Here is a 57,190-nt window from a genome sequence, read left to right as displayed (position 1 = left end):
CTCTTGAGAAAGATGGTTTTTTGCTGGCATGGGTAGCTGATAATAGCTTAGGTTATTAACCTCATATTATACAATTAAGCTGCGTAACAGCTTAGTAGAGCGGCTTTCAAAATTTTTCGTTTTGCTTTACTGGGTACAAATTGCAAAGGGTCTTGCGATCGCCACTCCAGAAGTAACCATAACAAGTTTTTTGTTAGTTGGGGGACACACCCTTATTTAAATTGCCCGTCTTATAATCAGTAATGGCTTTGCCAAAACCTACCCTTTAGATTCTATATGTAGGAGTATAGCGATCGCCTCTTTGACGGCTAAGAATCTAATGAGAGAGTGCGATCGCGTAGTATACCGTAGGTATCGCTTATTGTTAATTACGACGGAAATTTCTCTTACGTTGCTTGTGCCTTGCAACTTCTTTGCGCTTGTGTTTTTCCAAAGGCGTTTCAAAGTGACGATGCTTTCTCATGTCTGGAAAAATACCTGCTTTGGAAACTTCCCTTTTAAACCGACGTAAGGCTGACTCAATTCCTTCATTTTCGCCCACAAATACTTGGGTCATTTTCATCTCCTACTTAATTGGTACTGGGCAATTTTAGGCCATCCAGTATACCGGAGTGCAAAAAGGGCAGATAATGATTCTGCCCTTAAGACGTTAAAACTGAATTTTTTATCTTAAAGCTTAGTAGCGGCCGCGGGAGTATCCACCACCACCACCACCACTGTTGCCGCGACGGTCCCCACCAAAGGAACCACCTCTATCTTCCTTCGGTTTAGCCTTATTGACTTTGAGATCGCGTCCCATCCACTCAGCACCATCAAGAGCTTCAATGGCAGCTGTTTCTTCGGCTTCTGTTCCCATCTCTACAAAAGCAAAGCCGCGTGGACGTCCGGTTTCACGGTCGGTAGGCAACTGAACACGTTTTACAGAACCATGTTCGGCAAAAACAGAAGTGAGGTCTTCTTGTGTGACCTCGTAGGATAGATTACCTACATAAATTGACATGCATTATCTCCAAAATCATAGGTGTGTAGAGATTTAGATTTCGGAGACAAGCTTGTTAAGACCAAAAGGAAAAAGCCTGTCAATACTAAAAACAAACACTGTAACCGAATTTTATTCTCACCTAATTACCTTAGCACATCATTCAGTTCTTACCCACCGTAAAAAAGCAAGTACTAACAGTCAGAGTGCTACGCGCCAGATTGGGTATTGGGCATTGGGCATTGGGCATTGGACATTGGGCATTGGGCATTGGGCATTGGGTATTGGGCATTGGGCATTGGGCATTGGGCATTGGGCATTGGGCATTGGGCATTGGGCATTGGGCATTGGGCATTGGGTATTCTCCCCCTGCTCCTCAATCTTCTAGGTCAGCTAGGTCAGCGATTCATGGGCGAACTCGTCATTGATTAGCATAAATTCCCCAAATAATTGCAAAATAAATGCAGTTCGTCATTGTTATTACCTGGAAATGCCGACTACACTTGCTGACGCCCAAAATTTACTTTCTGACCTGATTGCCCGCTACTCAGAGCGTGTAGATTATTTGATGATTCGCCTTGAAGAGGCAGAAGGGACTGATATCTTGTTGCGTGGCGACAAGGTAGAAACCCTCAGTGAAGGCATCTCCATTGGTGGACACATTCGCGCTTGTTATAAAGGTGGATGGGGGTTGAGCTGTTTTAACCAACTGGCGACAATCAAAGATCGGATAGAAGAAGCGATCGCTGCGGCGCGGATGGTTGGTGATGAAGAAACTTTACTTGCACCCATTGACCCGGTGCAAGCAGTATGCATTCTACCCCTAAAAGGCAGCGATCCCCGAAAAATCCCCCTCTCGAAGAAAAAACAATTGTGCGATCGCTATGCCCAATTGCTCAAAAGCGTTGATCACCGGATTACTACTACCTCGGTGCGTTACGGTGACAGCGCCCAAAAAGTGATCATCGCTACCTCAGAAGGCACTTTGATCGAGCAATCTTGGGTGGATATGGAAATGCGCTTTGCCGCCACCGCCAGAAATGGCGAAACCGTACAAACTGGACGGGAAACTACTGGCTCTCGCAAAGGTTACGAAGATTTAACAGATTTGGATGAACAGGTTAAAGGTGCCGCCCAAAGAGCGATCGCGGCTTTATCTCTGCCATCGGTCAAAGGCAATACTTACACCGTAGTCATTGACCCAATTCTCACGGGTTTGTTTGTTCACGAAGCCTTCGGACATCTTTCTGAGGCCGATATGGCTTACGAAAACCCCGATCTGCTGGAAGTCATGACCATTGGCCGGCGGTTTGGCCCAGAAGAACTGCAAATTTTTGATGGTGCCGCCCCAGAGGGACATCGCGGTAGCTATTTTTACGATGATGAAGGTACGCCTGCGACTACTACTCAACTAATTAAAGATGGGGTTTTAGTTGGACGTTTACATTCTCGTGAAACTGCTGGCAAATTGGAAGAAGCGCCTACGGGTAACGCACGCTGTCTCAACTATCACTTTACTCCGATTGTGCGGATGACAAATACCTGGATTGAACGGGGTAAAACACCAGTCGAAGACTTATTTACTGATATCAAAGAAGGAGTTTATGCCCGTAATTGGTTGGGTGGGATGACGAATGGGGAAATGTTCACCTTTAGTGCTGGGGAAGCATGGATGATTAGGAACGGCAAAATTGCTGAACCTGTACGGGATGTAACGCTTTCGGGAAATGTATTCCAAACTTTAGCGGATATTGAGGCACTTGGTGATGATTTTTATTGGGATGAATCTGGCGGTTGTGGTAAGGGAGGGCAAAACGGCTTGTCAGTGGGTTGTGGTGGTCCTAGTCTCCGAATTCGAGATGTAGTGGTTGGTGGGGAAATCTAAACTACCCGCCGCGATACCCAGTATTTTGGGTATCGCAGTGGACTTACAGCAATTAGTAAAAAATTGAACCGCTTCGCCGAGTCATTAGTCCAATGACCAATGACCAATGACCAATGACCAATGACCAATGACCAATGACCAATGACCAATGACTAATGACTAATGAATCAATTTGCTAGCCAAAAAGCGACGTTACGCACATAGGTTTTGATATCTTCTAAGGCGCGTGGCTCTTTTTTCATGCCATCTCCGGGTGCTTCATCTACAAAAGTCGGACAGCCTTTGTTAATATCCCAGTTGTAATCGACTAAATGATGGAAGCTAGAATTAGCTACTGCTCGTCCTAGTATATTCCCCTGTTGATCTTGATAATGCTCGATCGCTACAACCAAATTGAAGTTGCGACCTGTAACTAAACTTTTGCCCAGAGCAATTACCCGCGTGTTTGCATTGCCCGGAGGCACGCCAATACCGCCTTCGTGGGGATGTGCTGGGAAAAATTCGATAGTTCCCGAAGGTGAATTGGGATTTTTTAAAAGTTCGTGAATGGGCTCAACAATGGTAATTTTTTGATAATCGCCGTTAGCTCCAGAATGATAGTTAGGCCAGGAAATATAAGTTGTGTATGAGTCATCTCGGCTCCAGCGAGATTCATCGGGATCGGGATTTTTGGTGTTGAAATAGTGGACATCACCAATGTCAACTAAACCACACATCGAACAGCCCATATCCTGATGATCGCGTGTTGTCAAAATTCCGCCGCCACGTTGCCGAAAAGCATTAATTCCAGCAATGTCTTTTTCGGTTAAACCCTTATCTACCTCTAAGCCAAATAGCCAAAGTTGATCAAAATCTGATTTGTCGAGACTACTTAAAACTGAGTCGCCACCGACTGCATCTGATTCGTAATCGCGTCCCGTAACTTCAAATAAGGAGTTTCCGGCTTCGTCTTGAATCGATGCTAAGTAATCTTGTAACATCGAGAAACGAAAAATGCTCCAGTCATTTTCAGTCGTAGGAATCGTAGTCTGCAAAAGAATACGAATTGGTTTTGCCATAACCTCTGCCAGACGAACACCACAATTGAGTATAGCGATCGCTTTGCACTAATGCTGAAGTTTTTAAATTCCTCAACATCCCTCGCAAGTATGAAAATAACTCACGACTCTAGGTAGTAGCGCCAGTAGTTAAGGATAGTTAATCTAGACAAAAGTGATTCGATATTCACTCTAGTTTGATTCAGTACACCAATCCTCCGTGGCGCGGGCTGGGGATTTAGTGCCTGTCTGGATAGCCTCAATAAAACGTTCCTTAGCACAGCGACAGATATGAAAGCAGATCAACTCCTGAAAAACTATGCCGCAGGTGTCAGAGACTTTACTGGTGTTAACTTGAGCGAGGCAAACTTAAGGGAAGCCAATCTCAGTGGCGCAATTTTAGATAGAGCAATTTTAGATGGAGCTAATCTGAGTCACGCTAATTTAGCCCACGTCAGTTTGATTGAGGCAGACTTAAATGGAGCAGATTTGAGCAATGCTGATCTCAGTGGTAGCAACTTAACCGGAGCTATTTTGGATGGAGCCATCTTGGATGGAGCAGCAATGGAAGGAGCTAATTTGAATCACGCTGATTTGACAGTTGCTAAACTAATTGACACTAACTTGAGTGACGCGGATTTGCACGAAGCCAGCTTGATAGCGGCGAATCTAGATGGAGCCGATTTGACTGGTGCAGACTTAACTGTAGCCGACTTATCCCAAGCAAATCTCACTCAAGCAGATTTGAACCAGACAAATTTGAGTGGAGCAAATTTGGATGGAGCCAATATAGAAGGAACAATTCTAGATGAGAATGTTTGACATTGAACCACATCTGTCGTATTGACATGGCAATGCTTATGCGTGTCAACTTAAGTAGATGGACAAAAATATTTACAGTCATTGCGAGCGAAGCAAAGCAATCCCAGCCCTTGTGATTGCTTCATTCCGCTTCGCTCCATTCGCAATGACATTGTGTAATTAATTCTGTCCGACTACTTAACATCAAAGTTAGCCTAGAAGAAGGAAGGAGCATTTAAAGATTGTCTCGTTCCCAGTCTCCGACTGGGAATGCATTCCGGGAGGCTCCGCCTCAAGACTTGCGGCAGAGCCGCAATGAGGTACATTTCCAGCCAGAGGCTGGAAACGGGGTTTTAAAAAAAGTTTGCTCGAAGTAGTGTTACCTATGATTGTCATAATTAAAACAATTGACTCTCAATTATCAATGGTGAACTCTAGCCTCGTTGTCACACTCTATGTCAACCCTATGACAGGGAATGATACCAATACTGGTTCACAGTTGAGTCCGTTTAAAAGCCTCAGCCGTGCCTTAAAACTAACCAAAATCACCAGGATAATTCATCTGGAATCGGGGACTTACAGCGTCGCTAGTGGTGAGGTGTTCCCACTGATCATCCCTGAAGGGACGACAGTGGTGGGTAACGAAGCAAAAAAAGGTGCAGGGATTGTAATTTCCGGGAGTGGCGAGTATCAAAGTCCCAGCTTTGGTTTACAAAATATCACGCTGCTCTTGCTAGATAATGCCAGTCTTTTAGGTGTAACTATCACTAATCCTTCAGCTAAAGGTACTGGTATCTGGATTGAATCGGCTGCACCTACTTTAGCTAATAATACTTTCAGTGACTGTGGCCGAGAAGGTGTGTTTACCACTGGTACTGCCAAACCCGCAATTTTAGATAACATATTTGTGCAAAATACTGCTAGTGGGTTAGTGATGGCACGCCATAGCCAGGGAAAAGTACTACGGAATGTATTTCAAAGAAACCCGTTAGGCATAGCAATTAGTGATTTTGCCGCTCCAGCGATCGCCAATAACAAATTATCAGAAAATCGCACAGCGATCGCACTTTCTCGCAATGCCCAACCTGTGCTACGTCAAAATCTGATTGCCAAAAATACCCAAGGTGGTCTATTAGTCAATGGCAATGCAGTACCCGATTTAGGTAATATCCAATATTCCGGTAATAATATTTTTCGTGATCATAGTGAATTTGATTTACAGAATGCTACTACACAAAAGCTGGTTTCTGTAGGTAATCAATTAAATCCGGCTCTAGTCAAAGGCTTGGTCGAATTGATCCCAACTAATCGAGTAGCGGTTAGCACCAGTTCCTCTAACGCCCCGACAGCATCCCGATCTCAAAAACTCCCCGCGCCTCTTCAACTAGATGGACATTGGGCGGAACCATTTATTCAGGCATTAGTGAGCATGGATTTAACTCAGGGTTTTGCCGATGGTAGCTACCAGCCAGATAAACCCATGACTCGCGCCCAGTACGCGGCTTTGGTGGCGATCGCTTTTAATCCATTTCCCAAAGTTCCAGCAGCTGATTTTACGGACGTACCCAAGGATTTTTGGGCTTATAGCGCGATCCAAATCGCGGCTAGCGGTGGCTTTGTTGCCGGATTTAGCGATCGCACTTTCCGCCCCGATCAAAATGTCCAGCGACTACAGGTGATTGTCTCCCTAGTAAACGGACTGGGACTACCAGCTGTTGATAGTGATATTTTAGAAGTATATAGCGATCGTCATCGGATTCCCGACTATGCCCGGATCGCTGTTGCCACTGCTACACAAGGAGGAATAGTTGTCAACTATCCCGATCCGAAAGTGCTTGCACCTTTACATTTAGCAACACGAGCCGAAGTTGCAGCGATGGTTTATCAGGCATTAGTCGCTATTGGGCGAACACCTACGATTAAATCAGTCTATGTAGGGTTGCATTCTAGAAGTTGAGAAGTAAAATAGGGAACACTGCCTATCGGCTTGGTAACTCTTGGGAAAAAAAACCATGTAGTTAAAAGCACGCTAGGCTAATATGCGATGGGTGACAAATCTTAGACCTATTGCCTAGAGCTAATAGCCCCATGTTAACAACACTTCCAGACACCTCTGCCAACTTAGCGATCGCCTTATTAATTAACTATAGTTTCGATCTCAGTGGGTATAGTGCCAATGAGCTAGTTGAGCGTTGGCAAACGCAATATCCCCTGAATTGGCTACACCTGGCAGTGATTGAGGCACTATATCAAGGTCGTTATAAAGCGGTTTCCGTGCAACAAATCTTAGTATTTTGGCAGCGCCGGGATCAGGCTACATATCATTTCAACATGGAATTTGAACGGATGATTTGTAGTAAATTTCCCCAAAGGTTAACCTCATTCGCTGCACCAGCCCTACCGCCAGGACAGAAAAACCCGACTGTAGAGAAAGTGACGAGTCCTCAATTACCACCAGCTAAGATTGGCAATGGCTATCAACAGAGCAATACTGCAACTCTACAACTGAAAAGTTCCGAATCAAAGACATCTTTGAGTGAAGAAGAGGGAAAGCAGGAAGATAGAGATCATAAAACCGTCTTGAAATCTCCGCCTTCTGGAAAATTTACCTCTTCGGCAACCCTTCAGTTATCTGCTGTCAGCCAAAGGCAAACTTCACAAGAAAGTCCACCGTCCTCTGCATCACCATTACATCATAAACGGGCAAAGCTGCTTCCACCTGCTGCTATTCATGCCCCAATCGGGCAATTTACTCCAGAAAAAAGCGATCGCTCTGAGTCTTTTACATCTAAACTCAAGGCGATGTCTGGTGAACAGAATCGAATTGGGGGGAGTGGGGAGTGGGGAGTGGGGAGTGGGGAGTAGGGAGGGAAACATCCCCATTTTTCCAAAATTCACGGTACTGATGCAAAAACCCTTTACAACTCTCTTACCTTCTCTGCGAGACGCTGCGCGAACGCGCCCTTTGCGTTCTTTGCGGTTCGTTTCCTCATTCTCTTACTCCAGGATGATGATAGTAAATTTAAAAATTTAGGATGCTCCCGTGGCGAATGGGGGAAGTAATTAATGTTTTTAGGTTTTTACTCTGCGACTAACTCCTTAAAGCGCTGATCATCGGCAATCTCATCAAAATCTAGGTCAGATGCTGCGTCTTCTTTATACCTGGGATTAAGTTCAATTGCTTGTTGTAGAGTTAGCAGAGATAATTCAACTTGTCTTTGCAGTGCGTAACAGGCTGCTTTGTTGTAATAGGCACTGGCATAATCTGACTTAATTTCTAACGCTTTGTTAAAACTAGCGATCGCTTCATCATCGCGTCCCAATCTTACCAAAGTATAACCGCGTTTATCCCAGATTTTGGGAGAATTGGGTTGAAATTCCCGCGCTTTTTCCAAGGATACCATTGCCTCTTCGTATTGTTCCAAGGCTACTAGGGAAAGGCCGCAATTCAACCAAGCAACTGCATCATCAGGCTTGATTTGTGTAGCTTTGTCAAATGAGGCAAAGGCTTGCTGATGCTGTTGTAAGTTCCCAAAAGCAACGCCGCGATCGCACCAAGCTTGATGATAATCTGGTTGAATCGCGATCGCTCTGTCATAGGATGCGATCGCATCTTTGTAGCGTTTCAACCTTCCGAGAGTTAGACCTCGTTTTAACCAAGCCACAGGTTGATCAGGTTGAATTTTCACCGCTTGATTGTAAGCTGCGATCGCATCTTCATAACGCTTTTCAGAAAACAGTCCATCTCCCTGTTTTACATACTCATCAGCAGTGAATTCCGGTTGTTGTGGCTGTTCCTGTATTTCTTCCTCAACTTCAGAATTCACCACCTCTTCAGTTAGTTCTTGAAGGATGAGATCCTTTCTTTCTTGGGCATCCAATTGTAACTCAGAGAGTTGAGAGACAAACTCAGTTTCTAGTCTTTCTAACTTCTCTAAAATTAGAATCTTTTGTTGTTGAGCATTCCATTGTAATTCTGAGAATTGCGAACTAAACTCAGAACCAGATTTTTCTAAATTCTCAATGATTAACTCTTTGCACTTTTTAGCATCAACTTGGAATTCCGATAATTTTTCAGTAAACTCTAACTGCAATGCTGCTAAACTCTCAACAATTTTATTTTTTTGCTCCTGAGCATTTATCTGTAATTCTGATAATTGAGATTTAAATTCTTTATCTAATATTCCTAAATTATCAAATATAATCTCTTTTTGTTCTTGAGCATCCACCTGTAATTCTGATAATTGTTCAGCAAATTCTGACTGCAAATTTGTTAAACTTTCAACAGCTATATCCTTTTGCTTTTGAGCATCAGACTGCCATCCAGAAAGTTGAGATGTGAACTCAGATCTTGATACTTCTAAATCAGCAACGGCTAGTTCTTGCTGTTGTTGCACACCTAACTTTAAATTAGCCAGTTCCTCTGCCATGACAGATGCTAATTTTCCTAGATTCTCCAGTGCGATATCTCTTTGTTGTTGAGCATCAAACTCTAACTTAGATAGCCCGGAAGCAAATTTTGACTCTAAAGTTTCTATATTTTCTTGAGATTTTTTGAGTTCAGTTTCTAATCTATTTAATACCTGTGCTTTAGCTAAATCTAGTTCAGATGTAAAAATAGATATATTTTTTTGTTCATTTTTAATTTTTTGTTGTAAGGCAGTCGTTTCCTGTTCTAATTCATAATTGATTTTTTTAGCTTCTTGAATAACATTTTCAGCCTCTTGCTTAACGGTGGTTAGCTGATTTTGTAATTTTTCCATTCCCTGTAGCTGTTGCATTGCCTTATCAACAATTTCACGAATTACCACCCGTCGCAGCAGCCAAAATAAAGTAATGATTGCGACTGGAAATAGACTTAATATAACTAGCCAGACATTGAGTAAGATAGTTGTACGGCTAAAAGCGCTATTAAAATCAGATTGGACTTGCTGTTGAATTCGCTTTTCGGCTCGTAGTCGCGCTAACTCTTCCCGTTCCTGATTCGATAACATCGGAGTAGGAGTTAGTGCTGGGGAAGGTGATGGTGCAGATTGACCAGTGGCAATTCCAACGGATAAAAGTAAGGGTAAAAAGACAATAGCACTTTTTACAATTAAAGCGAAAACAGCTTGATTTTTACTTTTCATAACAACCATCTCAGTCTGTTGGTCAGTTTTTGAAGCTGTGTGCCTCTCTCCAATCTATAACAAAATTAACTAGTTAAAAACAGTAAAGGGTAGGCAATATGCCTACCCTACAAATAAATTAATTTAGAACACAATCATTATTGAGCGTTTTATTGTTTGCGCTTCAGGACTGAACTAGCCCCAAAAGTACCCAATACCAATAAACCTAATATAGAAGCCGGTTCTGGAACGCTTTGGCTAGAAGCCGTGTATTTGATATCGCCAATACCGATACCGTGGTCATCTGGATTTCTAGTGCCGATATCATCGCCATCGGTAAAGACCAACTCGAAACGGTCAATAGCACTAGCAAACTTCACTAGCACAGTACCGTAATCTCCGTTAGTAGCATCTGAATCAAATCCTATACCATCAATAGTGTAAGCATCGACTTGCTGGATAGTATTTCCTTGAGTTAAAAACGGACTAAAAATGGGGTTAACAACCTGATTTCCCAAAAATCCCTTCAAAATTACCCTATCTTGCCAAGTTTTATTATTGCTGATATCGACATCAAACAGCTTGAAGGTGACATCTGTGAGGGGACTACTAAAATCTTTGAAGCTAGTCGTCATAGTCAGCGAGTTAGCCCCCTTTGTCAGACCAACTGCTGAAGCGTCAATTTGTAGATGGAGACTTTTGTCGTTTGCATCCTGACTACCATTGAGAGTGCTGCTAATGGCGGGAGTCAACCCACTACCACCAAAACTAGCGAACTTAATGTCCGAACCAAGGTCAAATTTCAGGTCAACTGTTCCTGCACCAGCTTGAAAGCTCCGAACTTGACCTGATTGTGGGGGAGTCCATCCACTGGCGAGTTGATCCCAGTCTATCAAGGTTTGAGTGTTCCCTATATTAGATGCCTTCGCTGTTGTTGGCATCAGGACAGTTCCTGTTAAGGCTACAACACATCCTAGTTTAAATAAAAAACCTTTTTTCAACATATCTTTGAATCCGTATGTAATGGTCACTCTGTTAATGCAAGTTCATCGTGTCACATCTCTTAACTAAGTGACTACCCATTTACAATATCTTATTTTTTACAGTAGATATACTTAGACTAGATTTCTAGTGATAGTTAAAAAACTTTTTTGGACTAAAACTGCCTTAGTAAATAGGCTTTTAGGCTTCAGGAATTTCCTTTAAGTTAGATGAAATTGAGACTTTGGTAGTGAAAATTACAAATGAATGTAAAGAATATATCAGCACTGGTTGAGCGCAGATACTTTTTATAGTGGGGTGGGCATCTTGCAATCTTTAAACTAACATCAGATTATGTATGGTAAGCAAATTATTTCTCCTAAAATTTACTTAACAAAGGCGGTAGAAAATGGGTCGCTTAAATCCTTATACACTGCAATTGCAAATTACCCGAATGTTTGAGCAAGGGCAATCATTTTTTGCCACAACCAAAGTACAGGAATGGTTAAAAGAACACAAACACAATCCAGAAGATTATGACATTATTTTCCATAAAAAACCCGCACCTCCTGGTTCAAAAGAAGTGATGGTAGTAGAAATTGAATTACGCCGCAAAGATGGACAACCTGTAGATCCTTGGTTGCAGGAACAAGCAAATCTCCATGCTTGATTTTAGCAACTAGCAATTTTCAATTTAAATTCATATTATCTTAACAGAATTAACCAAAATAGAGCGTTCCCAATTGCGGAACGCTCTTTGTTATCTTTGTATTGCTCATAAATACCTTTTAAAATCATCAAAATAAAAGGAAGCATCTCAGTGAAAGCAAATATACCAGACGAAAAACAAGATTCTTGCTCCCTCTCCTTACCAACGAGAGGGTTGGGGTGAGGTTTTACAAGGCTTTTGGCGAAAGTGAGATGCTCCCAAATAAAATCTAATTAGCACTGTAATTTTGATGTCCTCTTCTATTTCTTCATTGTGAATCGATATATTTTCATATAAGACCAATCAGCCTCATCTTCCAAGTTATATAAATCACTCATTTCTCTTTTAAAAATATCTTTGAGTTTCCAATTAAATTCGCGATTAATTATCACAAAAACTGAATCTGCATTTTTAGTCATTGTACTAACTTTTTCTGCCATATTTTTGCCATTCACTGTTTTAAGAACATATTCTGGTGCATATATAGTCGATGAATCTCCGTAATATTGAAGTAATTTAGGTTGTCCAAAGAACAATACAGATTTTGCAGATTTATCTCGATGTTCTAAAAGGTAGTGAACAGCCGAGCGGTAGTCATCTTTTGCATAGGCTGGATTTGAATAGTATTGAAAATTTGAATAAACATTCATAATTACCAAAGAAACAGTCGCTAACTTAGCAAATTGAGCCACTATATCAAGTTTCTTCTGACGTTGGTAGTTATCTAGAAATGTTGATGGAATCAGAATGATAACTGGTATATATAGATAAAAAGAGTGGCGCGGTAGCCAATTAATTTTTGTCGCCAGAGCAAACAGAAAAGTTAGCAAAAATGATGTTACCAAAAGAGATGTAAATAAGTAATCAGCCCGTTGATATCTTTCTCTCTTGCGCTGTCTCAATAAACTTGTTAATAAAGCGAGGACAATTACAGTAATCACAGTAATAAATATTAGCAATTGCGGCCAGTAAGCAAGTAAAATTTTTATCCTGTTCGCATCACGTAATTGTTCCAGTGGCGGTCCATATGATGTCCCAACTAATGTCCCGTAGATCACAAACATAATGTTTTGAACTATGGGTAATCCAGTACGAGTAACCGTAGTAGCTGTTGGATCAGAGACAGCAGGTGATGACAAGTAGAACCAAATCATTGGAGAAGAAAAAATTGCCACAGGTATCCACCATTTGATCCATTGTTTGAAGTTTCTATAAACAATAATATGAGATAAACTTAGGGCGGAACTAAAAAATATTGTCAAAATGCTGCCAAAAGTTCCTATGGCAGTAAAGATTCCAAAAAGCAATTGTGGAATAATTTTATTACTCTTATCTTCAGTCATTGAATAACTAAAAAAATATATCTGAAGTGAGGCTATAAATATTAATAATGCGTAAGGTCTGGCATCTTGGCTGTAGAACACGCTAAAAGAACTAACTGCTATAATCATGGACGACCATAAGGCATGTGTTTTTCCATAAACACGTAGGCTAGTAAAGAATATGGCAATTACTGAGCCGACTCCCAGCAAAGCTGAAAGCGATCTAATCGCAAATTCACTATCTCCGAAAGCCGAACGCCAATAGAACAAGACTAAATAATAAAGCGGTTGGTATTTGTCACCAGCTTCTCGATTTACAATTTGGAAGATATTTTCTTGAAAGGTTGTACCATCAGATAAAGCTAGACTCCAACCTTCATCAAACCAAAGACTTTGATTTTGCAACAAACAGAAACGCAAAAAGATGCTAATTATGATAATAATAATAAGAAAAACAACAAAATAGTATTTTGACTGTTTCATCTAAATCCCCAAAGCACTGGGATACAAGATATGCAACTTTCTAAGCATCAAAATGCCACCCTATAGTTGAGTGAGAGATTATAATTATTTTCTCTATGCTGGTGTGAAACGAATTTTATCTATGGAAAACTTTATCACACAAACGAGTATTTTCTTGTGTAGATGATCGAGTCATTACAGTAAACTTTTAAAATCTCTAGTAGATGAGTAGGTAGATTGGCATGAGTGAAACTACAGAAACGATTTTCAGCAAAATCATTAGTCGGGAAATTCCCGCTGATATTGTTTATGAGGATAATTTAGTCTTGGCATTCAAAGACATCCACCCCCAAGCGCCCGTTCATATCCTCATCATTCCCAAAAAAACCATTCCCACACTAGCTGATGCTGAATCTGACGATCATGCTCTGTTGGGGCATCTTTTGTTAACTGCCAAACGTCTTGCAGAAGAAGCTGGACTGAAAAACGGTTATCGAGTTGTCATCAACACTGGTGATGACGGCGGTCAAACAGTCCATCACTTACATGTGCATATTTTGGGAGGACGGCAGTTGAACTGGCCTCCTGGTTGATAAAACCCGATGAATTGTGTCTCTAGACGCAATTCATCACTAAAAAAAATCACTATAACTCTAATAAATTAGGGTTTCTGGAGTCATTTCCACAATTTCGCCCGCTAGCAAATCCACAGTGCGATCGCGCAGAATCCCCGCTTGAATCATGCAATGATAGTCATCTACAGACCATTTGGCTAGCGTTTTCATGCTCACATCATCTCTGTAAGTCTGACTTAATTTTACAGTCTCTCAAAGAGGCGATGCCTGCGGCGGGCTGCGCCTACACTCCTCACAGTTCACCTCGCCAACCCGATAGGCTCAAAACTACTGCACTGATAGCCTAGCTGTATAACGACTGAACTCACCGACAATCAAGCCAACCGAATTTTTAGGTTAATAATACTGTAATATCGACTAATATTCTATATATGGAATATTAGTTCAGGGTGTGAGGAGCCTGTGGTGAGTGAGGAATGGCAGATTATTCACTACCAAAAGGTAGACGAGACTAAACCAGTTGAGGAGTTCTTCAATGATCCTTCGCTCACCCAGGGCGAATCGAAGCAGTTGAAACTGCGCCTCTACTATCTAAAAAACAAAGGATTAGCCTTACAGCGCGAGCGCTCGGACATCTTAGACAAAATAAAGACAGAAGATAATCTTTATGAATTACGTTTGGATAACACTCCCAACAATATCCGTATCTGTGATGGGGTTGCGTTTTTTCAACAGTTTCTTGCCCGGATTGAAAAAGAATTACAGGCAGATTTTGTGATTATAGACTCCCGCACAGGCATTACCGAAATAGCAGGTATTTGTACACAGCAGCTACCTGATGAAGTTGTCATGCTGTCTCCTTTGAGTTCAGAAAGTATCAAAGTAAGCAAGCATATTAAGCGGTTGATTGAGCAAAGTGCAGTAGCCAAAGCACTTGCAAAGTCAATCGATGTTAAAGTTGTTGTATCACGCGTACCAAAACCTAAAGATTTAGACAGCTTTAAGCAAAGATGTTGCCAAATTTTTGAAACAGATGAAACTAAACTGTTCTTTTTGTTTTCCTGTGAGAATCTAGAACAAGAAGAGTTCTTGGCAATTGCTGATCCTGACAGTAATAAGGAGCTAGTAAGCAATTATGTGCGATTATTTTATGGATTGAATTTAGAACTTTCTAGTGAAAATATTCGGGCTGAGATTGAGCAAATAGGTAGTCGCTTGCTCTTTTCATCTTCACTCGAAAAGTCAGAAGAGGATATTTTAGAGCTAGTTGCACTCTATCCGCATCCAGATATATATCGTACTGCTATGCGGTTTTTTCGGTTAAGGGAGAATACAGAAAAATTAAGGTCTTTTGGTTGGGAACTTCTTGAGCTATTACCAACTGACCAAGAAGCACAACAAATTCTTGCAGAAAGCTATTTATCTGAGCGGAAGCTTGATAAACAAGATAAGAAAAAAGCTGTGCGTGTCATAGATCCCTTATGCCAGAGGGAAGAGCTTAACCCAGAACAAGCTGTACGCTATGCAGATATATTGGAAGATATAGAAGAATATTCTAAAAGTTTTGATGTTATTTTTCCTTTATGTGATGATCAAGAACTTAATGACGATATCCAAATCCAAGCAAAATTGATTGCAGCTAGAACAGCTTTGAAGCTAGGTCACACTGAGATTGCAGCGAGATTAATTCTAGATATTCCTCCGAAGCAGCTAGGAGGTTCGCTCATCTTTTTAGCAATAGAAACTTTGAAAGATAATGGAGATTTGGAAGGTGCGTTTGAGTCAGCTAAACAGTTTATACGGCGAGACTACAATCCTACCGTTATAGAGCAAGCAGCTAGTTTGGCTCACCATTTAAATCGTGTAAAAGAACTAGAAGATGCAATACGTTCACTTGCAAAACTCCGTATATCAAAGGACGAGAGTTTTTACCAAAACTTAAAGGACTGCGGATTGTCTGAACTAGCACGTGAATTGCAAAAGTCGTCCTATAAGTATTCATCAGGTCATAATATTAAATAACCAATCCAAAATCCTGTAAAAATGTCATCATAGTTAAGGTAAAAACATTCTGGAGACAAGACAACGGTTTACGCACGCCCTTTAGCACGGTTAATTGAGCAATTGCAACGCTTGCCGGGAGTTGGCCCTAAATCTGCCCAGCGACTGGCTTTGCATATTTTGAAGCGCCCAGAAGCAGAGGTTGAAGCTTTGGCACAAGCTTTAATTGAGGCAAAAAAACAGATAGGCTTGTGTTCTGTTTGCTTTCACTTATCTGCTGAACCAGTTTGTGAAATCTGCCGCAATTCCAACCGTGACAACAACATTATCTGTGTCGTAGCAGATCCCCGCGATGTGATTGCGCTGGAAAAAACCCGCGAGTATAAAGGCAAATATCACGTTTTGGGTGGGGTGATTTCTCCAATTGATGGAATTGGTCCAGAACAGTTGACTATACTGGCTTTACAGCGCCGCGTGAATCAGCAAAAACCTCAAGAAGTAATTCTCGCAATTAGTCCGAGTGTAGAAGGTGAGACAACAACACTGTATATCGGTCAGCTACTGAAGCCATTTACCAAGGTGACGCGGATTGCCTTTGGTCTGCCTGTAGGTGGTGATTTGGAGTACGCCGACGAAGTGACCCTGGCAAGGGCATTGGAAGGACGCCGGGAGTTAGATTAGGCTTAATTAAACTTCCTTATTTAAAGCTAGCTTTCGCTCCTGCTCATCGGCTGACTAATTCTGTTAAAATCACGTTTGCCAGCACGTAAATTTTGAGTCAGTGCCATGCGTGCAAAGGGATTTGGGCAATATCATAACCCAAAAATCAACAAACTAGTCTTAAAGGAGTCAGCTATTGCTAGCAACGCCGTCCAGAAGCCTTAATTAAAAGCATTTGCCTCTGGTGTCGCTTGAATAAGGAAAATGATAGAGTTAAGAGCGATCGCTACGCGAAAAATGTAAATAAGATATGGCTGACCAAAAAGATAAAGCTCAAGAAAAAAACCGTCTTGAACAGCTTCAAGAAGAACAAGGCAACACCGATTCTAAACACTCAGGGGGTGCTGGCGCTTCTGGCGGCAACTCCGGTGCAGGTAAATCTGGCCCATCAAAAATTTCTGCCACTGGTACACCTGATGATATCGAAAAAGTTGATCAGGAGCAAAGCTGACTCCGACGACGAGTCAAGGTTTAACTGCGACGGCTCTCATTAGTAACTAAACTCAACAATGGTGGATTGAATACCTGATTATTTAGTCCACCATAGCGATCGCACAAAGACCATGATACTGATGTTATTTACAGTGCTGATGCTAGGTAGTTGTGGTCCCAAACCTGAAAAATCTACTAGTACTACGCCTCAAACACCAACTGCTGTTACTCCACCAGCTAGTCCCAATACAGTTAAGTTAAGCATTTATTCCTTCTCTCTGTGTTCTCTGCGCCTCTGCGGTACCCTGCGGGAAGCCGCTCCGCGTCTACGTTAAAAAAAATTGACTTTCACAAAGAGTTTTAGCTTTAACCCAAGCGTATTGCAGCTAGTCCTACCTCTGGAAATACAACTTCTAGCTCTAAGAAGCCAGAATCGGCGAGGAATAAAATAGCAGTTTTAGCAGCAGCACAAAAAATTAATTTGGCTTACCCGTAATTGTGAATGCTGCCCAATAGTAAGGATGATTATAAAGATTTTTATCTGATGCCATTTTACTATTTCTATATAGTTGTGTCGCTAAATAAGTTTGAATTCGTAATTCCTCTGGATGCAGATTATTCAAGATATCTTCATACCATTTTGTGAGTTCTCCAGCAGTTAGCTCTTTCAGCCATCGTGTTGCTTCGGCTAAGGCAGTAACTGCTGATTTATTGGGCTGCAATCGTCGGTAAAACTCGATCATTACCAAGGCACTAGCCGAAGATTCGACACTCCACAGAGTACTCACTACATGAGGAACACCCTGACTCACAAAACCAGTTACTAAACTCACATATTCGCTGCTGATAGTTTGGTTGCTAGTACTTAAATTTTCACAGGCAGAGAGAGTAATAAGGTTGTAACTTGCTAGATTTTGTTGGCAGATTTCATCTAGTGTAAGTTTGTCTTCGCCTGCTAATGCTAATTCTGACTTTTTAGGTTCTGCTAAATTATTAGTGACACGACCCGTAAAATGAAAGATGTTGTAATTACCAAATAAGGCGTTTTCGACAATATTTTTTGTAGCTTCTGACCCCTGAATTCGTTGAATATTATTGAACATCTGGCTAACAACTTCAGACTCAAGTTTGGCAAATTTGAGTGTGTGATAAGCTGCACTCTCAGGATGTTCAACACTGAGCAATAACTGATTTTGCCACTGCCAAATATCTTCAGTTTTTATTGATAAACCTATTTGGGCACTAGGCAGATAGGTGACGCTGAAATTTGATTCTACATTCGGCAACTCTTCCGGCGATGGTAAAGAGAGATGGAAAAGTGTATGAATGGGCAATCTGTACAAGTCACGATGAGGAATTAAAACCAGTTGGGTGATGCCTTCGAGTTCCTGGGCAATTGTGGAAATATTCAGGATTTCATACAGTTGCAACAGCTTCTGTTCCATATCAACTCGCCAAGAATGCTGGCTTTTACTTTCTTTGTCTTGGGCTGTGCTGCGATATTCTTGGTATTGTTGATGCCAATCTTCTAGCCAACTTTCAAATTCAATTAGGCGTTGCACTGCTTCGGGTAGAGGCAATTCATTTAGAAGGATAGCGTCTTCTCCTAAAGGTATTGCCCCAGGATCTTGCATGGGTGTAAAGAGGAGGATTGGTGATGGCGCTTGGTCTTTGAGAATGAAAGTATGTAGGGCAACCGGACTAATGTGCCAGTAAATAATTGCTGTTGTGGAATTAAATAGTTGTTGAATTGCGCCATAATCAGGTGAGTAAATATGATTATTCCAGCCAGAAAGCAGCCAGTTTAAACAGGCATTTTTACCTTGTTCAGCAATTTGCCAAGCTTCAACTAAATCACCGGATTCTACGGCTAAATCAACTGCTAATTGCTCAAATCCAGCAAATTTTAGAGCTAGCTGTTTTTTACTTTCGTCTGAGCGAGTTTCTTCACTCAGTAATTGTCGCAATAAATCTGTACCGCGTTGCTGTAATTCTTGAACTTGTGTTGTTTGTCCCAAACCCATCAGCACTTTGCTTAGAGATTGCAAAACCTCTAGGTGCAACTGGGGAAAATATTCTAGTGTGAGGGTTAACAGCGCCTGATGGTACTCAGATGCGGCTTTGCGCCAATAATCGCGGGTATTGGGATGTTTTTTGCCTCGGTCGTAGTAAGTATTAGCGATCGCAACATGCAATCTACCCCAACCTTCTGGGTGGGTATCTGTCCGCAGATGCTTTAACCCTTCTTCGTAGCTGGCTAATTTTCCTTCGTAGCCACCCTGTTGTAAGGCGGGATTTGTCGCTGTTATCCGACTCGACAAATTCAGCAATGCGTCATTATTCACTAAATGACCGATCGCAGTTCCCCGACCAATCCAAGCTTCCCAATAATCTTGTTTAATTTGCAAAGCGCTGTCATAACAGGCGATCGCTTCGGCATATTGTTCTAAATAAAACAGTGCTACTGCCTGATTATACCAAGCTAAGTGGAAGTCGGGTTTGATGGCGATCGTTTGCCGATAGGAGGCGATCGCTTCAGTGCGACGTCCTAAGTTGTCTAACGCTATACCCCGGTTATACCAAGCTAAGTAGAAGTCGGCTTGAACTGAAAGGGCTTTATCCCAAGAGGCGATCGCTTCTGACCACCTTCCTAAATTAAACAGCACTACACCCCGGTCTATCCAGACTTCGTGATACTCTGGGTGAATTTCTAGCGCTTTGTCGTAAGATATAATCGCTTCGGCAAATTGTTCGCCTACAGCTAGGGCTATGCCTCGGTAATACCAGTTTTCCTGGTCTTCTGGTTCCAGATGCAGGGCTTGGTCATAACTAGAAATTGCTTCGGGTAGCCAACCTAATTTTAGCAGCGCCAAACCCCGGCTAGACCAAGCTTCTTGGTAATCTGGTTTAATTTCTATAGCTTTGTCAAAAGAAGTGATCGCTTCTTCAAAGTATCCTAATTCTCCGAGAGTTCGACCTCTGTTATACCAAGCTTTGTAGAAGTCGGGTTTCAGTTCTGTGGCTGTTAGGTAAGATGCGATCGCTTCATCAAAACGTTCTAAATGAAACAGCGTCAAGCCTCGGTTAAACCAATATTCGGGGAATTTGGGTTGAAGTTCAATAGCTTGGTCATAAGAGGCGATCGCGCCTAACAAATCACCTGTTTTAGCTTGGCTTAGACCTTCGTAAAACCACGCTTGAGCCTGAGTAACAGGATTATCGCTATGTCGCTCAATAATACCAGGGGAATTACTGCCTTGAACTGCCAAATTAGAAGCAAGTTGCTGGACTAAATTGGTACTTTGATCCAACCTTACCCATAACTCATCTAGGGTATAAGCCACATTTGGATCTAAATTCGTCAAAGTGCTATCCCAGATTTCCTCTGAGTCAGACGTTATTAATTCAGTTTTTTGTCTAGTAGAAAGTAGATTTGTTGGTGTTTTAGTTGGAGTAACTTCCTCTTCATCGCCGAACCTCAGTTGGGCTAATGAGGTGATTGAATCTTTTGCGGGGGGGAGAGGGAGATTTTCTCTTATTGTGGTTTGGGTGTCTTCTCGTTCATATTCCAATACCGGTTCCTCTAAGTTCTCGGTAAATCCTTCCTCAGAAGAAACATTTTGGGGTGCTGAGGTTATTGGTTCAACATCTTCCACATCATATTCCCATAACTGTTCACCTAAGCTACGGATTAGCTCTTGCCCAGGGGAAGTTGGGAGAATTTCTTCATCGGTTGTAGTTTCTACAACATCTGGCTCATTATACTCCCATAACTGTTCGCCTAAGTTGCGGATCAGTTCTTGCCCAGGAGTAGTTTCTATTACATCTGGCTGATTATATTCCCATAATTGTTCGCCTAAGTCGCGGATCAGTTCTTGCCCAGGAGTGATTTCTACGCCATCTTGCGCCTGATTGTCCTCATACTCTATGGGTGTGCGTGAGTTTTCTATGGGTGAATTTTGCATCAGCCGGATGCCAATGTTGTATGCAACATCTCCGATTCTGCCAACACCAAGTTCTCCCAACTGCACCATCTGGGTTGCTAACAGAGGATTCGGTGTGGGTGAAGCAAGCTTGCTTTCGCCAAACATCACCAACCAATCTATCCAGCGTTCAGCCGGAATGCGATTTTCGATCCGTTGCAGATACCTCAATGCCCACTCTCGTCCTCGTGCTTGATGCACGCCTTCTAGCAATTGGATAAACAATTGTTCTAGATCCGCATTGGTTAGTTCTGGTAGTACCCCCACCAGATTGTGTCCTCTCCCACCCTTGAGAGAACGACGAGTCTGCTTACTTGCAATGAGGCGCTTTAAAAACCTTTTAAGCGACTGCGATATCCGCCTGAGCATCTGCCACACTCTTGGATTTTGTTTTTCTAGATTGTAGCCATCGTTGTGTTAAAAAAATCATGAATCACGTAAAAATCCATTAGATTCAGACAGCGCTTCCGTAGCAGACTAGCAAAACATATACAAAACTTCAAGAGAATAGCATTACAACGTTACAATTACCAGATTCAACTCTAGAATTTTGACCGAAGAAGAATTCAGAATTCAGGAGCCAGAATCCAGAATGGATTCTGTACGATGGTTACTGAGCTTGCGTTGCCGTTAACTAAGTTTAGGGGTTTAAGTTTCATAGCATCAATTGCCGAACGTTTTGGGTCGGGGTCTGTCTTGCAAAGTTGCTCTTCTACAGCGCTTCTCTGCGAGACGCTTTGCGAACGCGCATCCTGCGGCGGGGGAGACCTTAAGACCGCAATGCAGCGCTAAATCCCCGTCACAAAACTTACTTCCGACTTCCGACTTCCGACTTCCGACTTCCGACTTCGTTTAATTTTCTGTTTGCTCTGTAGTCGATTGACCAGCCGGATATAATTGGCTAATCAATGCCTGGACAAGCACTTGTGGATCGTCTGTTTCAACGGCAAGCTGTTGAGCAATCTGCTGGCGTAAGTTTTCATCCTCCTGCAACATCACAAACAACTCTTCTAAGGTGACAGTTTGGGATTCTCCCTCTGGGAGGTTCTCTGGTGCATCTGCTGACTCTAATATTGCGTCCGTTGGCTCAGAGGGGAAAGTCGTGCTGACAGCATCTGGCCCTTCATATTCCCAAATTGGTTCGCCTTGATTGCGTGTCAACAACTGCATCCCGATACTATAGGCAACATCTCCAATTTCTCCGATATCCAACTCACCCAGCTGCACTAACCGCGCAGCTATTTCATTATTGGGTGTAGGTGATGCTAGCAATCTGTCGCCAAAGCGCCCTAACCACTCAACCCAGCGTTCAGTTGAGATGCGATGTTCAATATTATGCAGCCATTTCCGTGCCCATGCTTCCCCTCGTGCTTGATGTACTCCTTGCAACAGTTCGTTGAAGAGAAATTCCAGATCCGTATCGCTTAAGGGTGGTGCTGGTTCTTTTTGCACATTCTCCCGAGATTTTGAGGCAGTCTGTTTTCCACCAAACAAGCTCTGAAAAAGCTTTTTGAGCCATTGAAATAGCCGCTTGAGCATCTGCTGCACCATCGAGTATTGCTTATCCTAAAATTGTAGCGATCGCACTGCACTATGGCGCTAGTTCAGTCAATAAAATGTATAGACAGCAAATCTCTTTTTTCCTCTAGGGCATTGGACATTGGGCAGAGGGGAAAGACTTACTGCAACTTTCCCTGAGTATAGGCGATGTTTAATAACTTAGACTAGGCGATAGTCAGATTGACTCGCACGATCATATCGTTGAAGTCTTTGTCACCACCACTTGCTAAATCCTCAAAGCCAAAAACGTTTAATATTGGTACAGGTAAAGCATTAGCTATTTTTTCTAGACTTACTTCTTTAATATCTTGTAGGACATTAATCAGCAAGTTTAAAAACAACAATTCGGACTCTGAGAGTTGATTTTCTAAGCTAGTTTGATACAATGGAGGTAACATTTTCAATAGATAGGTCTTCTTGACAATGATTGACCTATCTTTTTTTACCATAATTCGGTCAAACCTTTGCAGCACTTGGAATATAAGGTGCGTGTCGCCCCTTCAGGGTCAGATTACGACTCAATCGGTTATTCTCTTTAACTATTAATACTTGATTTTCTCTGTTTAAATTGATTTAATCCTTTTCTACCTTTCTTCCCAGTTTTGATTTTTCTGTCCTTGAATGCTTTCAAACACCCATTTCCTCGTCGGCTAAGATAGCGATCACCTATTGAATCCAAATTCTTAAAACCCATTCACTGTAAGCATTTACGATTTGCGGATGAGTCTAATGAAAATCTTTAACTAAAGAAACCTCAAAACGTTAGTTTATTTAGCCTCAACCTCCAAGTCACAAGTTATTGGCAGTAATTTTAAAAGGGATTTTTTTTGTGATTCTTGTAAATCTAACGATGCTTTTTCTTTTTAACTACAGTATAAACACTTAAAAAATTGCGTTTGTGATATGTTCTGAGGCTAGTTTGAGATATATAGGATTTACACACTGAAGCCTGAAACGTAGATCCCCGCTAGCTCCTTAAGGAGGTTGGGCGATCTGAGTGCGTAAGTCATGATTGGGCAATAGTTATTCTTCCCCACTCCCCACTCCTTTTAATAGAACAAATGTACTAAATGATATGCTATAATTCCCATACTTTGATGTTGAAATCATAGTAGAGGATAAGCTGTAGTTGCTTGCTTTCCTGAGTGCCAAAATTTACGGCATTAGTTGAGTGTAAGCGCGATGCGAACATCCACAAATAAAGCGGGTACGAGAGTTTAAAATAGTTGAATCCTAAACTCGACTCGGTGCTACTAATTAACTTTGAAAGGCATTGAAGTCTATTTTTCCATGTCTTACGAACCCCTGCACCACAAATATCGCCCCAAGAGTTTTGCTGAACTGGTGGGACAAGAGGCGATCGCCACCACCCTCACGAATGCGATCGGCACATCCAAAATCGCCCCCGCCTATTTATTCACTGGGCCTAGAGGTACGGGGAAAACTTCTAGCGCCCGGATTCTGGCTAAATCCCTCAATTGTCTCAAAGGTGATAAGCCGACTGCTGAACCCTGCGGCGTGTGTGAGGTTTGTCAGGGGATCACCAAGGGTTACGCCTTAGATGTAATTGAAATCGACGCCGCCAGCAACACTGGTGTCGATAATATCCGCGAGTTGATTGAAAAAGCCCAGTTTGCTCCTGTGCAATGTCGCTACAAGGTTTATGTGATCGACGAGTGCCTAACTGGAGATTCTCTGGTCTTGACCGATGACGGACTTAATAGAATCGATGATCCCAAAATCAAAGACAAGAGGGTTTTGAGTTACAACGACTCATCTCTTAAGTGGGAATTTAAGAAAGTTGTCAGGTGGTTAGACCAAGGAGAACGGCAAACCCTGGTTATCAAGACAACTAATCGAGAAATTAGATGTACGGGTAATCATTTAATTAGGACAAACCAGGGATGGCTACAAGCATTGAACGTAAAAGAAGGAATGAAGATACTATCCCCTGTGAATGTGGATGTGGCATCCTCATTTACAAATTTGGTATCGATGGACGCACCCGGAGATTTGCTAGCGGACACCAGTTTAAAGGCAATACATCCGGGCAAAAATCATTCGACCTGGAATCTATCCTTAAACAAGCCGAAGGACTTGCTTGGTGGTTTTGCGATGATGGTTCACTTGCCCTCAGTCCAGAAGGAAGTCCACAAATTCAACTACATACCGAAGGATTCTCTGCCGCAGAAAACCAACTCATTGCTACTTGGCTTACAGCAATGGGATACTCAGCAACAACAAAATTTTACACCAGAAGTAGTACTGGCAAGACATACCACTATATACGGTTGGGGGCAAGTACCAGTAGAAAATGGCTGGCAGACCTTAAACAATATTCCATCCCCTCAATGGATTACAAGTTTGGAGACAGTCGAATCTGTTCACCTCGCTGGGATTGAGCGAGTCTATGACATTGAAGTTGCAGATAATCATAATTTTGTGGCAAATGGGCTTTTGGTACACAATTGCCACATGCTCAGTACCCAGGCATTCAACGCGCTACTGAAGACACTAGAGGAACCACCGAGACACGTAGTTTTTGTATTGGCGACAACAGACCCGCAACGGGTGTTACCAACGATTATTTCACGCTGCCAAAGGTTTGATTTTAGACGCATTCAATTAGAAGCGATGGTGAAGCATTTAAGTGCGATCGCCTCTAAAGAAAATATTCATATTTCACCCGATGCTGTAACCCTGGTAGCCCAACTTGCTCAGGGGGGATTGCGAGATGCCGAAAGTCTACTCGACCAATTGGGTTTATTAGCGGGTGAAGTGACACCAGAGCGAGTTTGGGATTTAGTGGGGACAGTGAGCGAACAGGACTTGCTGGGGCTTCTAAATGCGATCGCTCAAGATAAACCAGAAGCAATTCTGGACTGTACCCACTACATTCTAGATCGTGGTCGAGAACCTCTAACTATTCTGCAAAATCTCGCTGCTTTTTACCGCGATTTACTCATAGCTAAAACAGCACCCAAGCGCCACGATTTGGTTGCTTGTACTCAGCAAACCTGGACAGCGCTGGTTGAATTTGCTCAATACTTGGATATGAGCGCAATTTTAGCAGGACAGCAACACCTGCGAATATCAGAAGTACAAATTAAAAATAGCACCCAGCCGCGTTTGTGGTTGGAGGTAACATTATTAGGATTGTTACCCAGTGCGACGAATATTCAGCCACAAGCCGCAAGTGTCGCGCCGCGAGTTAATACACCTGCTGTATCTCCAAGCTATCCTCCAGCAGTTGCCCAAAATCACCCAGTTTCTTCTGTACCTCTAGCTGAACCGCAAACAAATCATAATTCTGCATCTCCTAATTATCAAGCGGCTGCCCAAAATCAGCCCGTAACTTCATCTCCCCCAGATGAACGGCAAACAAATCACAATTCTGCTGCTAACTCAGTTTCACCACCAACTCCAGAACCTGTATCTGTACCGATGCCACCTGCGAACGTTGAACCAGTAACTTCAGAAGTTGTTGGGGAAGCACAATATGACTTAACTCAGGTTTGGCAACAGGTGCTTGCTAACCTCCAGCCAAAATCAAGGCAAGAAATGCTGCGTCAAATGAGCCATCTCGTAGAGTTCGATGGTACTGTGGCTCGAATTGCGATCAAACAGGCATGGTATGACAAGGGGAAATCTGATCTACCGATGATTACGGCAGCTTTCCAGCAGACTTTCCAGCGTGAAATCCAGATAAATATAGAAAAAGGAACTTCTTCAAACTCTACTTCAGCTAAAAAAAATCCTCCGCCAAAAGACTCTACTCGCGTTCAGCAGCCACCAACTCCCAGTTACAACCAGCAAATTTCGTCTTCAGCGCCAGTACCACAGCCAGCACCACTAAAAACCGAGTCGGCAGCAAAGGACGGAAATGGTGTAAATGGAAATGGGGTAAATGGAAATGGAGTAAATGGAAATGGAGTAAATAAAAATGGGGCAAATGGAAATGGGGCAAATGGAAATGGGGCAAGTGGAAATGGTGTAAATGGAAATGGTGTAAATGGAAATGGTGTAAATGGAAATGGTGTAAATGGAAATGGGATGCAAACTTTGCCTCCACCGCCACCGCGAACGCCTGCACCTGATTGGGAAGTTGACGAAGTAGCGATCGCAGCTCAACGTCTAGCAGAATTTTTCAACGGACAAATTATCCGCTTTGCAGAGGATTCAACAGAATTCTCCGATTCCATAACTACACCTGAGTGGATAGAAGAATCAGAAGTTGATGATGAATAAAAAATTGGGCATTGGGCATTGGGCATTGGGCATTGGGCATTGGGCATTGGGCAGATGGGAAAGACCTTAAAAAAGTTCTCCTTGCCCCTCTACTCCCAATACGGTTCGGATAAGACTCGATCCCCCCAACCCCCCGATAAATTGGGGGGCTAATAATGGCTCTATTTCCCCCTTTTTAAGGGGGACTAAGGGGGATCTTTAAGGACTATGCACCCTTAACCGAACCGTATTGCCTGTACTCCATCATTCCCCTATTCCCTATGCCCCATGCCCTATGCCCCATGCCCTATTCCCCATTCCCAGTATGCAAAGTTTTCACCCATTTTAGGCGCTTTTCTCTTACCGACATCCGGGCGGTAGTACTGCTCATGACGACTAACCAGTGCAACATATATAAACTGCCACGCAGGGTTTGCACCAGTATCAGATAATATGTAGAAAGTGGGAATTTTTGATCTTGACGTATCCGCCTCAGACCTGTAAACATCCCAACCATCGACATAGAAATGGACAAGCCTGTGATCGGACTTAACATTGGTGGACGATGACGAGCGATCGCCATCAATAAATCTGGGACTGTTGCTGTAGGTAAGATATACATAATCAGCATAAAAATCAGCAAATCCCAGCTTTTGCGCGTTCCCATGCGGTTTTTGAGAATTAAATTCCAGTAATCCAGATAGCGTTGATAACCGCCTTCTGCCCAACGGTTGCGCTGATGCCAGAGTGAAACTGCACTTGTCACTCCTTCTTCTTGCACGGCTGGATGGAAAACACACTCAATATCCCATTTTTCCAAATGTAAACGGATTGTTAAATCCAAATCATCAGTAATGGTTTCCTCATTCCAGCCACCGCAGCTTTCCAAGGCGGAACGCCTGACAAATTGACCATTGCCCCGCAGTTCGCCAATGCCACCAAGGGCAGTCCGCTGTTGCTGAAACCAGGTATCAAGTGCCATTTCTGCCATTTGCCCCTTAGTCCAAAAGTTTTCTTTAGCGTTGGCTATCGCTTTTCGCACCTGCACCGCCCCCACCTTTTCTCTTTGAAATAAAGGTATTACCTGTTGCAGCAAGTCTGGTGTTACTTGGGCATCAGCATCAAATACTGCGATAATATCGCCCTTTGTCAATGGCAATACTTGATTCAACGCCCCCGATTTGCCACCACTAGCTGCTGCTGAACGCCTTAATACTTTCAGTTGCTCGTGTTTGTGTTCTAGTTCTGCTAATAAATGTGGGGTGCTATCACTGCTGTGATCATCAATTATCCATACTTCGTACTGTCCACCTGGATATTCCAGATTACAAAGATTTTTGACTAATTTAGCAATTACCGCTTCTTCATTTTTCGCAGCCACTAGCAAAGATACAGAGGGCAAATCTCCCTGTATTTCTTTTGGATAGCGACGGGGTTTAGTAAACACTACCACCAAGGCATGAAATCCTAGAATGGTGGTTAGTCCTAGAATAAATATAGAAGCCCAAGAAACTAAATGTAGAGCGATCGTGCCACTCCAGACGATAGTCAAGACTAGAGCTGCTTTGCGTCTACGACCTTGAAACCGGGGTGTTAGAGACACAGGATCTGTCTCTAATACCGACTCCTCATCTACTGATAGGTCAGACAACAAGGAGTTGAGCGGATCAAGCTCTTGATAAGAATCTTCTTCGGGCCAGGAATTCGCTGGCATAGGTTAGGTTGCTTGATTCAAAAACCAGTATTTGTCTACAGTTAGTAATTTTACGGACAAATATCCCTAAGCTACTTTTCCCGATATTAATCGGAATGGGCAAACTGCAATACCCGCTATCCCTGCTTCGATAAAAGTTAATGCAGCATCATTGTAACCGAAATTTTAATATTTCTTAGCAGTAACTTTATTTATCGGGCATTGGGCATTGGGCATTGGGCATTGGGCATTGGGCATTGGGCATTGAGTATTGGGCATTGGGCATTGGGCATTGGGCATTGGGCATTGGGCATTGGGCATTGGGCATTGGGCATTGGGCATTGGGCATTGGGTATTGGGCATTGGCATTGGCATTGGCATTGGCATTGGGCATTGGGGAAAGAATTCTTATAATTCCTAACTCCTAACTCCCCCACTCCCCACTCCCCTATGTATTTTAGACACATCTTTTGGGAATACTACTAACAGCCACTAATATCCGCAGTTACCAACTAACTTAAGGAATATTTAAGAATGTCTATTGAGCAACTCCAGCCTGCCACTCAACAACAAGCCAGTGTTTACTTACCTTACGTTCAGGGTGCTAGGCGCAATTTCTTACCCTATGCCATCAGTCTTTATCAAAAAGGGGTCTTGGAGGGACATCGGAAGATAGAAGCCAGTGAACATATCCCCTTCGTCGCCTCCTGGAATGTTGCTACTTTACCGTCAGACTTAACTCGTTGCCGAATCCAGTTTGATGGCAACGCTGACCTGAGTTACGAACTGATGATGGCTAGTTTCGAGTTTATTAATTTTTTAATTGAACTTATGGACAACTATAAACGTCATCGCGTGACCGATTTTTCACAACCGTTTTACCGCAAGCTACTGCGTATAGATGATTGATAAAACTCAGCCGAACTATTAAAAGTTCGGCTTGTCTTTAAAACTGTTTATTCTGATGTCAACATCAGAAAAGAAGAATATTGCACTCTTATTCTTACTTGCGATCGCAGTGCGTGTTGGAGATATGCATAGAGCGGTAGAAGCGATCGCTCCTGATCTCCCAAAATCTAATTATAAAGCGATCGCACTCTAAATCTTCGATTTCAGGTAATTTATGAAAGACGTACATGAAAGTAAAAATAACTTTGCATCAGCAACAGTTATATCAGGCTCAGTCAACATAGCATGTCTGATACCCCCCTCATCACTTGTATATCCATACAGAATTAAGAATGAATTTTTTAAAGCGGGATGTAAATTGTGAGAAACTTCCAGAACTTTCAGAGCATCTGCTAAAGTTCCTTTTGGTTTTCCAGTCATAGCTTTTGCAAGGCTTTCGACAGCAGAAATAGATTCTTTTATAGAGTTTCTATAGTCAGGATTTTCCTTGTCACTCATTAAAGCAAGGGAGCGCTTCAAATGGCTGGACACAGCAGGAAAATTTTTATCATCTACTGCTTGCTCAAGCATTTCAATTTCTTGCTCATTGGTGATATCTGTGAATACACCTCCGACAAATCTATAACCAGCCAGTTCTCTTTCTAATACAGAGTTTATATCTTCTACAAGTTTCGGATTTCTGAAATAGTTCATAGTGATCTCAAGAAAATCATAAACTTCGTTCCATTGGCACTTTTGAAAATATTTTAATAACCAGTTTACAGATGCTCCTGATCCGCTAGGCAAGTTATCCAAAGGATGCTTAAAATAGTTTTTCCAAAGAAATTTAATAAAATTATCTATATCTATCCCTGAATATATCATAATTTTAAAAGGTGATTTTTCTGAGTACTCAAGTAAGAAATTTGCACTTAAAACATTCCAAAGAGAAGTGCGTAGATCATCATTCATACTATCAATTTGGATAATCTCAGATATTGGCTTCAAGCCTCGTCGTTGGCTAAAGGTCTTGGCTGAAACCTCATCTGCGAACATTTCAGGTAAATGTTGTTTCGCCTCGAATTCAGCAATTTTTTCAGGATCATGTATATGACAGTATCCAGAAGAATTAGCTTTGAGCTTACATTTTTCTCCAGATTTAGTTATTGCCTTGCAATTAACTGATGACATGCTAGATCACATCGAGGATATCTTTATTAAGATAGCAGTTTTATGAATGAAGCCTAGTATTAATTAAAACCCTGATAGTGGTCTAAGAAAATATTTTAAAAGTCTAATTTATTACTAGCCCTGGCGACTGGAAGTCGCGGCTACACAGACAAAACCCACCTCCGTGGGTTAAAAACCTTGATTTTTCGTTACAAACGAATTTGACTCACTGTCTCTTCGCCGTATATTCAGCTTCCAAACAGTCGTATTCTTCAATTTCTGCGGCAATCTCCGTGTCAATTACTTCTTGGTTAGCATAGTAGTAAGCTAGCGCTGCATAAACTTGTGCCAACATTAGCTGTGATCTTTGGACAACTATCTCTTCCGGTTTTATGCCTGCATTGAAGTCGATCGCAATGTTGTGTACCGTAATCCGGTGTCCCGCAATTCGAGGGCGACCACCACAGGTTCCGGGTGTGCTGACAATCAACGTGCCAATCTCGGTAATGGTTTGCATAGCTTGTTTACTAAATTTTGCTCCCATAAGCAACCGAGCAATTTAAAACTTCTTCTAATCTAGAAATATAAATGTCCGTTGTTTTTTAGCTGCCCACAGCAAAATAAAACATTTATCCCTAATAATTAGGGGTCTAGCACTAATCCCAGAATACCAAACATCCTGCCTAGATTGGAGACGATAGACTTTTTATAAGAGTAATTTTTGCAAAAACTCGAATTTCCCAACATTTCAAAGCAGGTATGGGGCAATGGTGCGATTAAAACTATGGCAGTGGGTTGTTTTGGCAATCCCGATCGCTTTTATCATCATTTTCTTACTGGTATCCGCCGGTTCACAAATTCATGCGTGGGGTATTAGTTGGATCTGGGGTGTATTCACCCTTTTATTCGTGGGTTGGCGTTGGCTGCTAGTCAAATGGACTCAACCTGCTGTTAACCAAGTGGAAGCTGTATTAGCCCAAGTCCGCGAAGAACTGGAATCGACAGCAGAGGATACAGTAAAGCTACCAGTGGGAAGCGATGTCACAAAGCAAGCAGAAACCGCACTCCAAGAGATTCTGCAAGCAGCACAAAGCGATCGCCCGATTTGGGAAGACTGGCAAACTTTTTGGACGCGATGCCAAGATTTAGTTGTGGCGATCGCTCATATCTACAATCCTCAAATTCAATATCCCCTGCTAAACATTTACGTCCCCCAAGCTTACGGGTTGATTCGCGGAACAGTGGATGATATGGATCAGTGGATGCAAAAGTTATCCCCAGTCCTCAATCAGGTGACGGTTGGGCAAGCATACCAAGGATATGAGGTCTACCGGAAGTTGGAACCATCGGCTCGGAAATTCTGGAAAGTTTGGAACTGGGCGCAGTGGGTTTTAAATCCGGTGGCGGCGGTGGCAAAACAAGCCAGCCAGGGTTCTAGCAACCAAGCAACTCAGCAATTGTTGGGGAATTTGAGCCAGTTATTTCGGGAAGCTGCCCTGAGAAACTTATGCCGACAAGCGATCGCTCTCTACGGACGTAGCACATTACCAATTTCAGCAACCTCACCTACACCAACTTTACCCAAGGCAAAAACCCAAACACTTCGAGAAATCCTGACTCAAGCTCAACCAGCCGAGGCGGTTGAGCAAAAACCTGTGAATATTCTGCTGGTGGGGCGCACCGGGTCAGGAAAAAGTAGCCTAATTAATACGCTATTTCAGGCGGATCTCGCGGCTGTTGATGTTTTACCCAGTACCGATCGGATTCAGAATTATCAATGGCAGACTGAAAGTGGGGAAACCCTGACGCTTTGGGATACACCTGGTTATGAACAAGTCAACCGTGCCGAGCTGCGAAATCTGGTGCTTGATTATGCCATCAACGCAGACTTGCTGCTGTTAGCTACCCCTGCCCTCGATCCTGCGCTGCAAATGGATGTGGACTTTTTGCAAGATATCAAAGCAGAAGTTGCAGATTTACCAGCGATCGCGATCGTCACTCAAGTAGATCGTCTGCGTCCGATCCGCGAATGGCAACCGCCTTATGATTGGGAATGGGGCGATCGCCCCAAAGAAATTGCGATTCGAGAAGCCACTGAATATCGCGCCAAACTGCTGGGAAACTTCTGTAATCTAGTTTTACCCGTGGTTACAGGTGACAGCAAAACAAGTCGAACAGCTTGGGGAGTGGAGGCGCTATCGTTGGGATTAGTAGATGCGATCGCGCCTACTAAGCAACTCCGTCTCGCCCGCTTTTTGCGTAACCTAGAAGCCCGGATCGTCGCCGCAGCCAAAATCATCGACCACTACACCTTCCAGATGACGACAACACAGGGACTAACGGCATTGCTCAAAAGTCCCGTCCTCCAGTTTGTTTCTACCCTCTCAACCGGATCTCCAGCCCTAGCATATATGCTGGCAGAGCAAATTCCTGTGGAACAGTTGCCGATTGTGATTGGCAAACTCCAAATGGGATATGAGCTTTTCTCGCTCTTGAATACAGGCAACCTTAACCCGCTCAACTTTGAATTGCTATCTCTGTGGCCGCTACTGCTGGAAAACTCCGCTTCACCCGATCGCAACGCCTGGGCATTTGGTCACGCCCTGGTGGAGTATTGGACTCAGAATTTGACAGTTGAACAACTCCGGGAGCGATTTGAGTATTATTTAGCGATTTCCAAATAATTTGTCTGCGTTATCGCTTTTATTCCATTAAATCATCTGTCCCAGGCTGACCGGGATAAAAGCGATCGCTCAGAATTTCTTCAAAAGGATACAAACATTGCTTGGGAAAAGTTGAGAGTGACAGATTTGTTTCTCCAGATGCTAAATCCCTACCGTTTTCATAGGATTCCTGGAGTGCTTCTTCAAGGTAAGGCTTCAGGCTAGGATTTTCGCTCAACAACTTAAGAGTTTCCCGTCGTTGTACTCTAATTGTTGCTAACCAACTACGACTCCTTTGCTTTGGTTGATATTCCCATTTGAGCAAATGTCCAATTAATATACTAAGACGATTTCTCAATTCTTGGCGTTCCTTTCTTCCCAAAGATTCGATTTCCTCAATTAAATTGGGTAAGTCAAGCTGGTTCCATTGGTGATGACGCAAAAGGTTAGCCTGTTCTTGAGTCCAACTGTAGAAGTCTGCTTCATAGAAGTTTTGCATTAGGTTTTTTGCCGAGTTTCAGATTTTTAGTGTCTACATACATAATTGAAAAATTCATAATTCATAATTATGTTTTAGATAGAGATTTAAACCTTATTTAAAACAGGACTGTCTGCATAAACATCAATACAAAGTCTTTTTAATTACGAATTACGAATTACGAATTAGAAAGTCACCACACTGCGAATTGATTCACCTTTATGCATCAAATCAAAAGCGTCATTAATTTGCTCAATGGGCATTACATGGGTAATCAAATCATCAATATTTATCTTACCTTGCATATACCAATCAACAATTTTCGGCACATCTGTACGTCCTCTAGCGCCACCGAATGCTGAACCTTTCCAAACGCGTCCAGTTACTAATTGAAAAGGACGAGTACTGATTTCCTGTCCAGCACCAGCAACACCAATAACCACACTAACGCCCCAACCTTTATGGCAGCATTCTAATGCTTGACGCATAACTTTGACATTACCGATACATTCAAAACTGTAATCAGCACCGCCTTTGGTTAAATCAACCAGATAGGGAACTAAATCACCCTCTACTTCCTGGGGATTAACAAAGTGCGTCATGCCAAACTTTTCTGCCAAAGCGCGTTTACTGGCATTAAGATCCACCCCGACAATCATATTCGCCCCTACCATCCGCGCCGCCTGGATGACATTTAAGCCAATACCACCCAAGCCGAAAACCACAACATTTGCTCCCGGTTCCACTTTGGCAGTATTGATGACTGCACCAACACCAGTAGTCACACCACAGCCAATGTAACAAACTTTATCAAATGGGGCGTCTTCCCGAATTTTTGCCACGGCGATTTCCGGCAGCACCGTATAGTTGGCAAAAGTGGATGTACCCATATAATGATGAATCATCTGCCCATCGAGACTAAAGCGACTGGTGCCATCGGGCATGACACCGCGTCCTTGAGTTAAGCGAATGGCTTGACAGAGATTAGTTTTGAAACTCAGACAATATTCGCACTGACGGCATTCGGGAGTGTAGAGGGGAATTACATGATCCCCTGGTTTGACGCTGTTAACACCAGCGCCTACCTCCACTACCACACCAGCGCCTTCATGTCCCAAAATTGCCGGAAACAAACCTTCGGGATCGTCACCAGATAGGGTAAAGGCATCGGTATGACAAATCCCACTGGCTTTAATTTCAACTAACACTTCACCGGCTTGCGGCCCCGATAGTTGAACGGTTTCAATCGTCAACGGCTTACCTGCGCTGTAAGCTACTGCTGCTTTAACTTGCAACGTCAGCCCTCCTGTATAGTTTTGTTATTGGGCATTGGGCATTGAGCATTGTTCAATAATCAATAGTTCTTCTTCCTCTACCTCCCCCACTCCGCTATAACGATAAATATCACTTTGGTGAAGTACCCCTTTTTGCTTCGCTGAAAAAGGGGCTTCCAATTTCAACTACAACAATGACGGTCTTATTCGTCTTTTGGGTTTCCCATCTCAACCGCCGTCGCCACGTTAGGAACTTCCGAAGAAGTCGAGAACTAAATCTCGTGATGGTCTTACACAGCGTCCACAGGCAGCCCCCCGCCTACCACAGGGAGTTTGATTTTTATTCGCACAACACCGCTTGGATTCACGACAATAGTCAACCAGCTAACAGTGTTCTTTCCCCGATCTACCGATTTATCGCACGTCTTGTATCTTACTACTACTTTGAAGTTAGCCTGTCTGTTCAATACGGTCGGGTGGGTTAGCAACCATTTATATAATATCTTAGATGTATCCATAACAGCGATACATTATGAAAGAAAGATCCATCAGAGTTAGGTTATCGCAAAAACGAAATGACAAGCTTAAGGCTTATGCAGTAAGTAGAGAAAAGACGGTTACACAGTTGGTCGAAGATTGGATCGACAGGCTGCCTAGTCCCAAGATTGACGACTCCTTATCCACCCCACTCCCTAATCAATCTGACGATTGATGTTGGTCGGAGGTGTAATCGTCGTCCGCTCCCTATCCCCACCTTATGAGTACATTGAAGGTGGGGACTTCCGCGACACGTTAAAATACGATTCTCTAGCTAGATTGGTTAAAGGCGGTAACAGCTGTTTTGGCAACGATGTAAACTGGATGTCAGCAGCAACCCCCAAATAATTTGTCCACCTCTCAATTAATACATTTTGTCACAGCTTATGAACCCTGCCCTAACTCAAATTGGCGCTCAGATGTCCAACCTGACTGGCGTAAGAGCAATCATGAAGGATATTATCGAAACATTGCGAACGGGTGCAGGGCAGCAGTTTATTAATTTGAGTGCTGGGAATCCGTTGATTTTGCCAGAGGTAGAGCAGTTATGGCGGGATTGTACTGCACAGCTTTTAGCTAGTCCAGAATATGGCGAGGTAGTTTGTCGCTACGGCTCAAGTCAGGGCTATGCACCATTTATTGAAGCGATCGCTAATGATTTTAACAAACGTTACGGGTTAAATTTGAGCGATCGCAATATCCTGATCACTCCCGGTAGTCAAACCCTCTACTTCTACGCTGTGAATAGCTTCGGTGGCTACACCTCTAGCGGCGAGTTAAAACAAATCGTTTTGCCCCTCAGTCCTGACTACACGGGTTACGGCGGTATCTGCTTGGTTCCAAAAGCCTTAATCGCCTATAAACCGACTCTTGATATTGATGCAGCCGCCCACAGATTTAAATATCGCCCCGACTTCAGCCAACTATCGATTACAGAAAATACTGGTTGTGTCCTCTTCTCTCGCCCCTGTAATCCTACTGGTAACGTCCTCACAGATGATGAGGTGAAAAAAATTGCTGCCCTGGCTGCACCTTACAATGTGCCCGTGTTAATTGACTCAGCTTATGCGCCTCCCTTCCCAGCATTGAACTTTACCGAAATGACACCAGTGTTTGGTGATAATATCTTACACTGCATGAGTTTATCGAAAGCGGGATTACCAGGAGAAAGGATTGGTATTGCGATTGGGGATGAAAAGTGGATTGAAGTACTGGAGTGTTTTCAGTCCAATATGAGTCTCCATTCTTCACGTTACGGCCAAGCGATCGCAGCTTTTGCAATCAATTCTGGTGCCTTAGTGGAAATTTCTCACACTGTCATCCGTCCCTTTTACCAAAATAAATTTGCCGTTTTAGAAACCAGCTTAGAACAAGCGATGCCCAAGAATTTACCTTGGTTTCTCCATCGCGGTGAAGGAGCAATTTTTGCTTGGTTGTGGTTACAGGATTTACCCATTAGTGACTGGGAATTTTACCAACGAGTCAAGCAAGTAGGTGTGATTATTGTCCCTGGAAGTAGCTTTTTCCCCGGTTTAGAGGAAGAGTGGGCGCACAAGCACCAATGTTTCCGCATCAGTCTTACAGGTAGCGATGAGGAGATTGTCACTGCTATGCAACGTTTAGCAAAAGTGGCTGAAGAAACTTATCAGCGTGCAGTTGTGAGTGCTTGATTTAGGGGGAGTTAGGAGAGACGCGATGAATCGCGTCTGTACAAAAGTAGAGACGCGATTCATCGCGTCTGTTATAAGAATTCTTTGCCCAATGCCCAATGCCCAATGCCCAATGCCCAATGCCCAATGACAAATGACAAATGACAAATTAGATAATTGGCTAGAAATTGGTAAGATTGTTTCCCCTCAAGGATTGTCTGGGGAATTACGGGTTTATCCTGTATCTGACTTTCCCGAAAGATTTGAGGTGCCGGGAAAACGTTGGTTGTTGCGTTCTGGTGAAACAGAACCACAACCAATTGAATTATTGAAAGGACGTTACATCAGTAACAAAAACTTGTATGTGATCAAATTAGCTGGTGTGGAAAATTGCGACCAGGCGGAGGCGTTGCGCGGTTGTAAGTTAATGGTGCCAGCAAGCGATCGCCCCCAATTAGGCGAAGATGAATATCATGTCCTCGATTTGATTGGCTTGGAAGTCTTCATGCAAGCATCTGGCGAACTCGTGGGGACGGTAGTAGATATCATCTCTGCTGGGAATGATTTGTTAGAAGTCAAGTTACATGAATCATTTGCTACTAACAAAAAGCAAAAGACTGTTTTGATTCCATTTGTACAAGCGATCGCACCAGTGGTAGACTTACCATCTGGTCGCATTGAAATTACACCACCGCCTGGATTATTGGAAATTAATAATTAGTTCATTAATTGATCTGCATCTAGCTAGTTTTGCTGTACTGGATACTTCAAGAACAAGCAAAGCTTGAAGATGAGAAAATTATAGTAGATACTCTATCTACAGCAGATTTTAAGGAAAGTGAAGTACACAACGATTCGTCTCAAACCCAGGTATAAAGCCTGTTTTACTTCTGAATTATGCTGTATTAATCTAGGAAATGTAACAATGCCAGAAAAACCAACAGCAACTATTCACAGGCAACTGCTGGAAATATTGTCCCAATTGCCTTTGTCTTGTCAAGAAGAAGTATTAAATTTCGCTATCTCTCTTCAGAAAAAAAAACTAACTCAGCATTGGGATGCTATTTCTGATGGAGAGGCTGCTGCACTGAAAACTGAGTTTGCTGATGAAGATTTAGCTTTTGCAGAATCCGTTTTAACTGATTATCTCTCCCAACTTCAGCAAGAGGACGCAGTTTGATGCGAGGAGATGTTTATTTGGCTGATTTGAATCCGAGTCGAGGTTCAGAGCAAGCAGGTATCGGACCAGTTATTATTGTTCAGCGAGATAGACTAGCTCAGTTTACAACAACATCAGTAGTAGTTCCTTTAACCACTAATCTGCGACGCGCTCTTATACCAGGTACAATTGTCATACCTTCAGGTGAGGGCGGTTTAACGCAAGAGTCAGTAGTACTTTGTTATCAAATTGTTGTTATCGATAAACAGCGATTAATTAGAAAATTAGGAACTCTTTCTCATAATTACTTATTAATGCTAAAAGCAGCATTAGAGTATACTTTAGAACTAAATAATTATGATCAAGAAAATGCAGATTGATAGTATTACACCTATTTTCAGGTAAATAGACCACGCGGTAGGGGCAATTCATGAATTGCCCCTACGACAGATGTGGTTCAAATACATGAAACCTACTGTAATCAATAGCGTCACTAAACAACCCCTGCTAGCGATCGCTCTCCATCCTATGCCCAAAGCGAAGGAATTTAATCACAAAGGCTGGAAAAAATTATCAGAGGTTAGACGGCCATAATCTTGAAAAACAAGTAAAATTGCTTACTGATGAAGCCGTCAAAATCCTTTTGAAATGGAGTGTCGATAATGACATTAGCAACGACTCCACAAACAAAGCCTTTAACAGATGAAGAATTACGGAAGATCAACGCTTACTGGCGTGCAGCTAACTATCTTTCCGTTGGGCAGATATATCTACTCGACAATCCGCTACTAAGAGAACCCCTAAAGCTGGAACACGTCAAACCCAGACTCTTGGGGCACTGGGGAACAACGCCAGGGCTGAACTTTATCTATGTTCACCTGAATCGGCTGATCAAAAAATATGACCTAAACACCATCTATATTGCTGGGCCTGGTCATGGAGGCCCTGGACTGGTAGCCAACACGTACCTAGAAGGTACTTACACAGAGTATTACCATAACATCTCCCAGGATGCTGAAGGAATCCAGAAACTCTTCAAACAATTTTCTTTCCCCGGTGGTATTCCCAGCCACGTTGCACCGGAAACTCCTGGTTCGATCCACGAAGGCGGTGAACTTGGTTACGCCCTCGTCCACGCTTACGGTGCTGCCTTTGATAACCCTGACTTGATTGTTGCTGCTGTTGTGGGTGACGGCGAAGCTGAAACAGGTGCTTTAGCAACTAGCTGGCATTCTAATAAATTTCTGAACCCCGTGCATGATGGGGCTGTACTTCCAATCCTGCACTTGAATGGGTATAAAATTGCCAATCCAACAGTACTGGCACGGATTAGCCATGAGGAATTAGAAAGCTTATTTGTGGGCTACGGCTACAAACCATACTTTGTCGAAGGTGACGATCCGGCAGATGTACACCAGCAGATGGCGGCGACTCTAGAAACAGCGATCGCCGAAATTCAAAGCATCCAGCGAGAAGCCCGCGTACATGGTTTCACCCAACGTCCCCAGTGGCCGATGATTGTCTTCAGAACCCCCAAAGGTTGGACAGGCCCTAAGGAAGTAGATGGCAAAAAAACCGAAGGTTCTTGGCGATCGCACCAGGTTCCCTTGAGCAACATAACCAAACAGCCAGAACATCTGAAAATCCTAGAAGATTGGATGAAGAGTTATAAACCAGAAGAACTCTTCGACGCTAACGGCACACTGATTCCCGAACTAGCAGAACTGGCTCCCAAGGGTCATCGACGCATGGGTGACAATCCCCACGCTAACGGCGGTATCCTGCTGCGCGACCTAAAGATACCCGACTTTCAAGACTATGCGGTAGATGTTTTTCAACCAGGCAAAGCGATCGCTGAAGCTACCCAAGTTGCCGGAAGATTTCTGCGGGATATCATGCAACTTAACCAGGAAAGCCGCAACTTCCGCATCGTCGGCCCCGACGAAACAGTATCAAATCGCTTAGGCGCTGTATTGGAAGTCACAGATAAGACTTGGGTAGCCGAGATCCTCCCTGAAGATGACCACCTTTCCCAGAATGGTCGGGTGATGGAAATCCTCAGCGAAACTTGTTGCCAAGGATGGTTAGAAGGCTACCTCCTCACAGGACGCCACGGTTTTTTCTCTTGCTATGAGGCATTCATCCACATCATTGACTCGATGTTCAATCAGCACGCCAAATGGCTGAAAACGACCAAACATATTCCCTGGCGTAGACCAATAGCTTCTCTCAATTATCTACTCACCTCCCACGTTTGGCGGCAAGACCACAACGGCTTCTCCCACCAAGACCCCGGTTTTATTGACCATGTAATCAATAAAAAAGCAGAAATCGTTCGCGTATATTTGCCCCCCGATGCTAACACTTTGCTATCGGTAACTGACCACTGTCTAAGAAGCCGCAACTATGTCAACGTCATCATTGCTGGGAAGCAACCAGCATTGCAATATCTTGACATGGATGCTGCTATCAAGCACTGCACCAAAGGCATCGGCATTTGGGAATGGGCAAGCAACAACCAAAGCGGCGAACCAGATGTAGTGATGGCTTGTGCTGGGGATGTTCCCACCTTAGAAACTTTGGCTGCTGTAGACATCCTGCGCCAGCACTTCCCAGAGTTAAAGGTGCGGGTAGTCAACGTAGTCGATTTGATGACACTACAGCCAAAAACCGAACATCCCCACGGTTTGAGCGAAAAAGACTTTGACACAATTTTTACCACAGACAAACCTGTTATCTTTGCCTTTCATGGCTATCCCTGGCTGATTCATCGCCTAACCTATCGCCACACCAACCATAATAATTTGCATGTGCGTGGCTACAAGGAAGAGGGAACCACCACCACCCCCTTTGATATGGTTGTTCTTAACGATCTCGATCGCTTCCATTTGGTAATTGATGTAATTGATCGCGTGCCGAAACTAGGATATAGGGCAGCTTATGTCAAACAGCAATTACAAGATAAGCTGATCGAACACAAACATTACATTGATAAGTATGGCGACGATATGCCGGAAATTCGTGATTGGAAGTGGCCCTATTAAGAGAGAATAAGGGCAAAGACGCAGAGAGGAAACTTTTCTCCCTGCTTCTCCTTTTTTTAGAACTTACGCAGAAGAGATCCCCCAATCCCCTTTAAGATCGCCTACCCTACTGGATAATTTATTTTTTAGAGTGAACTTATTGTTCCAAGAATTGTGCAAAATAATTCAGTTACCCTGAACGTGTATTATTATGGGCGCTAAAGTGTCATTAGTCATTTGTCCCTTTATGACTAATGCCCAATGCTCAATGACAATAACTAATCGTGTCCCAAGTTGTTTTAGAAAACGTTTATAAAAGTTTTTCCCCACGTAAAGGGGGAAGCGTGACCTCACAAACTGAATCTTCCCTGACGCCTGGGGATAAAACTGATGCAGCGCCAGAGCGTGCGGGAAGTCTCAACGTCTTGCGGCGAATTAACCTGACGATCGCAGATGGTGAGTTTATGGTGCTGGTGGGCCCTTCTGGTTGTGGTAAAAGCACTCTGCTGCGGCTAATCGCTGGATTAGAAGTGATGACCGGAGGCAATATCTGGGTAGGCGATCGCTTGATCAATGACCTACCACCCAAAGAACGCGACATCGCAATGGTCTTTCAAAATTACGCCCTCTATCCTCACATGACGGTGTATGACAACATCGCCTTTGGGTTACGCCGTCGTTTTGGGAGAGTAGGGGAAGAAATTACTCCCTCATCTCCCTCATCCCCCTCATCCCCATATCTTCGGACGTGGGCAGAAAATCTCTTCGTGGGGGCGACAAGAAACTTACCTAAAGGACTGCGCTACATTTCTGACAAAGAACGAGCAGTAGATGAACAGGTGCGTAGTGTTGCTCAACTATTGCAAATCGAAACATTGCTGAATCGCTTACCTAAACAGCTATCTGGAGGACAAAGACAACGAGTTGCATTGGGACGAGCGATCGCGCGTGACCCCCAAGTATTTTTAATGGATGAACCGCTTTCTAACTTAGATGCCAAACTGCGGGCAGAAACCCGCGCCCAAATTGTCAAATTGCAGCGCCAACTGGGAACAACGACAATTTACGTTACCCATGATCAAACAGAAGCGATGACAATGGGCGATCGCATTGCAATTATGTCTGAGGGTAAAATTCAGCAAGTCGCTTCTCCTCTAGAACTTTACAACCGCCCTGCCAACCTTTTTGTCGCAGAGTTCATTGGTTCACCACCGATGAATTTTATTCCTGTGGAATTTCATGCCCCGCAGTTAATTATTCATTCCCAGTTTCGTTGCACCCTCCCAGAAGTCTGGGGAAATGCCTTACAACAATATGATCGGAAAACTTTAATTTTAGGCATTCGCCCAGAACATTTGAATTTGAGTATGCCTGCCACTAAAAATATACCGGTGCAAGTAGATTTGGTAGAGAATCTTGGCAACGATTCCTTTCTCGCTGTTAAGATTGCCGAACCGGGATCTCAAACAGCCACTACAGCCAATTACCTACAAGTGCGAATCCCACCAGACCGATTTGTACAACCTGGTGAGCAACTATGGTTATCTCTAACTCCAGAGAAAATTCACTTTTTTGACCCGGAAACCGAGCTAGCTATATTCCATTGAATCCCGATTACAGCTATTTTCAGGTAAATAGACTACGCGGTAGGGGCACAGCAATGCTGTGCCCCTACGACAGATGTGCTTCAAAGACATGATTTCTGCTGTAAGTTGGTGCGATCGCAAGTCATAAAACCTGATATAGGAATCATATTTGATTTCTGAAAAAATCTCCGTAGTCTTGTAGTGGACTGTCTAGGCTTTAATGTTGCAAAAAAATTGTCGGTTGGGTGGAGGCAAAGCGTAACCCAACATCCTGATAATCAGTTGGGTTGCGCTCTGCTCCACCCAACCTAAGTCTACGTCTAATGCACTATTTTAGGTGTTGTGAACGAAAAGACTTGTGTTGTGAACAAAAAGACTTGTGTTGTGAACGAAAGTACTTGTGTTGTGAACGAAAAGGCTTGTGTTGTGAACGAAAGTATTTGTGTTGTGAACGAAAAGGCTTGTGTTCTGAACGAAAGTACTTGTGTTGTGAACGAAAAGGCTTGTGTTCTGAACAAAAAGACTTGTGTTGTGAACGAAAAGACTTGTGTTGTGAACGAAAAGACTTGTGTTGTGAACAAAAAGACTTGTGTGTACACCGTAGTCTTTTAGGCTACGGTGTACACACAAGTCGAATGTAGAGAGTAACTATTTGTCATTTATCTCGTATCTCGTTCCCATGAAGAGTATGGGAATGCTTGATTAGGGGCTGCTGTCTCCAGTCAGAAATTGAGTCAGAGACTCAATGAAGGCATTCCCAGTCGGAGACTGGGAACGAGTCATGAGTAAAACCTGAGAATTACTAGTTGATGGGTGTTAATTTTCTCTCTAGGTCAAATAAAAAGCCGTGGATATACTCCTCAGTCCATTCTGCACCATAGAAGCGTTTAAACATCCCTCGTGCTGGGTCTTTTTCAGCCCGATATCGCAGGTATCGCAGTTGGGCTTGCTCAATGGCTACTAAACTTTGGGAATCTGTTACAGGTTCGGCCTGATCGACGAAATCTAGATAAGCTTTCAAATAGTCTTTGAAAGCGGCAAACACCTGAGCTTCTACTACAGCCGTTTCTTGGGGACGAGTCCACAGAAAAGCGGGAGAGAAAAAGGGCTGCGCTTCTTCTGGAAAATCTCCTCCCCAAGATAGATGTTGTTGGTGGGCGTGGAAAATGGGCAGAATTGGTTCGGTATATTTTGCTTGATATGCTGCATCATCCCGAAATAGCGGCTGCATATCCAAAGCAATTAGATGTCCTCCTGGCAATGTCACCAGATCCGCCCCAAAAAATGGTAAATCGTAGTTGATGCGGGGGAAAATCACAAAATTCAGCACTTGCAGCGAATTACCACCCTGTACGTGAGCAGCCCGAATTTGCCGCAATTTTGCGGTTTGAAAAGCATAACTGGTGGTGACAACCTCTTCCTGATTCTTTCCCTTGCCCACAACAGCACTCTTCGACTCAAACCCAGTGGGGATAGGATAGGGTTGTAAATCCAAGCGCGATCGCATGTAGGCGATCGCATAATCGAGAAATGGTTGATAGAGTGTCACGTCGCTTCGCTCCAATTCAAAATTAATCATCCCCAATGCCCAATCGGTCATCTTTTGCTGCTACTAACTGCTAGGGGAACAGCATCTTCAAATAAGAACTCATGGAGAAAGCGCTCTGCCCATTCATGACCAAAGTAACTGCTAAACAAACCAGATGCAGGATCGCGGTCTGCACTATATTGGTCATAGTCTTTTTGAGCTTTGACAATTCGTTGAATATCTTCTGGATCTTCGAGCGCTTGGGCATCTGCTAGCATTTGCCAATACAAGTTTAAATAATCCTGAAAAGCTTCAAAGACTCGCGTTGCCACTGTTTGGGGATCTGTTTTGGCAAACAATAGGTACTTAGAAAAATACTGGTTGGCATCGTAAAACTTCATTTCTAAGTTTTGCGCCAAATCCGGGTATTTATCATGGAGAGATTTGAGCGGAACTATATATTTGTTTTGATAATCTTCATCCTGAAATAAAGGTTGAAAGTCAAGCACAATCAGGTTTTTGACTTTACCAAAGGATAAAAAATCAATCCCTAATAGAGGTAGATCGTAATGATGACTGGGATAAATCACACTATTAAAAATCTGAGCGCTTTCCCCGGCATCAATGTAGGTATAGCGAATTTTCCGCAACTCTTGACATTGATAACACCAACTGCGAATAGTTGCTGGGTTTTTGCCGCGATCGCTAATTTTGAATTCCAAACCAGGGGGAATCACCCTACTTTGTAAATCAAACCGGTGAAATAGCTCTTTTTCTAAAAATTCCAGGAAAGGCTTATACATGGAGCATAACTTGTTAACCCTTGCATGAAAATAAGTGATGGCAATCACGCACGTCTCATTTATGAGAAACAAAGCAACATTCCTTAATGGGGCATTGGGCATTGGGTATTGGGCATTGGGTATTGGGCATTGGGCATTGGGCATTGGGCATTGGGCATTGGGCATTGGTTATTTCTTCCTCATCTCCCTCATCTCCCTCATCTCCCTCATCTCCCTCATCTCCCTCATCCCCCTCATCCCCACTAACGCCTAGCATGATTCCGACTGATCATTTGCTCCAAGACTTCTTGGGAAACACAACGACGCTCAGAACAATAAGTCATCAAGTTGACTCCGTTCATCATTCGTACTGTACTGACCCTGACACGAAAATCATCCGTAACAAACCAACAACGTTCCTGACCTTGATTATTGTCATAGTCAGTATCAATCGTCAGCACTCCATCATCAGCAAACCGATACCGACTCACAACTGGAATGCTCTCAACATAACCTTGGTTGCGGATCAGTTTTCCAGAACGCCTTGTTTCGTCGGGAACATCTACCAAAATGGCAGCATTATCGGTATTCGGTAGCCTAGTGTCTAGGTTAGCTTGCCATGCAAAGCTAGCGCCGCCGGTTGCTTTAGTAGGGTCTATCCCTTGGGCTGTACAAACTTCTTCGACTTTCGGATCATCCTTATCCATGACTTTAATAATCAAATTCGACTCCCCCGACTCATCCGCCGCCGAGTCAAAATGATGAACGGAGCGTTCCGTAAACCATGTTCCCTCACTTTTACGGAAGAAGTCGATCATTGTCAAGGGCGGTATTAAATGCATCTGTTTTAAAACCTCGTTTGATCAAATTTTGGCGTTATTGAAAACTGAGTGATGAGATCAAGTCCCGATTTAGCTAAAGTGTAGAATAACTCCAAAAGTTATATTTTAATCAGCTGATGACAAATAGTGAAATTCAACTTATTACTAGCGATGCCTACGGCAACGGCTTTGCCGAACGCCCCAGTCCAACTCCAGAAATCTTAACAGCCCTGAAAGCAGGAATCCCTCTAGATTCTGTCGATTTGTACCAATTCAATCTCAGGGAAGTAGATTTACAACAAGCTAACTTGAGTAAAGCCAAGCTATTAGGAGCCGACCTCAGTCAGGTGGTCTTGAGTAATGCCGATTTAAGTGGGGCAGATTTGCGAGGCGCTAATCTGCGAGGAGCCGATTTGAGTGGAGCCAATTTGCAGGGAGCCTATTTAAACCGTGCTGACCTGCAACAAGCTAATCTTAGTGGCGCAAATTTGGAGGGAGCCAAACTCGAAGTGGCGCGTTATGATACACAGACGAAATGGCCCCAAGAATATAACTACAAAGCTTCGGGAGCGGTGGGGCCTGGTGCTAATCTCAATGGTGCTTTTCTGAATACAGCTTCTTTACGTAACGCAGATTTACAAGGCGCTAATCTGCGTGGAGCCTACCTGAGTGGCGCTGACTTGACAGAAGCCAATTTGCAAGGTGCTGCTTTAAGTGGCGCTGACCTGACAAAAGCTTATTTGACGGGAGCCAATTTGCAGAATGCTCGATTGACTGGAGCCGATTTGCGGGATACAGACCTGCGAGCAACTGACCTCAGTGATGCAGAGATGGAGCATCTTCAAAGTATCGCTGGAGCCGATTTTACTCTTGCTCAAGGACTCACAAAAGAAACCTTAGCCATGCTTTGCAGCCGTCCACATTCAGAACTCGACGTTTGGAACGCTTACACCCGTAGAACAACCCGCGAAAGTTTGAGTGCTTGACTAAACTGAGTACTTAGAAAGTCCTGAGTGAGACTTTTCATAAAGGCTGCCAGCTCTTTTTCAGGAGCGCTAAAAATGTCGCGTATCCTTCGGAAAAACCGGGCGGATCAGGTAGAACATATTGTGGAAATTCTTTATACGATCGCCAAGGTTCCGAAGCATTATGCCGCAAATGTAAAGCAGATTCCTCAGAATCTGGTAGTCGCCAAGTCATTTGACCAGTTGGTATATCAGTCACGTCGCTTTGCTCCGAATTCAAAATTCAAAATTAATAATCCCCATAAAGAAATTTAGTTGCTCTCTATCTTTGTCTCGTTAAGAGTCTCCGACTGGGAATGCGCCTATAGAGGCTCCGCCTCAAGACTTGCGGCACAGCCGCAATTGAAGAGCATTTCCAGCCTCTTGCTGGAAACGAGATTTTAAAAGAGTTTTAGCTTAACGTGAGTTCGACAAATGTTGTTTGACCTCTCCCCCAACCCCTCTCCGTTTCGGAGAGGGGAGTAAAAAGCTTAATTTTTCGTTGCCCCTCCCTTTCCGTTTCGGAGAGGGAGGCTGGGAGGGAGAGGTTCATCGAACTCACGTTAGCTTAAGTTGACACGCATCAGCATTGCTCTACCCCTACGAAAGATGTGGCTTTTAAACTTATACATATTTAATATTTATTGTCAATGCGTAAATTTTATCCCCATAAATAAATTTAGTTGCTCTGTATCATGAGTCTTTTTCGGTAAGAAATGTCTCCTAATCTTGAAAAAGCTGATCTTTTCTTCCAGATTTTGGCAGATTACCCGAATATTTTTGTCAATTTTAAGGTAAAATAATGATTCAAAAGGAACCGATGTCGCTATTGTGGCAACAAGTCTTCTAAAGCAGCGCCGACAACTCGGTGATCTTCATCCTGTCTGAGTTGGTTCAGAGCTGCTTTGGCTTCCGGCTCATCAAATCGTTTGAGGGCATAGCTAACTCGCATACGCATCCGCCAAGATTCAACATTCACCAACATTAATATTTGGGATAATGCCGCAGGATGTTGACTAGAATCAGCGAGTAAGGCGAGTCCATCAACAGAGGATTCCTGAACTGTGAAATCTTCATCTTTTAAACCCTGAACGCAGATATCAAATAGCTCTTCAGGGCAATCCATTTCAGCGATCGCGGCCAAAATACTCCGTCGCACTAGCCAGTGGTCATCCTGATAAAATGCCAGAACTAGATGAGAAACTGCGACTCTGCCAAATAGCGATAAAGAATTTGCTGCCTCAGCTCGCACGTTGGGGGTATCGTCAAATTTCATAATTTGCATCAAAGCCGCAAAGGATTCTGCTGATTGTTGATTACCCAAACCCCTGGCCACAAAAGAACGCACCAAAAATTCTGAGTCATGAAGTTTACTCGTCAGCAGAGGAACTGCAACTTCTGATTCATAATTATCCAGGGCAGCGATCGCCTTCAGACGATATTGAAAATCTGGGTTCTTCAGTTCAGCTTGGATTTTATGGATTTCCATAGGTGCATTTGGTAGAGCTATTCTTTACTTTATTTTACAGATGTGATCAAATGAAATGAAGGGCATGGGGCATTGGGCATTGGGCATTGGTTATTCTCTTTATCCTCACTGTCTCCCTTGTCCCCTTGTCTCCATGCTCCCCTCCAATTTCCCATGCCCCATGCCCTATCCCCCATGCCCTAAACCAATGACTCAATTAAGCGAAACCGTCAAAGAATTAATAGCCAAAGCGAGAATTGTCAGCTTTGCTGAGTGGGAAAAGTCCCATCCAAAAGCAGCAATCGCCATATTCCAAGCTGCGGATGATGCTTTTCGCTACCTGGGCAACGAAGATTTATCGCAGATTAAAACCTTGTCACCCGATAATTCTGAGTTAATTCCTGTTGCTCAGTTGTTACGCGATCGCGCAGCCGAAATCGTTGATGAAGCTAGAGAGCAGGTTTTAGGGACTTATCCCGAAATTATCCAGCCTGGAGGCGGCCTTTATCCACCTGAACGCGCTCAAGCTTGCTGGCGAGATTTTTGGCATTTTCTCCGATGTATTACTTATGGCATTGCAGGTGGCCACACTGAGTATACAAATCCCACAGGACTGCACTATATGAATTTGCTTTATCAGGAATTACAAGTTCCATTGGATGCAATGCTCTTAGGCTTAAAAAGCATCAAGGCTGCTAGTTTGAAACGCTGCCAAGCTAATCAGCAAGAAACTCTTGCTCCCTATTTTGACCATTTAATCAGCCAACTGGCTAATTTCCAAATTCGGTAGTACCCAGGTACGAGTGCTGAATGAGAAGGAGTCAACAAGAGAAAAATTCATCTCATTACTCCCCTTGCAGGTGAGTGAGAGGCTTCTTTTTGTTGCAGCTAAAAAAAAGCTGAATTTTTTTTAAGTATTATTTAACTTAACAACTTTTAATAAATATGGTTTCGGCATCGTATCAGAATATGTAAGGAGAAACGATGCAAAAACTTAAAATCATCAAGACTAATAAGGATTTAAAGTCTCTATGGCCTCTTCTTTATTAGAATGATGTAAAGTTTGTTAACATCTGCGGAATATCCTTCTCATAAAATTTAATTGTTAACTGGGAGATAGTTTGAATGGCTTTTGGACCAGCATCACGATTAGGGATCGCTCTGTTTGAAGATACCGATCCCATTGATCTGTGGCCAAATCGCTCTAATGAGGAAGTTGAAACCGTAATTAGAGCTGTCTACAAGCAAGTTCTAGGCAATGCTTATGTAATGGAGAGTGAGCGGCTTTCCGTTCCCGAATCCCAACTCAAACGGGGTGAAATTAGGGTTCGTGAGTTTGTGCGTCAAGTCGGGAAGTCGGAACTTTACCGATCGCGGTTTTTTGATAGCGCCCCCCGCTATCGAGCGATTGAATTAAATTTCAGACATTTCCTTGGTCGTGCGCCATTGGATCTAGAAGAAACGCGCGCACACAGCACTATTCTGGATACAAAGGGCTTTGAAGCTGAGATTGATTCCTATCTAGATAGCGACGAATACCAAGAGACTTACGGGGAAAACATTGTGCCTTATATTCGGGGCTACAAAAGCGAAGCTATCCAGAGTTTGGTTCAGTTTACCCACTTGTTCCAACTGGTACGTGGTTCCTCTAGTAGCAGCCTGAAAGGTGACTTAGCTGGCAAACAACCAAAATTGAACAGTTTGCTAATTCAAAGCACGCCTACCCCGGTGATTTCACCAGCCAGCAAAGGTGCTGCATTCCGTAACCCGACATCTACTGCTCGCACCCGTCAAGGTGTGGGATCTGGTGACGATGGTAAGATATACCGGGTTGAAGTTACTGGCTACAAGGCAAATGTGGTAAACAACATTTCCAAGTTTCGCCGCAGTAACCAGGTCTTTTTTGTGCCATACAATCAGCTTTCACAAGAGTATCAACGGATTCACAAGCAGGGTGGTGCGATCGCCAGTATTACTCCTGTCAACTAAAGAATAGAAATTCGGAATTAAAGATTAGGGATTGGGAAATAATTTCCGCAGTACTCAGTCTCCAGTCTTTAATACCCAGTGTTTATCATTGATCAAAAGTTAGCCTGGGGTTTGAGCAATTCCGCCGTCAGTTGTCATATATGAAAGATATTTAATGTACTTTCACCAACTAAAGTTTTACAAAAGCTTGTCAGTAGCAAAAACAACTGACAACTGATGGGAAATTCTACCTTTATAAGGGGTAGGATGCTCGGAAATTTCATTTAATTCGCGTTTTTAAGGAGATACTTCAATGTCACTTTGGGCTATTGATTCACCTAATGTTGAACTGCGTCCGAACACCAGCGAAAGTGAATTACAAACACTGATTCGGGCAGTTTACAAACAGGTTTTGGGCAATGCTCACTTGTTGGAAAGTGAGCGACTAGCCACGGCTGAATCACAATTGCGCGATCGCAAAATCAGTGTCCGCGAATTCGTCAACACCGTTGCGAAATCAGAACTTTATCAATCCCTGTTTTTCAACTCTTCTTCCCAATATCGGTTCATTGAACTGAACTTCAAACACCTGTTAGGACGTCCTCCTGCTGATCAGGCAGAAATTTCTGAACACGTCCGCATCTACAGCGAACAGGGCTATGATGCTGAAATCGAATCCTATATCGATAGCCAAGAGTATCAGCAGAATTTTGGCGAGAATATTGTTCCTTATGTTCGCAGCACTAGCTCCCAAATCGGAATTAAGAATGTCACCTTTAACCGCACCTTTAGCTTACTCAGAGGAGTAGCTACCAGTGATAGCGATCGCAAAGCCAAACTGATCAGCGATGTCGGTTCAAATTTACCCACATCCATCAAGGCTCCCGTTGCTGGTTCTAGTGTAAGCAGCACCGACAAACGCTTCTTGATTAAGGTAGTCAAAGGTTCAGCTAATGTCCGTACTCGTCTGGGCAACCTCGAATATGTAGTTAACTACAATCAACTGTCTGGGCAAGTGCAAAACATTCATCGCACGGGCGGGAAAATCGTCAGTATCACTGAAATTGCTTAAGTAAGTGAGTGGGGAGTGGGGGAGATGAGGGAGATGAGGGAGATGGGGGAGATGAGAGGGATGGGGATAATTATCTTAATTCCTAATTCTTAACTCCTAATTCCTGTACAGACGCGATTAATCGCGTCTCTCCTAACTCCTAACTCAGCACTTTAGCCAAGATATATCTTGGATTGTAAGTTACTTTTTAATATCACTTTTCTAATGGAAATTACCGAATTCTTTGAACTTTCAATTGGACGATGGCGATCGCAGCGTAGCGGTCATCATTTAGCATTCGCCCACTTTGAACAAGTGCTGTCTAACATTAACATTGAGTCTCTATCTACTGATGATCCGGCGGTGCTAGCAATCTGTCAATTGTATGACACTGACGCCGCCAGTATCACCCACCCCTTTCGGATGACTTGGGAAGGTGAGTCAGACTGGGACGATAAACCAATTTCTGGTAGTACTGTGCTGGTGCCAATTCCCGATCTCGAAAATCCTTCTAGAGGCAAACTCCTGCGAGACAAAGGATACGCCGAAACAATCCCAGCAGTAGCTAAATATCATCTGAGTGACGATGGCATTTTTACCCTGCTAACAGAGTATGAACTCGCTGCTGCTGAGGAGCGAATTTGGTTTGCTAACCCAAATCTGCGATTTCGGGTAGCGATGATTAAAACCAGTGATGGTAAAGGTGTGACAACAGCTTCCTTTTCTTCAGAAATTCGCTCTTTGTCAAGTTCAACCAGTTAGCAATATCAATTTTGAATTTTGAATTTTGAATTTTGAATTTGGAGCGAAGCGACGTGACGATAGCGCCCAATGAATCTAGCACCAACGCTAGCGATTTGCTCACCTTAGCCTCTTGGATGGCAGGAGATTTTAGCAACTACAAGCAATCTTTTGCAAATCCGCAACTTTACGCCCACATTCACATTTATTTTCGTCCTTTACCAGTTGAATTTTTTTCTGCCATCGGTTTTTATTCTGAACAAGCGTATGACCACGATTTATGGACACCCTATCGTCAGGGAGTACATAGACTAGTCGATTGCGGCGATCGCATTTATATCGAAAATTACAGCTTGAAAGACCCTATGCTTTATGCAGGTGCGGCTCGTGAATTAGATATCCTCAAAACCATCACCCCAGAGAGCATCGAACGGCGTTACCACTGTTCAATGGTTTTCCAACGAGATGGTGAAATGTTTCGAGGCAGTGTAGAACCAGGCAATCAATGTCTGATTAAGCGCAATGGATGCCAGACATATCTGATTAGCGAAGTAGAAGTAACCGAGCGTACTTGGATAAGTCTAGATAAAGGTATGGATATTGAAACCCACGAGCAAATATGGGGATCAACTGCTGGCCCTTTGCAGTTTGAAAAAGGGGAAAATTTTGCTGATGAATTACGTGCAGTGAGCGCATTATGTTGATTCAGCTTGAATGTGTTAAAACCAAAATGTTACCTCCACTAGCTGAAAAAAAAATGCGTTGCTGGATTCGCAGCCGCCACTTGATTTGTTCGGGTAACTTTTTTATATTCGAGACATTAGAATATACGACAATTGAGAGATTCTCTGAATGTGTTGCTTCTTTAGGAGGAACAGTAATATCCGTTGACCCCGTTAATAAAATTTGGATGGGCGATCATCGCCAAGTTATTTTATATCAGGCGAAAGCTAGTTTACATACCCCTCATCATACTTTGAAACAATACTGGATAAAATACGGTGGTTTCTACACTAGATTTGATGAGCGTGCTTGAGAGTCGCTATCCTGCGGAAATTGTTCTGACAATTAAATTTTTAATTTTAAATACTCCCCAAGGGAGTTGACGGCTAATTGTTAATGTCTAATTGCTAATTTTTTATCAGGATTAGCTGTTAGTTATTAACAGTTAGCCGTCTAAGTTTGTTAGAAAATGTAACTAAAAAACTCCCCAAAACTTGATAAATTATATCAAGACCCAGTAATTAGTAAATCTTAATACCATTTCTTTGTGAGGCGGCGCTAAACCTTTTTAACTTCTGACTTCTTTGTGTCCCAAAGGAACAAGAGTTTTAGAGAGTTCTTGCGTAAGTTCTATTTACTTTACAAATTAGCCACACCTACCCACACTAACCCAAGTATGCAGACCTTCATAGACGACGAAACCAGACGACGCCAATATCAAGCATTTTCCCAAACAGAACCCATTGAACTGTGGACTACTGCTTCAGATGATGAGATTGAAATTGTAATTCGGGCAGTTTATCGGCAAGTGTTGGGTAATGCCTACATTATGGAAAGTGAGCGGCTCATCGTTCCAGAATCGCAACTCAAGCAAAGTATAATTGATGTCCGTGAGTTTGTGCGTCAGGTTGCCAAATCAGAGTTGTATCGCTCCAGATTTTTTGATAACGTTTACCGCTACCGTGCTATTGAGTTGAACTTCAAGCATCTGCTGGGTCGCGCTCCCGATGACTACTCCGAGACAATTTATCACAGCAATATTTTAGATGAGAAGGGTTTTGAGGCGGATATTGATTCTTATCTTGATAGCGACGAGTATTTAGATGCTTTTGGGAATAATATAGTACCATATTACCGGGGTTATAAAACTCAAACGGGCAAAAAGATATTGGAATTTACCAATATGCTGCAACTGGTGCGGAGCAATTCTAGCAGTGACAAGAACCTAGCAACGAATAATAAACCTCAACTGGTGCGATCGCTAATTACCAACACTCCTTACGGTAAAGTTAAACTCACGGATGTTAGTGCAATACTTGCTGAAGTGTTCAAGCCCAGGCCAGAAACTGCTGCTGGAGTTAATCAGTTTATTGCAACTCGCACAGCAGCTGAAGAAGGCTTGCAGCAAAAGATTAAAGAGCAAGAAAGCCAGATTGCAACTTTGCAACAACAGCTAGCAGACTTAAGACCCTTTGCCAGCATCGGCACAACAAAATTTAGTAGTAGTTGGCAGTCTTCCAATTCCGTGAACAGCACAGGCGAATATACATCTTTGCAACAGCAAGCTGACGCGCAAGCAAAACAGATTGCAGGTTTGCAAGAGCAAGTTGCTGATGCCCGACGGTCTGCCACAATTGGAGAAGCGCGGTTGAATAAGTGGCGCAGTCGCGTTTTTAATGGCTAATTTCTCTACTGTTTAACTTTGTAGGGTGCGTTAGCTAAAGGCTAACGCACTGCTTTTGCAACAAACGCTTTAGCAAAAGTTAAAAACGTAGCGTAGTTTACCACACTTCGGCATCGCATGAGATACTTTTACAAAGTGCGATCGCTTATCCTTTTAATATAGGACTTACGCACGAGTTACGGAATAACGAACCGCAGAGGCGCAGAGGGCACGGAGAAATCAGAGTTTGAGAGATATTTTGCGTAAGTCCTATAATATTTAAGCATTTGCACCCAGAATAGAAGAGTCATAGTGCTGTAGTAAATCTTCTGGGTCATCGTAAATTGCGATCGCTCCCGACAGTTGTTCATCGTTAAAGCCACCGCAGCGCAAAGCAATCACACCTACCCCTGCTTTGCCGGCAGACTCAATATCGTAGGGCGAATCTCCTAGCATCACTACTTTATCAGGTGTCATTTGCCCTTTGTTCAAGGCGGCTTGTACAATGTCAGGAGCAGGTTTAGAAGCTTCGGCATCATCGGATGTAGTGACTTCCGATAGCAAATCATCTACTTGGGCAATTTTGAGCATGATGTCAAGTTCTTGAGAACTCGCTGAACTAGCAACAACCAGATGCAATCCCGATTTTTGCATCTTTAATATTAAGTTTCTGCTACCATTGGCAGCAGTAATTTGCGGTATATATTTGTTAAATAATAGTTCTTTGCGTAGTTGGGCGATCGCTTTGCCAGTTCCTTCCTCACTGTTTAATTCTGGCACTACTTTGGGAATAAGTTGATCTCCACCCATGCCCATAAGTGGTCTAACTTTTTCAAATGTTACTTCCAAGTCATAAGCTGCAAATGCCTCTACCCAGGTATTTGCATGAGCATCATTACTTAAAACCAGTGTCCCATCAACATCTAAAATCACTCCTTCTAATGCCATGAAAAACCTCGGCTGACATTTTGTTTCATTGTTTATGATGGCATGGCAAATAGTTTACTTCATCGTCCCATGAGAGGAGAAGGGGTTAGAGAAGAGAAGAGATGGCGATCGCCTGAGATAATTCTAGAAGGTGCGATCGCTTACAATTATCTGCAATTGCGCTTGCGTTCGATACGCTTGGGCGATCGTACAGTGCCGGAGGCGGACGCTAAGAAAGCTTGTAGAATTTGTTAGTTAATAGAATAGGCATCATTTACCGAATCCCTATTGGTAAGAGGTCAAAATGGTACAAACACCCGCTAGTCCAGAAATCGAAACCCTATTGATTGAGTTACCTAAGTCCATTGGGCTGTATGTTACCCAAGAACAGTTTGCTGCTTTAGCCGCAGCTAACCGAGACTTGAGACTGGAAAGAACCGCAAAAGGAGAGTTAATAGTAAACCCACCAACAGGCTGGGAAACTGGGAGACGCAATTCGAGCATTTCAGGGGAGTTGTATTTATGGTGGCGGAATGCGGGCGAACCGGGTGAAGCCTTTGACTCTTCTACAGGCTTCATTTTACCTAATAGTGCGACTCGCTCCCCCGATGCCTCTTGGGTGAGTGGAGAACGATGGGAGGCGCTTACTTCGGAACAAAAAGGAACGTTTGCGAATATCTGCCCTGACTTTGTGGTGGAGTTACGCTCTAGTTCAGATACCCTCAAGTCCGTAAAAGATAAAATGAGGGAGTATATCGACAATGGCGCGAGACTAGGCTGGTTAATCAATCCGCAGCAGCGACGGGTGGAAATTTATCGACTGGCTAAGGATGTGGAAGTGTTGGAGAATCCTGCTGAGTTATCGGGTGAAGTGGTGTTGCCGGGTTTTGTCTTGAATTTGCGTCGGGTGTGGGATTGAAAGCATCTTGCTCGCTACGGGTTAATTAAATTGAACGATTATCCACTGCCGCCGGTTGAGCAAATTTTGGGCAAACTGGTTTGGATGTTGCAAAATGGCTAATGTAGGCGATCGCATCTAGGCTTTGGGAGTAGATGAGTTGGTTTTTTTTGCCAAATTCAAGCAGAAGCGATCGCCTATCGTATAATGGGAATCCGTTTTCTGGCGATCGCATTGCTACCGGATGGAGCAATTATATAATGTTGTACCGCATCTGAATGGGAAGCGCTATATCTGGCAAGCTGATATTAATCCGGCGATGCATAATTTTTCGCTTGGCTTTTACTTGATATCATCACAGAGACGCTTGTCACTCTCACCCAAATTCGGGTTATTCTGCAAATAATTATGCAGCCAATTGCAACCCCGCACCAGCAATTGGTCTAAATTCTCCACAGGCCACAACCGCGCTGTACCGTCATCTGATGCCGTGGCAATGGTTTTGCCGTCCGGGCTGAAACTCACACTTGAGACTCTGCCTTGATGCCCTTTGAATTCTTGTAGCAGTTGCCCGTTGAGCGTCCACAACCGCGCTGTACCGTCATCTGATGCCGTGGCGATGGTTTTGCCGTCCGGGCTGAAACTCACACTTGAGACTCTGCCTTGATGCCCTTTGAATTCTTGTAGCAGTTGCCCGTTGAGCGTCCACAACCG

The 57,190-nt window shown here is 43.2% G+C and carries 58 protein-coding genes and 1 pseudogene; 33 read left to right on the top strand and 26 right to left on the bottom strand.

Features of this window, described 5'->3' with window-relative positions; genetic code table 11:
- Nucleotides 1-364 precede the first annotated feature (364 nt).
- The 3 genes from rpsU to V7L05_RS13040 form a co-directional block, all read right to left on the bottom strand.
- Nucleotides 365-556, bottom strand: a complete 192-nt coding sequence (gene rpsU / locus V7L05_RS13050; protein ID WP_094333031.1) for a 30S ribosomal protein S21 — start codon at nt 554-556, stop codon at nt 365-367.
- Between the two features lie 120 nt (nt 557-676).
- A complete protein-coding gene (locus V7L05_RS13045) occupies nt 677-1,000 on the bottom strand; it encodes an RNA recognition motif domain-containing protein (RefSeq protein WP_334832914.1) in 324 nt (107 codons plus the stop codon).
- Nucleotides 1,001-1,142: 142 nt separating this feature from the next.
- Nucleotides 1,143-1,334: a hypothetical protein gene (locus V7L05_RS13040; protein WP_335164563.1), complete on the bottom strand. Its 192-nt coding sequence runs from the start codon at nt 1,332-1,334 to the stop codon at nt 1,143-1,145.
- A gap of 135 nt (nt 1,335-1,469) precedes the next feature.
- On the opposite strand from V7L05_RS13040, the gene V7L05_RS13035 reads away from it, so the two are divergent.
- On the top strand, nt 1,470-2,864 hold the full coding sequence (locus V7L05_RS13035; protein WP_335164562.1) for a TldD/PmbA family protein: 1,395 nt from the start codon (nt 1,470-1,472) through the stop codon (nt 2,862-2,864).
- Nucleotides 2,865-3,031: 167 nt separating this feature from the next.
- Here V7L05_RS13035 and V7L05_RS13030 read toward each other — a convergent pair whose 3' ends face one another.
- Nucleotides 3,032-3,922, bottom strand: a complete 891-nt coding sequence (locus tag V7L05_RS13030) for a hypothetical protein (protein WP_335164561.1) — start codon at nt 3,920-3,922, stop codon at nt 3,032-3,034.
- Between the two features lie 270 nt (nt 3,923-4,192).
- On the opposite strand from V7L05_RS13030, the gene V7L05_RS13025 reads away from it, so the two are divergent.
- The 3 genes from V7L05_RS13025 (at nt 4,193) to V7L05_RS13015 (ending at nt 7,567) form a co-directional block, all read left to right on the top strand.
- Complete coding sequence (locus V7L05_RS13025; protein WP_335164560.1) at nt 4,193-4,723, top strand: pentapeptide repeat-containing protein; 531 nt, start codon at nt 4,193-4,195, stop codon at nt 4,721-4,723.
- A gap of 364 nt (nt 4,724-5,087) precedes the next feature.
- Nucleotides 5,088-6,659 carry a DUF1565 domain-containing protein gene (locus tag V7L05_RS13020; RefSeq protein ID WP_442937858.1) on the top strand — a complete coding sequence of 524 codons (1,572 nt, stop codon included), beginning with the start codon at nt 5,088-5,090 and terminating at the stop codon, nt 6,657-6,659.
- A 131-nt stretch (nt 6,660-6,790) separates the two neighbouring features.
- Nucleotides 6,791-7,567 carry a hypothetical protein gene (locus V7L05_RS13015; protein ID WP_335164559.1) on the top strand — a complete coding sequence of 259 codons (777 nt, stop codon included), beginning with the start codon at nt 6,791-6,793 and terminating at the stop codon, nt 7,565-7,567.
- Between the two features lie 215 nt (nt 7,568-7,782).
- Here V7L05_RS13015 and V7L05_RS13010 read toward each other — a convergent pair whose 3' ends face one another.
- Nucleotides 7,783-9,831 (bottom strand): tetratricopeptide repeat protein, encoded by a 2,049-nt coding sequence (locus tag V7L05_RS13010; protein WP_335164558.1) that lies wholly within the window; start codon nt 9,829-9,831, stop codon nt 7,783-7,785.
- 149 nt (nt 9,832-9,980) lie between these two features.
- Complete coding sequence (locus V7L05_RS13005) at nt 9,981-10,841, bottom strand: PEP-CTERM sorting domain-containing protein (protein ID WP_335164557.1); 861 nt, start codon at nt 10,839-10,841, stop codon at nt 9,981-9,983.
- A 359-nt stretch (nt 10,842-11,200) separates the two neighbouring features.
- Between V7L05_RS13005 and V7L05_RS13000 the strand changes: the two genes are divergently transcribed.
- On the top strand, nt 11,201-11,461 hold the full coding sequence (locus V7L05_RS13000; protein ID WP_265274552.1) for a hypothetical protein: 261 nt from the start codon (nt 11,201-11,203) through the stop codon (nt 11,459-11,461).
- Nucleotides 11,462-11,760: 299 nt separating this feature from the next.
- On the opposite strand, the gene V7L05_RS12995 is transcribed toward V7L05_RS13000, so the two are convergent.
- Entirely contained in the window at nt 11,761-13,305 is a 1,545-nt protein-coding gene (locus V7L05_RS12995) for a glycosyltransferase family 39 protein (RefSeq protein ID WP_335164556.1), read from the bottom strand.
- A 221-nt stretch (nt 13,306-13,526) separates the two neighbouring features.
- On the opposite strand from V7L05_RS12995, the gene V7L05_RS12990 reads away from it, so the two are divergent.
- Nucleotides 13,527-13,877, top strand: coding sequence for a histidine triad nucleotide-binding protein (locus tag V7L05_RS12990; protein ID WP_335164555.1), 351 nt, complete (start codon nt 13,527-13,529; stop codon nt 13,875-13,877).
- Between the two features lie 75 nt (nt 13,878-13,952).
- On the opposite strand, the pseudogene V7L05_RS12985 reads toward V7L05_RS12990, so the two are convergent.
- Nucleotides 13,953-14,069: pseudogene (locus tag V7L05_RS12985) on the bottom strand (Uma2 family endonuclease); the annotation flags it as partial.
- A gap of 360 nt (nt 14,070-14,429) precedes the next feature.
- On the opposite strand from V7L05_RS12985, the gene V7L05_RS12980 reads away from it, so the two are divergent.
- The 4 genes from V7L05_RS12980 (at nt 14,430) to V7L05_RS12965 (ending at nt 17,347) form a co-directional block, all read left to right on the top strand.
- The gene (locus tag V7L05_RS12980) at nt 14,430-15,881 is read left to right on the top strand and encodes a tetratricopeptide repeat protein (protein ID WP_335164554.1); all 1,452 of its coding nucleotides are present in this window, start codon (nt 14,430-14,432) and stop codon (nt 15,879-15,881) included.
- Between the two features lie 102 nt (nt 15,882-15,983).
- A complete protein-coding gene (recR, locus tag V7L05_RS12975; RefSeq protein ID WP_335164553.1) occupies nt 15,984-16,541 on the top strand; it encodes a recombination mediator RecR in 558 nt (185 codons plus the stop codon).
- 289 nt (nt 16,542-16,830) lie between these two features.
- Complete coding sequence (locus V7L05_RS12970) at nt 16,831-17,031, top strand: hypothetical protein (protein ID WP_335164552.1); 201 nt, start codon at nt 16,831-16,833, stop codon at nt 17,029-17,031.
- Nucleotides 17,032-17,143: 112 nt separating this feature from the next.
- On the top strand, nt 17,144-17,347 hold the full coding sequence (locus tag V7L05_RS12965; RefSeq protein ID WP_335164551.1) for a hypothetical protein: 204 nt from the start codon (nt 17,144-17,146) through the stop codon (nt 17,345-17,347).
- A 141-nt stretch (nt 17,348-17,488) separates the two neighbouring features.
- Here V7L05_RS12965 and V7L05_RS12960 read toward each other — a convergent pair whose 3' ends face one another.
- The 3 genes from V7L05_RS12960 to V7L05_RS34680 all read right to left on the bottom strand — a co-directional run bounded on the left by V7L05_RS12960 (nt 17,489) and on the right by V7L05_RS34680 (nt 22,953).
- Nucleotides 17,489-21,364, bottom strand: coding sequence for a CHAT domain-containing protein (locus V7L05_RS12960; protein ID WP_335164550.1), 3,876 nt, complete (start codon nt 21,362-21,364; stop codon nt 17,489-17,491).
- A 483-nt stretch (nt 21,365-21,847) separates the two neighbouring features.
- Nucleotides 21,848-22,546: a hypothetical protein gene (locus V7L05_RS12955; protein ID WP_335164549.1), complete on the bottom strand. Its 699-nt coding sequence runs from the start codon at nt 22,544-22,546 to the stop codon at nt 21,848-21,850.
- Nucleotides 22,547-22,719: 173 nt separating this feature from the next.
- Complete coding sequence (locus tag V7L05_RS34680) at nt 22,720-22,953, bottom strand: DUF4114 domain-containing protein (RefSeq protein ID WP_442936986.1); 234 nt, start codon at nt 22,951-22,953, stop codon at nt 22,720-22,722.
- An 892-nt stretch (nt 22,954-23,845) separates the two neighbouring features.
- On the opposite strand from V7L05_RS34680, the gene dnaX reads away from it, so the two are divergent.
- Nucleotides 23,846-26,803 (top strand): DNA polymerase III subunit gamma/tau, encoded by a 2,958-nt coding sequence (gene dnaX / locus V7L05_RS12940; protein WP_335164548.1) that lies wholly within the window; start codon nt 23,846-23,848, stop codon nt 26,801-26,803.
- A 286-nt stretch (nt 26,804-27,089) separates the two neighbouring features.
- Here the strand turns inward: dnaX and V7L05_RS12935 are convergent, their stop codons facing one another.
- Both V7L05_RS12935 and V7L05_RS12930 read right to left on the bottom strand, forming a co-directional pair.
- Nucleotides 27,090-28,496, bottom strand: a complete 1,407-nt coding sequence (locus tag V7L05_RS12935) for a glycosyltransferase (protein ID WP_335164547.1) — start codon at nt 28,494-28,496, stop codon at nt 27,090-27,092.
- Between the two features lie 187 nt (nt 28,497-28,683).
- Nucleotides 28,684-28,869 carry a hypothetical protein gene (locus V7L05_RS12930; protein WP_335164546.1) on the bottom strand — a complete coding sequence of 62 codons (186 nt, stop codon included), beginning with the start codon at nt 28,867-28,869 and terminating at the stop codon, nt 28,684-28,686.
- Nucleotides 28,870-29,009: 140 nt separating this feature from the next.
- Here V7L05_RS12930 and ebsA point away from each other — a divergent pair, with 140 nt between their 5' ends.
- The gene (gene ebsA / locus V7L05_RS12925; protein ID WP_334830063.1) at nt 29,010-29,384 is read left to right on the top strand and encodes a type IV pilus biogenesis protein EbsA; all 375 of its coding nucleotides are present in this window, start codon (nt 29,010-29,012) and stop codon (nt 29,382-29,384) included.
- 55 nt (nt 29,385-29,439) lie between these two features.
- On the top strand, nt 29,440-29,577 hold the full coding sequence (locus V7L05_RS12920) for a hypothetical protein (protein WP_335164545.1): 138 nt from the start codon (nt 29,440-29,442) through the stop codon (nt 29,575-29,577).
- On the opposite strand, the gene V7L05_RS12915 is transcribed toward V7L05_RS12920, so the two are convergent.
- Together V7L05_RS12915 and V7L05_RS12910 are read right to left on the bottom strand one after the other, a co-directional pair.
- The gene (locus V7L05_RS12915; RefSeq protein WP_335164544.1) at nt 29,574-30,554 is read right to left on the bottom strand and encodes an AbiJ-NTD4 domain-containing protein; all 981 of its coding nucleotides are present in this window, start codon (nt 30,552-30,554) and stop codon (nt 29,574-29,576) included. The two genes, V7L05_RS12920 and V7L05_RS12915, sit on opposite strands and share 4 nt — an antisense overlap.
- A gap of 205 nt (nt 30,555-30,759) precedes the next feature.
- Nucleotides 30,760-31,050, bottom strand: a complete 291-nt coding sequence (locus V7L05_RS12910) for a DUF433 domain-containing protein (protein WP_335164543.1) — start codon at nt 31,048-31,050, stop codon at nt 30,760-30,762.
- A gap of 250 nt (nt 31,051-31,300) precedes the next feature.
- On the opposite strand from V7L05_RS12910, the gene V7L05_RS12905 reads away from it, so the two are divergent.
- The gene (locus V7L05_RS12905; RefSeq protein WP_335164542.1) at nt 31,301-33,217 is read left to right on the top strand and encodes a GTPase family protein; all 1,917 of its coding nucleotides are present in this window, start codon (nt 31,301-31,303) and stop codon (nt 33,215-33,217) included.
- A gap of 19 nt (nt 33,218-33,236) precedes the next feature.
- Here V7L05_RS12905 and V7L05_RS12900 read toward each other — a convergent pair whose 3' ends face one another.
- The 3 genes from V7L05_RS12900 to V7L05_RS12890 form a co-directional block, all read right to left on the bottom strand.
- Nucleotides 33,237-33,695 carry a DUF29 domain-containing protein gene (locus tag V7L05_RS12900; protein ID WP_335164541.1) on the bottom strand — a complete coding sequence of 153 codons (459 nt, stop codon included), beginning with the start codon at nt 33,693-33,695 and terminating at the stop codon, nt 33,237-33,239.
- Nucleotides 33,696-33,859: 164 nt separating this feature from the next.
- Nucleotides 33,860-34,969, bottom strand: coding sequence for an S-(hydroxymethyl)glutathione dehydrogenase/class III alcohol dehydrogenase (locus tag V7L05_RS12895; protein ID WP_335164540.1), 1,110 nt, complete (start codon nt 34,967-34,969; stop codon nt 33,860-33,862).
- A 24-nt stretch (nt 34,970-34,993) separates the two neighbouring features.
- Nucleotides 34,994-35,128: a hypothetical protein gene (locus V7L05_RS12890; RefSeq protein WP_335164539.1), complete on the bottom strand. Its 135-nt coding sequence runs from the start codon at nt 35,126-35,128 to the stop codon at nt 34,994-34,996.
- Between the two features lie 14 nt (nt 35,129-35,142).
- Between V7L05_RS12890 and V7L05_RS12885 the strand changes: the two genes are divergently transcribed.
- The 8 genes from V7L05_RS12885 (at nt 35,143) to V7L05_RS12850 (ending at nt 42,923) form a co-directional block, all read left to right on the top strand.
- The gene (locus V7L05_RS12885; RefSeq protein ID WP_335164538.1) at nt 35,143-35,433 is read left to right on the top strand and encodes a hypothetical protein; all 291 of its coding nucleotides are present in this window, start codon (nt 35,143-35,145) and stop codon (nt 35,431-35,433) included.
- A gap of 438 nt (nt 35,434-35,871) precedes the next feature.
- A complete protein-coding gene (locus V7L05_RS12880) occupies nt 35,872-37,155 on the top strand; it encodes a valine--pyruvate transaminase (protein ID WP_335164537.1) in 1,284 nt (427 codons plus the stop codon).
- Between the two features lie 133 nt (nt 37,156-37,288).
- A complete protein-coding gene (gene rimM / locus V7L05_RS12875) occupies nt 37,289-37,855 on the top strand; it encodes a ribosome maturation factor RimM (RefSeq protein WP_335164536.1) in 567 nt (188 codons plus the stop codon).
- A 204-nt stretch (nt 37,856-38,059) separates the two neighbouring features.
- A complete protein-coding gene (locus V7L05_RS12870) occupies nt 38,060-38,314 on the top strand; it encodes a hypothetical protein (RefSeq protein ID WP_335164535.1) in 255 nt (84 codons plus the stop codon).
- Nucleotides 38,314-38,673 carry a type II toxin-antitoxin system PemK/MazF family toxin gene (locus V7L05_RS12865; protein WP_335164534.1) on the top strand — a complete coding sequence of 120 codons (360 nt, stop codon included), beginning with the start codon at nt 38,314-38,316 and terminating at the stop codon, nt 38,671-38,673. Before V7L05_RS12870 ends, V7L05_RS12865 begins: the two co-directional genes overlap by 1 nt.
- Nucleotides 38,674-38,758: 85 nt before the next feature.
- Nucleotides 38,759-38,887, top strand: coding sequence for a hypothetical protein (locus tag V7L05_RS12860; protein ID WP_335164533.1), 129 nt, complete (start codon nt 38,759-38,761; stop codon nt 38,885-38,887).
- Nucleotides 38,888-38,955: 68 nt separating this feature from the next.
- Entirely contained in the window at nt 38,956-41,337 is a 2,382-nt protein-coding gene (locus V7L05_RS12855) for a phosphoketolase family protein (RefSeq protein ID WP_335164532.1), read from the top strand.
- Between the two features lie 263 nt (nt 41,338-41,600).
- Nucleotides 41,601-42,923 carry an ABC transporter ATP-binding protein gene (locus V7L05_RS12850; protein ID WP_335164531.1) on the top strand — a complete coding sequence of 441 codons (1,323 nt, stop codon included), beginning with the start codon at nt 41,601-41,603 and terminating at the stop codon, nt 42,921-42,923.
- Between the two features lie 781 nt (nt 42,924-43,704).
- On the opposite strand, the gene V7L05_RS12845 is transcribed toward V7L05_RS12850, so the two are convergent.
- Genes V7L05_RS12845 through V7L05_RS12830 form a run of 4 tightly spaced genes read right to left on the bottom strand, consistent with a single transcriptional unit; the run spans nt 43,705 to nt 46,054 of the window.
- On the bottom strand, nt 43,705-44,502 hold the full coding sequence (locus tag V7L05_RS12845) for a phycoerythrobilin:ferredoxin oxidoreductase (protein WP_335164530.1): 798 nt from the start codon (nt 44,500-44,502) through the stop codon (nt 43,705-43,707).
- Complete coding sequence (locus V7L05_RS12840) at nt 44,499-45,233, bottom strand: 15,16-dihydrobiliverdin:ferredoxin oxidoreductase (protein WP_335164564.1); 735 nt, start codon at nt 45,231-45,233, stop codon at nt 44,499-44,501. Before V7L05_RS12840 ends, V7L05_RS12845 begins: the two co-directional genes overlap by 4 nt.
- 55 nt (nt 45,234-45,288) lie before the next feature.
- Complete coding sequence (locus V7L05_RS12835; protein WP_335164529.1) at nt 45,289-45,489, bottom strand: hypothetical protein; 201 nt, start codon at nt 45,487-45,489, stop codon at nt 45,289-45,291.
- Nucleotides 45,476-46,054 carry a phycobiliprotein lyase gene (locus V7L05_RS12830; RefSeq protein WP_335164528.1) on the bottom strand — a complete coding sequence of 193 codons (579 nt, stop codon included), beginning with the start codon at nt 46,052-46,054 and terminating at the stop codon, nt 45,476-45,478. Before V7L05_RS12830 ends, V7L05_RS12835 begins: the two co-directional genes overlap by 14 nt.
- A gap of 116 nt (nt 46,055-46,170) precedes the next feature.
- On the opposite strand from V7L05_RS12830, the gene V7L05_RS12825 reads away from it, so the two are divergent.
- Nucleotides 46,171-47,019, top strand: a complete 849-nt coding sequence (locus V7L05_RS12825; RefSeq protein ID WP_335164527.1) for a pentapeptide repeat-containing protein — start codon at nt 46,171-46,173, stop codon at nt 47,017-47,019.
- A gap of 75 nt (nt 47,020-47,094) precedes the next feature.
- Nucleotides 47,095-47,313, top strand: coding sequence for a hypothetical protein (locus tag V7L05_RS12820; protein ID WP_335164526.1), 219 nt, complete (start codon nt 47,095-47,097; stop codon nt 47,311-47,313).
- 550 nt (nt 47,314-47,863) lie between these two features.
- Here V7L05_RS12820 and V7L05_RS12815 read toward each other — a convergent pair.
- On the bottom strand, nt 47,864-48,526 hold the full coding sequence (locus V7L05_RS12815; protein WP_335164525.1) for a HEAT repeat domain-containing protein: 663 nt from the start codon (nt 48,524-48,526) through the stop codon (nt 47,864-47,866).
- Nucleotides 48,527-48,590: 64 nt separating this feature from the next.
- Between V7L05_RS12815 and V7L05_RS12810 the strand changes: the two genes are divergently transcribed.
- The 7 genes from V7L05_RS12810 to V7L05_RS12780 all read left to right on the top strand — a co-directional run bounded on the left by V7L05_RS12810 (nt 48,591) and on the right by V7L05_RS12780 (nt 54,672).
- Nucleotides 48,591-49,295 (top strand): phycobilisome protein, encoded by a 705-nt coding sequence (locus tag V7L05_RS12810; RefSeq protein WP_335164524.1) that lies wholly within the window; start codon nt 48,591-48,593, stop codon nt 49,293-49,295.
- A gap of 335 nt (nt 49,296-49,630) precedes the next feature.
- Entirely contained in the window at nt 49,631-50,494 is an 864-nt protein-coding gene (locus V7L05_RS12805) for a phycobilisome linker polypeptide (protein ID WP_335164523.1), read from the top strand.
- A gap of 292 nt (nt 50,495-50,786) precedes the next feature.
- A complete protein-coding gene (locus V7L05_RS12800) occupies nt 50,787-51,545 on the top strand; it encodes a phycobilisome rod-core linker polypeptide (protein WP_335164522.1) in 759 nt (252 codons plus the stop codon).
- A 204-nt stretch (nt 51,546-51,749) separates the two neighbouring features.
- On the top strand, nt 51,750-52,286 hold the full coding sequence (locus tag V7L05_RS12795; RefSeq protein ID WP_335164521.1) for a phycobiliprotein lyase: 537 nt from the start codon (nt 51,750-51,752) through the stop codon (nt 52,284-52,286).
- A 53-nt stretch (nt 52,287-52,339) separates the two neighbouring features.
- Entirely contained in the window at nt 52,340-52,969 is a 630-nt protein-coding gene (locus tag V7L05_RS12790) for a chromophore lyase CpcT/CpeT (RefSeq protein ID WP_335164520.1), read from the top strand.
- Complete coding sequence (locus tag V7L05_RS12785) at nt 52,963-53,301, top strand: CpeR family transcriptional regulator (protein WP_334832936.1); 339 nt, start codon at nt 52,963-52,965, stop codon at nt 53,299-53,301. Before V7L05_RS12790 ends, V7L05_RS12785 begins: the two co-directional genes overlap by 7 nt.
- 306 nt (nt 53,302-53,607) lie before the next feature.
- On the top strand, nt 53,608-54,672 hold the full coding sequence (locus V7L05_RS12780; RefSeq protein ID WP_335164519.1) for a phycobilisome rod-core linker polypeptide: 1,065 nt from the start codon (nt 53,608-53,610) through the stop codon (nt 54,670-54,672).
- Between the two features lie 258 nt (nt 54,673-54,930).
- Here V7L05_RS12780 and V7L05_RS12775 read toward each other — a convergent pair whose 3' ends face one another.
- On the bottom strand, nt 54,931-55,599 hold the full coding sequence (locus V7L05_RS12775; RefSeq protein ID WP_335164518.1) for an HAD family hydrolase: 669 nt from the start codon (nt 55,597-55,599) through the stop codon (nt 54,931-54,933).
- 42 nt (nt 55,600-55,641) lie between these two features.
- On the opposite strand from V7L05_RS12775, the gene V7L05_RS12770 reads away from it, so the two are divergent.
- Both V7L05_RS12770 and V7L05_RS12765 read left to right on the top strand, forming a co-directional pair.
- Entirely contained in the window at nt 55,642-55,833 is a 192-nt protein-coding gene (locus V7L05_RS12770) for a hypothetical protein (RefSeq protein ID WP_335164517.1), read from the top strand.
- A gap of 49 nt (nt 55,834-55,882) precedes the next feature.
- Nucleotides 55,883-56,497 carry a Uma2 family endonuclease gene (locus V7L05_RS12765; RefSeq protein WP_335164516.1) on the top strand — a complete coding sequence of 205 codons (615 nt, stop codon included), beginning with the start codon at nt 55,883-55,885 and terminating at the stop codon, nt 56,495-56,497.
- 25 nt (nt 56,498-56,522) lie between these two features.
- On the opposite strand, the gene V7L05_RS12760 is transcribed toward V7L05_RS12765, so the two are convergent.
- Nucleotides 56,523-56,729: a hypothetical protein gene (locus V7L05_RS12760; protein WP_335164515.1), complete on the bottom strand. Its 207-nt coding sequence runs from the start codon at nt 56,727-56,729 to the stop codon at nt 56,523-56,525.
- An 89-nt stretch (nt 56,730-56,818) separates the two neighbouring features.
- Nucleotides 56,819-57,190 (bottom strand): WD40 repeat domain-containing protein (locus V7L05_RS12755; protein WP_442937857.1); only part of this gene is annotated, 372 nt, incomplete at its 5' end.

It is taken from the genome of Nostoc sp. (assembly GCF_036917755.1).
Lineage (GTDB): Bacteria > Cyanobacteriota > Cyanobacteriia > Cyanobacteriales > Nostocaceae > Nostoc.
The sequence above is the reverse complement of the archived record's forward strand: the minus strand, read 5'-3'. Positions and strand labels throughout refer to the sequence as shown.

Bases quoted from the DNA above. Each gene is read 5' to 3' on its own strand.
- rpsU (WP_094333031.1), bottom strand. From the start codon at position 556: ATGACCCAAGTATTTGTGGGCGAAAATGAAGGAATTGAGTCAGCCTTA.
- V7L05_RS13045 (WP_334832914.1), bottom strand. From the start codon at position 1,000: ATGTCAATTTATGTAGGTAATCTATCCTACGAGGTCACACAAGAAGAC.
- V7L05_RS13040 (WP_335164563.1), bottom strand. From the start codon at position 1,334: ATGCCCAATGCCCAATGCCCAATGCCCAATGCCCAATGCCCAATGCCC.
- V7L05_RS13035 (WP_335164562.1), top strand. From the start codon at position 1,470: ATGCCGACTACACTTGCTGACGCCCAAAATTTACTTTCTGACCTGATT.
- V7L05_RS13030 (WP_335164561.1), bottom strand. From the start codon at position 3,922: ATGGCAAAACCAATTCGTATTCTTTTGCAGACTACGATTCCTACGACT.
- V7L05_RS13025 (WP_335164560.1), top strand. From the start codon at position 4,193: ATGAAAGCAGATCAACTCCTGAAAAACTATGCCGCAGGTGTCAGAGAC.
- V7L05_RS13020 (WP_442937858.1), top strand. From the start codon at position 5,088: ATGATTGTCATAATTAAAACAATTGACTCTCAATTATCAATGGTGAAC.
- V7L05_RS13015 (WP_335164559.1), top strand. From the start codon at position 6,791: ATGTTAACAACACTTCCAGACACCTCTGCCAACTTAGCGATCGCCTTA.
- V7L05_RS13010 (WP_335164558.1), bottom strand. From the start codon at position 9,831: ATGAAAAGTAAAAATCAAGCTGTTTTCGCTTTAATTGTAAAAAGTGCT.
- V7L05_RS13000 (WP_265274552.1), top strand. From the start codon at position 11,201: ATGGGTCGCTTAAATCCTTATACACTGCAATTGCAAATTACCCGAATG.
- V7L05_RS12995 (WP_335164556.1), bottom strand. From the start codon at position 13,305: ATGAAACAGTCAAAATACTATTTTGTTGTTTTTCTTATTATTATTATC.
- V7L05_RS12990 (WP_335164555.1), top strand. From the start codon at position 13,527: ATGAGTGAAACTACAGAAACGATTTTCAGCAAAATCATTAGTCGGGAA.
- V7L05_RS12970 (WP_335164552.1), top strand. From the start codon at position 16,831: ATGGCTGACCAAAAAGATAAAGCTCAAGAAAAAAACCGTCTTGAACAG.
- V7L05_RS12965 (WP_335164551.1), top strand. From the start codon at position 17,144: ATGATACTGATGTTATTTACAGTGCTGATGCTAGGTAGTTGTGGTCCC.
- V7L05_RS12960 (WP_335164550.1), bottom strand. From the start codon at position 21,364: ATGCTCAGGCGGATATCGCAGTCGCTTAAAAGGTTTTTAAAGCGCCTC.
- V7L05_RS12955 (WP_335164549.1), bottom strand. From the start codon at position 22,546: ATGGTGCAGCAGATGCTCAAGCGGCTATTTCAATGGCTCAAAAAGCTT.
- V7L05_RS34680 (WP_442936986.1), bottom strand. From the start codon at position 22,953: ATGTTACCTCCATTGTATCAAACTAGCTTAGAAAATCAACTCTCAGAG.
- dnaX (WP_335164548.1), top strand. From the start codon at position 23,846: ATGTCTTACGAACCCCTGCACCACAAATATCGCCCCAAGAGTTTTGCT.
- V7L05_RS12935 (WP_335164547.1), bottom strand. From the start codon at position 28,496: ATGCCAGCGAATTCCTGGCCCGAAGAAGATTCTTATCAAGAGCTTGAT.
- V7L05_RS12930 (WP_335164546.1), bottom strand. From the start codon at position 28,869: ATGCCCAATGCCAATGCCAATGCCAATGCCAATGCCCAATACCCAATG.
- ebsA (WP_334830063.1), top strand. From the start codon at position 29,010: ATGTCTATTGAGCAACTCCAGCCTGCCACTCAACAACAAGCCAGTGTT.
- V7L05_RS12920 (WP_335164545.1), top strand. From the start codon at position 29,440: ATGTCAACATCAGAAAAGAAGAATATTGCACTCTTATTCTTACTTGCG.
- V7L05_RS12915 (WP_335164544.1), bottom strand. From the start codon at position 30,554: ATGTCATCAGTTAATTGCAAGGCAATAACTAAATCTGGAGAAAAATGT.
- V7L05_RS12910 (WP_335164543.1), bottom strand. From the start codon at position 31,050: ATGCAAACCATTACCGAGATTGGCACGTTGATTGTCAGCACACCCGGA.
- V7L05_RS12905 (WP_335164542.1), top strand. From the start codon at position 31,301: ATGGTGCGATTAAAACTATGGCAGTGGGTTGTTTTGGCAATCCCGATC.
- V7L05_RS12900 (WP_335164541.1), bottom strand. From the start codon at position 33,695: ATGCAAAACTTCTATGAAGCAGACTTCTACAGTTGGACTCAAGAACAG.
- V7L05_RS12885 (WP_335164538.1), top strand. From the start codon at position 35,143: ATGACGGTCTTATTCGTCTTTTGGGTTTCCCATCTCAACCGCCGTCGC.
- V7L05_RS12880 (WP_335164537.1), top strand. From the start codon at position 35,872: ATGAACCCTGCCCTAACTCAAATTGGCGCTCAGATGTCCAACCTGACT.
- rimM (WP_335164536.1), top strand. From the start codon at position 37,289: ATGACAAATGACAAATTAGATAATTGGCTAGAAATTGGTAAGATTGTT.
- V7L05_RS12870 (WP_335164535.1), top strand. From the start codon at position 38,060: ATGCCAGAAAAACCAACAGCAACTATTCACAGGCAACTGCTGGAAATA.
- V7L05_RS12865 (WP_335164534.1), top strand. From the start codon at position 38,314: ATGCGAGGAGATGTTTATTTGGCTGATTTGAATCCGAGTCGAGGTTCA.
- V7L05_RS12860 (WP_335164533.1), top strand. From the start codon at position 38,759: ATGAAACCTACTGTAATCAATAGCGTCACTAAACAACCCCTGCTAGCG.
- V7L05_RS12855 (WP_335164532.1), top strand. From the start codon at position 38,956: ATGACATTAGCAACGACTCCACAAACAAAGCCTTTAACAGATGAAGAA.
- V7L05_RS12845 (WP_335164530.1), bottom strand. From the start codon at position 44,502: ATGACCGATTGGGCATTGGGGATGATTAATTTTGAATTGGAGCGAAGC.
- V7L05_RS12840 (WP_335164564.1), bottom strand. From the start codon at position 45,233: ATGTATAAGCCTTTCCTGGAATTTTTAGAAAAAGAGCTATTTCACCGG.
- V7L05_RS12835 (WP_335164529.1), bottom strand. From the start codon at position 45,489: ATGCTAGGCGTTAGTGGGGATGAGGGGGATGAGGGAGATGAGGGAGAT.
- V7L05_RS12830 (WP_335164528.1), bottom strand. From the start codon at position 46,054: ATGCATTTAATACCGCCCTTGACAATGATCGACTTCTTCCGTAAAAGT.
- V7L05_RS12825 (WP_335164527.1), top strand. From the start codon at position 46,171: ATGACAAATAGTGAAATTCAACTTATTACTAGCGATGCCTACGGCAAC.
- V7L05_RS12820 (WP_335164526.1), top strand. From the start codon at position 47,095: ATGTCGCGTATCCTTCGGAAAAACCGGGCGGATCAGGTAGAACATATT.
- V7L05_RS12815 (WP_335164525.1), bottom strand. From the start codon at position 48,526: ATGGAAATCCATAAAATCCAAGCTGAACTGAAGAACCCAGATTTTCAA.
- V7L05_RS12810 (WP_335164524.1), top strand. From the start codon at position 48,591: ATGGGGCATTGGGCATTGGGCATTGGTTATTCTCTTTATCCTCACTGT.
- V7L05_RS12805 (WP_335164523.1), top strand. From the start codon at position 49,631: ATGGCTTTTGGACCAGCATCACGATTAGGGATCGCTCTGTTTGAAGAT.
- V7L05_RS12800 (WP_335164522.1), top strand. From the start codon at position 50,787: ATGTCACTTTGGGCTATTGATTCACCTAATGTTGAACTGCGTCCGAAC.
- V7L05_RS12795 (WP_335164521.1), top strand. From the start codon at position 51,750: ATGGAAATTACCGAATTCTTTGAACTTTCAATTGGACGATGGCGATCG.
- V7L05_RS12785 (WP_334832936.1), top strand. From the start codon at position 52,963: ATGTTGATTCAGCTTGAATGTGTTAAAACCAAAATGTTACCTCCACTA.
- V7L05_RS12775 (WP_335164518.1), bottom strand. From the start codon at position 55,599: ATGGCATTAGAAGGAGTGATTTTAGATGTTGATGGGACACTGGTTTTA.
- V7L05_RS12770 (WP_335164517.1), top strand. From the start codon at position 55,642: ATGGCAAATAGTTTACTTCATCGTCCCATGAGAGGAGAAGGGGTTAGA.
- V7L05_RS12765 (WP_335164516.1), top strand. From the start codon at position 55,883: ATGGTACAAACACCCGCTAGTCCAGAAATCGAAACCCTATTGATTGAG.